At 49.8% G+C, this 57,671-nt stretch carries 55 protein-coding genes (1 of these 55 running past the window's edge); 31 read left to right on the plus strand and 24 right to left on the minus strand.

Going from position 1 to position 57,671, the window contains the following annotated elements; all coding sequences use genetic code 11:
* Positions 1 to 250: 250 nt before the first annotated feature.
* Together BZJ21_RS00695 and greB are read right to left on the minus strand one after the other, a co-directional pair.
* Positions 251 to 2,554: a Tex family protein gene (locus BZJ21_RS00695; protein ID WP_077668881.1), complete on the minus strand. Its 2,304-nt coding sequence runs from the start codon at positions 2,552 to 2,554 to the stop codon at positions 251 to 253.
* A 45-nt stretch (positions 2,555 to 2,599) separates the two neighbouring features.
* Positions 2,600 to 3,091 (minus strand): transcription elongation factor GreB, encoded by a 492-nt coding sequence (gene greB, locus BZJ21_RS00700; RefSeq protein ID WP_077660371.1) that lies wholly within the window; start codon positions 3,089 to 3,091, stop codon positions 2,600 to 2,602.
* Positions 3,092 to 3,312: 221 nt separating this feature from the next.
* Here greB and ompR point away from each other — a divergent pair, with 221 nt between their 5' ends.
* Together ompR and envZ are read left to right on the plus strand one after the other, a co-directional pair.
* Positions 3,313 to 4,029, plus strand: a complete 717-nt coding sequence (ompR, locus tag BZJ21_RS00705) for an osmolarity response regulator transcription factor OmpR (protein ID WP_077461486.1) — start codon at positions 3,313 to 3,315, stop codon at positions 4,027 to 4,029.
* Between the two features lie 2 nt (positions 4,030 to 4,031).
* Positions 4,032 to 5,351 (plus strand): two-component system sensor histidine kinase EnvZ, encoded by a 1,320-nt coding sequence (gene envZ / locus BZJ21_RS00710; protein ID WP_077461487.1) that lies wholly within the window; start codon positions 4,032 to 4,034, stop codon positions 5,349 to 5,351.
* 17 nt (positions 5,352 to 5,368) lie between these two features.
* Here envZ and recG read toward each other — a convergent pair whose 3' ends face one another.
* The 5 genes from recG to gmk form a co-directional block, all read right to left on the minus strand.
* Positions 5,369 to 7,447, minus strand: a complete 2,079-nt coding sequence (gene recG / locus BZJ21_RS00715; protein ID WP_077668882.1) for an ATP-dependent DNA helicase RecG — start codon at positions 7,445 to 7,447, stop codon at positions 5,369 to 5,371.
* Between the two features lie 37 nt (positions 7,448 to 7,484).
* Entirely contained in the window at positions 7,485 to 8,186 is a 702-nt protein-coding gene (trmH, locus tag BZJ21_RS00720) for a tRNA (guanosine(18)-2'-O)-methyltransferase TrmH (RefSeq protein ID WP_025744372.1), read from the minus strand.
* An 84-nt stretch (positions 8,187 to 8,270) separates the two neighbouring features.
* Positions 8,271 to 10,370: a bifunctional GTP diphosphokinase/guanosine-3',5'-bis pyrophosphate 3'-pyrophosphohydrolase gene (spoT, locus tag BZJ21_RS00725; protein ID WP_077576361.1), complete on the minus strand. Its 2,100-nt coding sequence runs from the start codon at positions 10,368 to 10,370 to the stop codon at positions 8,271 to 8,273.
* Positions 10,371 to 10,397: 27 nt separating this feature from the next.
* Complete coding sequence (gene rpoZ / locus BZJ21_RS00730; protein WP_077668883.1) at positions 10,398 to 10,670, minus strand: DNA-directed RNA polymerase subunit omega; 273 nt, start codon at positions 10,668 to 10,670, stop codon at positions 10,398 to 10,400.
* A gap of 114 nt (positions 10,671 to 10,784) precedes the next feature.
* Positions 10,785 to 11,408 (minus strand): guanylate kinase, encoded by a 624-nt coding sequence (gene gmk / locus BZJ21_RS00735; RefSeq protein WP_025744374.1) that lies wholly within the window; start codon positions 11,406 to 11,408, stop codon positions 10,785 to 10,787.
* 304 nt (positions 11,409 to 11,712) lie between these two features.
* Here gmk and BZJ21_RS00740 point away from each other — a divergent pair, with 304 nt between their 5' ends.
* The gene (locus BZJ21_RS00740) at positions 11,713 to 12,792 is read left to right on the plus strand and encodes a glycerophosphodiester phosphodiesterase (RefSeq protein WP_077668884.1); all 1,080 of its coding nucleotides are present in this window, start codon (positions 11,713 to 11,715) and stop codon (positions 12,790 to 12,792) included.
* A gap of 215 nt (positions 12,793 to 13,007) precedes the next feature.
* On the opposite strand, the gene BZJ21_RS00745 is transcribed toward BZJ21_RS00740, so the two are convergent.
* Positions 13,008 to 14,318: an MATE family efflux transporter gene (locus BZJ21_RS00745; protein WP_077461493.1), complete on the minus strand. Its 1,311-nt coding sequence runs from the start codon at positions 14,316 to 14,318 to the stop codon at positions 13,008 to 13,010.
* 681 nt (positions 14,319 to 14,999) lie between these two features.
* Between BZJ21_RS00745 and BZJ21_RS00750 the strand changes: the two genes are divergently transcribed.
* From BZJ21_RS00750 to BZJ21_RS00815, 13 genes are all read left to right on the plus strand, one after another.
* Positions 15,000 to 16,025 carry an ABC transporter permease gene (locus BZJ21_RS00750; protein WP_025744376.1) on the plus strand — a complete coding sequence of 342 codons (1,026 nt, stop codon included), beginning with the start codon at positions 15,000 to 15,002 and terminating at the stop codon, positions 16,023 to 16,025.
* 1 nt (position 16,026) lies between these two features.
* Positions 16,027 to 17,070 carry an ABC transporter permease gene (locus BZJ21_RS00755; RefSeq protein ID WP_077668885.1) on the plus strand — a complete coding sequence of 348 codons (1,044 nt, stop codon included), beginning with the start codon at positions 16,027 to 16,029 and terminating at the stop codon, positions 17,068 to 17,070.
* A gap of 66 nt (positions 17,071 to 17,136) precedes the next feature.
* Entirely contained in the window at positions 17,137 to 18,963 is a 1,827-nt protein-coding gene (locus BZJ21_RS00760; protein WP_077668886.1) for an extracellular solute-binding protein, read from the plus strand.
* Between the two features lie 8 nt (positions 18,964 to 18,971).
* Entirely contained in the window at positions 18,972 to 19,838 is an 867-nt protein-coding gene (locus BZJ21_RS00765; RefSeq protein ID WP_077668887.1) for an ABC transporter ATP-binding protein, read from the plus strand.
* Positions 19,839 to 19,853: 15 nt separating this feature from the next.
* Positions 19,854 to 20,711, plus strand: a complete 858-nt coding sequence (locus BZJ21_RS00770; RefSeq protein WP_077668888.1) for an ABC transporter ATP-binding protein — start codon at positions 19,854 to 19,856, stop codon at positions 20,709 to 20,711.
* Positions 20,712 to 20,886: 175 nt separating this feature from the next.
* Positions 20,887 to 21,177 (plus strand): helix-turn-helix domain-containing protein, encoded by a 291-nt coding sequence (locus BZJ21_RS00775; RefSeq protein WP_025744378.1) that lies wholly within the window; start codon positions 20,887 to 20,889, stop codon positions 21,175 to 21,177.
* A complete protein-coding gene (locus BZJ21_RS00780) occupies positions 21,167 to 22,516 on the plus strand; it encodes a type II toxin-antitoxin system HipA family toxin (RefSeq protein ID WP_077668889.1) in 1,350 nt (449 codons plus the stop codon). Before BZJ21_RS00775 ends, BZJ21_RS00780 begins: the two co-directional genes overlap by 11 nt.
* A 19-nt stretch (positions 22,517 to 22,535) precedes the next feature.
* Positions 22,536 to 23,540 carry a YecA family protein gene (locus BZJ21_RS00785; RefSeq protein WP_077668890.1) on the plus strand — a complete coding sequence of 335 codons (1,005 nt, stop codon included), beginning with the start codon at positions 22,536 to 22,538 and terminating at the stop codon, positions 23,538 to 23,540.
* A 9-nt stretch (positions 23,541 to 23,549) separates the two neighbouring features.
* Positions 23,550 to 24,671, plus strand: coding sequence for a hypothetical protein (locus BZJ21_RS00790; protein WP_077668891.1), 1,122 nt, complete (start codon positions 23,550 to 23,552; stop codon positions 24,669 to 24,671).
* A gap of 251 nt (positions 24,672 to 24,922) precedes the next feature.
* Positions 24,923 to 28,063: a DUF3427 domain-containing protein gene (locus BZJ21_RS00795; protein ID WP_077668892.1), complete on the plus strand. Its 3,141-nt coding sequence runs from the start codon at positions 24,923 to 24,925 to the stop codon at positions 28,061 to 28,063.
* Positions 28,064 to 28,242: 179 nt separating this feature from the next.
* Entirely contained in the window at positions 28,243 to 28,518 is a 276-nt protein-coding gene (locus tag BZJ21_RS00800; RefSeq protein ID WP_236719491.1) for a hypothetical protein, read from the plus strand.
* Between the two features lie 309 nt (positions 28,519 to 28,827).
* A complete protein-coding gene (locus BZJ21_RS00805; RefSeq protein WP_201788211.1) occupies positions 28,828 to 29,805 on the plus strand; it encodes an Abi family protein in 978 nt (325 codons plus the stop codon).
* Between the two features lie 807 nt (positions 29,806 to 30,612).
* On the plus strand, positions 30,613 to 30,987 hold the full coding sequence (locus tag BZJ21_RS00815) for a hypothetical protein (RefSeq protein WP_077668895.1): 375 nt from the start codon (positions 30,613 to 30,615) through the stop codon (positions 30,985 to 30,987).
* A gap of 91 nt (positions 30,988 to 31,078) precedes the next feature.
* Here the strand turns inward: BZJ21_RS00815 and BZJ21_RS00820 are convergent, their stop codons facing one another.
* Entirely contained in the window at positions 31,079 to 32,002 is a 924-nt protein-coding gene (locus BZJ21_RS00820) for a WYL domain-containing protein (protein WP_077668896.1), read from the minus strand.
* 169 nt (positions 32,003 to 32,171) lie between these two features.
* On the opposite strand from BZJ21_RS00820, the gene BZJ21_RS16550 reads away from it, so the two are divergent.
* Positions 32,172 to 32,342 (plus strand): hypothetical protein, encoded by a 171-nt coding sequence (locus BZJ21_RS16550; RefSeq protein ID WP_168169632.1) that lies wholly within the window; start codon positions 32,172 to 32,174, stop codon positions 32,340 to 32,342.
* 351 nt (positions 32,343 to 32,693) lie between these two features.
* Here the strand turns inward: BZJ21_RS16550 and BZJ21_RS16850 are convergent, their stop codons facing one another.
* Together BZJ21_RS16850 and BZJ21_RS00830 are read right to left on the minus strand one after the other, a co-directional pair.
* On the minus strand, positions 32,694 to 32,768 hold the full coding sequence (locus tag BZJ21_RS16850) for a hypothetical protein (protein WP_394329751.1): 75 nt from the start codon (positions 32,766 to 32,768) through the stop codon (positions 32,694 to 32,696).
* Positions 32,769 to 32,947: 179 nt separating this feature from the next.
* Positions 32,948 to 33,811 carry a YicC/YloC family endoribonuclease gene (locus tag BZJ21_RS00830; protein WP_077461504.1) on the minus strand — a complete coding sequence of 288 codons (864 nt, stop codon included), beginning with the start codon at positions 33,809 to 33,811 and terminating at the stop codon, positions 32,948 to 32,950.
* A 160-nt stretch (positions 33,812 to 33,971) separates the two neighbouring features.
* On the opposite strand from BZJ21_RS00830, the gene rph reads away from it, so the two are divergent.
* Positions 33,972 to 34,688 carry a ribonuclease PH gene (gene rph, locus BZJ21_RS00835; RefSeq protein ID WP_025744385.1) on the plus strand — a complete coding sequence of 239 codons (717 nt, stop codon included), beginning with the start codon at positions 33,972 to 33,974 and terminating at the stop codon, positions 34,686 to 34,688.
* A 109-nt stretch (positions 34,689 to 34,797) separates the two neighbouring features.
* Positions 34,798 to 35,439 carry an orotate phosphoribosyltransferase gene (pyrE, locus tag BZJ21_RS00840; protein WP_077668898.1) on the plus strand — a complete coding sequence of 214 codons (642 nt, stop codon included), beginning with the start codon at positions 34,798 to 34,800 and terminating at the stop codon, positions 35,437 to 35,439.
* Positions 35,440 to 35,572: 133 nt separating this feature from the next.
* Here the strand turns inward: pyrE and slmA are convergent, their stop codons facing one another.
* Complete coding sequence (slmA, locus tag BZJ21_RS00845) at positions 35,573 to 36,163, minus strand: nucleoid occlusion factor SlmA (protein WP_025744387.1); 591 nt, start codon at positions 36,161 to 36,163, stop codon at positions 35,573 to 35,575.
* Between the two features lie 203 nt (positions 36,164 to 36,366).
* Positions 36,367 to 37,611 (minus strand): bifunctional phosphopantothenoylcysteine decarboxylase/phosphopantothenate--cysteine ligase CoaBC, encoded by a 1,245-nt coding sequence (coaBC, locus tag BZJ21_RS00850; RefSeq protein WP_077461506.1) that lies wholly within the window; start codon positions 37,609 to 37,611, stop codon positions 36,367 to 36,369.
* 245 nt (positions 37,612 to 37,856) lie between these two features.
* Here coaBC and radC point away from each other — a divergent pair, with 245 nt between their 5' ends.
* From radC to mutM, 5 genes are all read left to right on the plus strand, one after another.
* On the plus strand, positions 37,857 to 38,540 hold the full coding sequence (gene radC / locus BZJ21_RS00855) for a RadC family protein (protein ID WP_077461507.1): 684 nt from the start codon (positions 37,857 to 37,859) through the stop codon (positions 38,538 to 38,540).
* Between the two features lie 185 nt (positions 38,541 to 38,725).
* Positions 38,726 to 38,962 (plus strand): 50S ribosomal protein L28, encoded by a 237-nt coding sequence (gene rpmB / locus BZJ21_RS00860; RefSeq protein WP_025673845.1) that lies wholly within the window; start codon positions 38,726 to 38,728, stop codon positions 38,960 to 38,962.
* A gap of 13 nt (positions 38,963 to 38,975) precedes the next feature.
* Positions 38,976 to 39,146 carry a 50S ribosomal protein L33 gene (gene rpmG, locus BZJ21_RS00865; RefSeq protein WP_025673846.1) on the plus strand — a complete coding sequence of 57 codons (171 nt, stop codon included), beginning with the start codon at positions 38,976 to 38,978 and terminating at the stop codon, positions 39,144 to 39,146.
* Positions 39,147 to 39,263: 117 nt separating this feature from the next.
* Complete coding sequence (locus BZJ21_RS00870; protein ID WP_077668899.1) at positions 39,264 to 39,743, plus strand: hypothetical protein; 480 nt, start codon at positions 39,264 to 39,266, stop codon at positions 39,741 to 39,743.
* 18 nt (positions 39,744 to 39,761) lie between these two features.
* Entirely contained in the window at positions 39,762 to 40,577 is an 816-nt protein-coding gene (gene mutM, locus BZJ21_RS00875) for a bifunctional DNA-formamidopyrimidine glycosylase/DNA-(apurinic or apyrimidinic site) lyase (RefSeq protein ID WP_077668900.1), read from the plus strand.
* Here mutM and coaD read toward each other — a convergent pair.
* From coaD to BZJ21_RS00890, 3 genes are read right to left on the minus strand one after another with little or no spacing between them, the layout of a single operon-like run.
* Positions 40,569 to 41,075, minus strand: a complete 507-nt coding sequence (gene coaD / locus BZJ21_RS00880; protein ID WP_025744211.1) for a pantetheine-phosphate adenylyltransferase — start codon at positions 41,073 to 41,075, stop codon at positions 40,569 to 40,571. The genes mutM and coaD overlap by 9 nt on opposite strands.
* Before the next feature lie 31 nt (positions 41,076 to 41,106).
* Positions 41,107 to 41,796 carry an LbetaH domain-containing protein gene (locus BZJ21_RS00885; RefSeq protein WP_077668902.1) on the minus strand — a complete coding sequence of 230 codons (690 nt, stop codon included), beginning with the start codon at positions 41,794 to 41,796 and terminating at the stop codon, positions 41,107 to 41,109.
* A complete protein-coding gene (locus BZJ21_RS00890; RefSeq protein WP_077668903.1) occupies positions 41,793 to 42,890 on the minus strand; it encodes a glycosyltransferase family 4 protein in 1,098 nt (365 codons plus the stop codon). Before BZJ21_RS00890 ends, BZJ21_RS00885 begins: the two co-directional genes overlap by 4 nt.
* A gap of 143 nt (positions 42,891 to 43,033) precedes the next feature.
* On the opposite strand from BZJ21_RS00890, the gene BZJ21_RS00895 reads away from it, so the two are divergent.
* Complete coding sequence (locus tag BZJ21_RS00895; RefSeq protein ID WP_025744213.1) at positions 43,034 to 43,744, plus strand: 3-deoxy-D-manno-octulosonic acid kinase; 711 nt, start codon at positions 43,034 to 43,036, stop codon at positions 43,742 to 43,744.
* Between the two features lie 7 nt (positions 43,745 to 43,751).
* Here BZJ21_RS00895 and waaA read toward each other — a convergent pair whose 3' ends face one another.
* The 6 genes from waaA to rfaD form a co-directional block, all read right to left on the minus strand.
* Entirely contained in the window at positions 43,752 to 45,011 is a 1,260-nt protein-coding gene (gene waaA, locus BZJ21_RS00900) for a lipid IV(A) 3-deoxy-D-manno-octulosonic acid transferase (RefSeq protein ID WP_077668904.1), read from the minus strand.
* Between the two features lie 87 nt (positions 45,012 to 45,098).
* Positions 45,099 to 46,148, minus strand: coding sequence for a glycosyltransferase family 4 protein (locus tag BZJ21_RS00905; protein ID WP_077461579.1), 1,050 nt, complete (start codon positions 46,146 to 46,148; stop codon positions 45,099 to 45,101).
* A 1-nt stretch (position 46,149) separates the two neighbouring features.
* Positions 46,150 to 46,929: a glycosyltransferase family 2 protein gene (locus BZJ21_RS00910; protein WP_077461512.1), complete on the minus strand. Its 780-nt coding sequence runs from the start codon at positions 46,927 to 46,929 to the stop codon at positions 46,150 to 46,152.
* Complete coding sequence (waaF, locus tag BZJ21_RS00915) at positions 46,926 to 47,963, minus strand: lipopolysaccharide heptosyltransferase II (RefSeq protein ID WP_077668905.1); 1,038 nt, start codon at positions 47,961 to 47,963, stop codon at positions 46,926 to 46,928. The genes BZJ21_RS00910 and waaF overlap by 4 nt, the downstream gene beginning before the upstream one ends.
* A complete protein-coding gene (lpxM, locus tag BZJ21_RS00920; RefSeq protein ID WP_077668906.1) occupies positions 47,960 to 48,940 on the minus strand; it encodes a lauroyl-Kdo(2)-lipid IV(A) myristoyltransferase in 981 nt (326 codons plus the stop codon). Before lpxM ends, waaF begins: the two co-directional genes overlap by 4 nt.
* Positions 48,941 to 48,993: 53 nt before the next feature.
* Positions 48,994 to 49,938 carry an ADP-glyceromanno-heptose 6-epimerase gene (gene rfaD / locus BZJ21_RS00925; RefSeq protein ID WP_077668935.1) on the minus strand — a complete coding sequence of 315 codons (945 nt, stop codon included), beginning with the start codon at positions 49,936 to 49,938 and terminating at the stop codon, positions 48,994 to 48,996.
* Positions 49,939 to 50,040: 102 nt separating this feature from the next.
* Between rfaD and BZJ21_RS00930 the strand changes: the two genes are divergently transcribed.
* The 3 genes from BZJ21_RS00930 to tdh all read left to right on the plus strand — a co-directional run bounded on the left by BZJ21_RS00930 (position 50,041) and on the right by tdh (position 53,148).
* Positions 50,041 to 50,709, plus strand: a complete 669-nt coding sequence (locus BZJ21_RS00930; RefSeq protein WP_025744218.1) for a TetR/AcrR family transcriptional regulator — start codon at positions 50,041 to 50,043, stop codon at positions 50,707 to 50,709.
* Between the two features lie 194 nt (positions 50,710 to 50,903).
* Positions 50,904 to 52,100 carry a glycine C-acetyltransferase gene (locus BZJ21_RS00935; RefSeq protein ID WP_077668907.1) on the plus strand — a complete coding sequence of 399 codons (1,197 nt, stop codon included), beginning with the start codon at positions 50,904 to 50,906 and terminating at the stop codon, positions 52,098 to 52,100.
* A gap of 19 nt (positions 52,101 to 52,119) precedes the next feature.
* Positions 52,120 to 53,148: an L-threonine 3-dehydrogenase gene (gene tdh / locus BZJ21_RS00940; protein ID WP_025744220.1), complete on the plus strand. Its 1,029-nt coding sequence runs from the start codon at positions 52,120 to 52,122 to the stop codon at positions 53,146 to 53,148.
* A 93-nt stretch (positions 53,149 to 53,241) separates the two neighbouring features.
* On the opposite strand, the gene BZJ21_RS00945 is transcribed toward tdh, so the two are convergent.
* Both BZJ21_RS00945 and gpmM read right to left on the minus strand, forming a co-directional pair.
* Positions 53,242 to 54,261 (minus strand): murein hydrolase activator EnvC family protein, encoded by a 1,020-nt coding sequence (locus BZJ21_RS00945; protein WP_236719493.1) that lies wholly within the window; start codon positions 54,259 to 54,261, stop codon positions 53,242 to 53,244.
* Between the two features lie 121 nt (positions 54,262 to 54,382).
* Positions 54,383 to 55,921 carry a 2,3-bisphosphoglycerate-independent phosphoglycerate mutase gene (gpmM, locus tag BZJ21_RS00950; protein ID WP_025744222.1) on the minus strand — a complete coding sequence of 513 codons (1,539 nt, stop codon included), beginning with the start codon at positions 55,919 to 55,921 and terminating at the stop codon, positions 54,383 to 54,385.
* A gap of 482 nt (positions 55,922 to 56,403) precedes the next feature.
* On the opposite strand from gpmM, the gene BZJ21_RS00955 reads away from it, so the two are divergent.
* The 3 genes from BZJ21_RS00955 to gpsA form a co-directional block, all read left to right on the plus strand.
* Positions 56,404 to 56,865, plus strand: coding sequence for a rhodanese-like domain-containing protein (locus BZJ21_RS00955; protein WP_025744223.1), 462 nt, complete (start codon positions 56,404 to 56,406; stop codon positions 56,863 to 56,865).
* Between the two features lie 96 nt (positions 56,866 to 56,961).
* Positions 56,962 to 57,444, plus strand: a complete 483-nt coding sequence (gene secB / locus BZJ21_RS00960; protein WP_025744224.1) for a protein-export chaperone SecB — start codon at positions 56,962 to 56,964, stop codon at positions 57,442 to 57,444.
* A 9-nt stretch (positions 57,445 to 57,453) separates the two neighbouring features.
* Positions 57,454 to 57,671, plus strand: partial view of an NAD(P)H-dependent glycerol-3-phosphate dehydrogenase gene (gene gpsA / locus BZJ21_RS00965; protein ID WP_025744225.1) — the start only. Its footprint extends 802 nt past the window's final position; only the first 218 of its 1,020 coding nucleotides appear in the window; its start codon is at positions 57,454 to 57,456; its stop codon lies beyond the right edge, outside the window.

The raw sequence follows: 57,671 nt of genomic DNA on the forward strand, positions 1-57,671 counted from the left end.
TTCAACGCAAGCGAATGATGTGCGCGATGGACCAAGAGTACTTAGCGACCGTGCTGGGAAGCCTTTCATGACGCGGATGTTCATGCGTTTTCCGTGACCTTAAGCCATGTCCTGATTAAGACAACATATAAAAAGCCCCGCCAGTATTGGCGGGGCCATTAGTGTCTAAATATGCCATTTGTTAGGCACTATTAGGTTAGCTCTATATACCTTTGACTTTAAGAGCGTTTGACTCCAGAAGCCTTTGACTTTAAGAGCGCTTGGCGCGCGCAAAGGCATCGGCCATGCTCCCTCCTAGGGAAGATGATGATTGCTGTTTGGGCGCTTTGCTTTCGCGCTGCTTAGTCGGCCTCGCTTTCGCGTTCGCTTCCGATGCCTCGGGCGTATCATCAAGACGCATTGATAAGCCAATCCGTTTGCGCGCCACGTCCACTTCCATGACTTTGACTTTTACTACATCACCGGCTTTGACCACCTCACGTGGGTCGCTGACAAAGCGCGTCGACAGCGCAGAGATATGGACTAAACCGTCTTGATGAACACCCACGTCGACGAAGGCGCCAAAGTGAGTGACATTGGTCACCACACCTTCGAGCTGCATCCCAGGCTTCAAATCACTGATTTGATTAATGCCATCGGCAAAGGTCGCCGTTTTGAACTCTGGACGCGGATCGCGACCGGGTTTCGCAAGCTCACTCAGCACATCGGCGACAGTGATCGCCCCAAAGGTGTCATTGGCATAATCATTGGCGGTTAAGCTTTGTAATAAGCCCGTGTTACCCACTAAGGCATCGACCGCCTTGCTGGTCTTTTGGGCGATATGTTTGACCAATGGATAGGTCTCTGGGTGGACACCCGAGCGATCGAGCGGGTTGGTACCGTCCATGACGCGTAAAAAGCCAGCGCATTGCTCATAGGCTTTCGGCCCAAGGCGCGGTACTTTCAGCAAGGTTTTACGGTCGTTAAATCGACCATTTTCATCGCGAAAGGCAACAATGTTTTGCGCCATGGTTTGGCTAAGGCCTGCCACCCTGGTGAGCAGCGGCGCGGACGCGATATTGACATCGACCCCTACGGCGTTCACACAGTCTTCCACCACCGCATCAAGCTTTTTCGCCAGCTGGTGTTGAGAGACATCATGCTGGTATTGGCCCACCCCAATCGACTTAGGATCAATTTTTACCAGCTCCGCCAAAGGGTCTTGCAGGCGACGGGCGATTGAGACGGCGCCACGGAGCGACACATCTAAGTCTGGAAACTCGTTAGCCGCTAGCTCAGAGGCTGAGTAAACCGAGGCACCGGCTTCGCTGACCATCACCGTTTGAATGCTTAAATCAGCCTGCTTGAGCAAGGTGGTCACAAAGCTTTCTGTTTCGCGAGAGGCAGTGCCATTGCCCACGGCAATCAAACTCACGTTATGGCTTTTAATAAAGCGGCGCAGCACTTTGCTTGCGCCGTCTATATCATGCCGAGGTGCGGTGGGATAAATGGTGGCGGTATCGAGCAGTTTGCCGGTGCCGTCAACCACGGCGACCTTGCAGCCGGTACGCAGGCCAGGATCAATACCTAAGGTGCAGCGAGGGCCTGCTGGCGCGGCCATCAATACATCTTTGAGGTTGGCGGCAAACACATCAATGGCATCGTTTTCCGCCCGCTCTTTGAGGTTAGCCATAAACTCAGTTTCTAGGTGCATCAAGATTTTGACCCGCCAGGCAAAGGCTATCACTTGTTGGCGCCAGCGGTCAGCTGGGGCGCTGCCCAAAGAAAGCTGATAATGCTGAGCGATCATGGTCTCGCACACGCTTTGCTTGCTTGCTGGATCTTGATCCGGATCGGCAATCAATGCCAGCTGTAATACGCCTTCGTTGCGGCCGCGCAACATGGCCAGCGCGCGGTGAGAAGGCACTTTGGCAATCGACTCTTGGTGATCAAAGTAGTCTTTAAACTTGGCACCGGCGTCTTCCTGACCAGCAACCACGGTGGCGCGCAGCACCGCATATTGCTTCAGGTATTGGCGTAGCGTTTCAAGCAGGCTGGCATCTTCGGCAAGACGCTCCATCATGATCGCGCGGGCACCATCCAGCGCCGCTTTGGTATCGGCCACGCCTTTATCAGGGACCACAAATGGTGCGGCGGTGGTCTCAGGTGTTTGGGATGGATCGTGCCATAGCGTATCAGCAAGAGGCTCCAGCCCTGCTTCGATGGCAATCTGCCCTTTAGTCCGGCGTTTCGGTTTGTAGGGAAGGTATAAATCTTCCAGTCGGTTTTTGCTCTCTGCGGCGACAATATCGCGGCGCAGCCCCTCGGTCAGCTTGCCTTGTTCGTCAATCGATTTGAGGATGGTGTCACGACGGGCGTCTAATTCTCGCAAATAGACTAATCGCGTTTCTAGGGTCCGTAACTGCGAATCGTCTAAACCTTGCGTGGCTTCTTTACGGTAGCGGGCGATAAAAGGGACAGTGTTTCCGTCGTCCAGCAGTGTCACCGCGGTGTTGACCTGGCCAGGCGCGACATTAAGCTCTTGGGCCAGGGTTTGGATAATCGATGTGTGCATGTGTTTCCTTTTCGTTCCCATCAAGGTCATCAAGATGAGTGATGCTCAGACTGAATCATTGCCTGGCTTGGGATAGGTGATAGTATTGATAAACCACTGTTTTTCGCCTTCCGGCGTTGACACCACGACGTCATCGTCGACCGCTTTTTTCAATAACGCGCGCGCCATGGGGGCATCAATCGAAATGTAGTCTTTGCGCTCATAAATTTCATCGGGACCGACAATGCGAAATTGCTTGGTGTCGCCGGCCTCGTTTTCAATCTCGACCCAGGCGCCAAAAAACACTCGGCCCTCTTGCTCGGGCGCATAATCGACAATGGTTAAGTCGTTCAGCCGCTTGCGCAGGTAGCGGACACGGCGGTCGATTTGCCGCAACAGCCGTTTATTATAGGTGTAGTCCGCGTTTTCTGAACGATCCCCTAAACTGGCGGCCCAGCTGACAATTTTGGTCACTTCTGGACGTCGCTCGTGCCACAGGTAATCGTGCTCGGTTTTGAGCGCATTAAACCCTTCACGGGTCACCAATTTGGTTTTCACGTTACCTCTCCTTTCACTAGCCAACTGGCGTCGTGCGATATAACCTTGTTCAGGAAAGTACAAGAAGCGAGTGAGCTTGTCGAGGCAACACTCGGTAACAATTTACCGTACAGTTCTGTGCGGACAAACACGCGGCCTGGCGCACAACTGTGGCAAAATTCAATCAGATGACGGTAATAGCTGCTTGATGATTAGGCAGCGAACAGCATTGAGGGCGAAGCATGCAAGAGAACTATAAAATTCTAGTCGTGGATGATGATATGCGTCTGCGTTCACTGCTAGAGCGCTACCTGACCGAGCAAGGGTTTCAGGTACGAAGTGTCGCCAATGCCGAACAAATGGATCGATTATTGGCGCGTGAAGCCTTTAATCTTATGGTGCTTGATTTAATGCTCCCTGGGGAAGATGGCCTGTCAATATGCCGCCGCTTGCGCCAAGCCAATAATCAATTACCCATTTTAATGTTGACGGCGAAAGGGGATGAAATTGACCGAATTGTCGGTTTGGAGGTCGGAGCCGACGATTACTTACCTAAGCCGTTTAACCCGCGAGAATTACTGGCTCGGGTGCGTGCGGTTTTACGCCGTCAAACAATAGAAGCGCCTGGCGCGCCGAGTGCTGACTCCACCACGGTCACCTTTGGTGAGTTTCGTCTTAATTTGGGCACGCGTGAGATGTTTCGTAATGACGAACCGATGACACTCACCTCGGGGGAATTTGCAGTGCTCAAAGCTTTAGTGACCAATGCGCGTGAGCCGCTTTCTCGGGACAAACTCATGAACATGGCGCGTGGCCGCGAGTACTCAGCGATGGAGCGCTCGATTGATGTACAAATCTCCCGTTTACGCCGTATGGTCGAGGAGGATCCAAGCAAACCGCGTTATATCCAAACGGTGTGGGGACTCGGCTACGTGTTTGTGCCTGATGGTGAGGTGTAGCGATGCGGATGTCACCGCGGACGAGCTTCGCGCGAACCTTATTGATTTTGGCTGGCTTATTAATTGCCAGCCAAGTTTTTTCTTACCTGACCATTGTTAATTATGCGTTGCTGCCTAGCTTGCAGCAGTTCAATAAGATTTTAGCCTTTGAAGTCCGCTTGATGCTGGAAGAAGACTGGTATCTGAAAGATGGTGAAGTCCTTCATCTGGGTGAGCCGGTGCGTCGACAATTGCTGGAACAAATTGGGGTAACCCTGCATGCGCCAAGCAGTGAGCGCGCAAGCGCGTTCCAAGATGCGATGGAGATTGACTACTTAAGCGAACATATTAGCGAAGAGCTCGGAACAAAGACCCAAGTGCGCCTGGTCAGTGGCGAAGAAAGCTATGTGTTATGGCTGAAGTTTGAGGCCATTGATGATTTTTTAATGCGGATCCCCTTATCGGAGCTGCATCAAGATGACTTTGCGCCGCTGTTTCAATATAGCTTGGTGATTGCGTTGTTGGTGATTGCCGGCGGCTGGTTGTTTATTAAGATGCAAAACCGACCCCTGGTTGCGTTGGAGCGGGCCGCGCTCGATGTCGCCGATGGTCGATTTCCTGATCCCGTCCCACCCCGGGGAGCGTCAGAAATTCAGGCGGTGACCGTGGCCTTTAATAAAATGTCAGCAGGGATACGTAAACTCGAAGAAGACCGCGCCTTGTTAATGGCGGGCGTCAGCCATGATTTGCGCACGCCACTCACGCGCATTCGACTGGCGACTGAAATGATGTCATCCGACGATGCGTATTTGGCCGATAGCATCACCGAAGACACGGAAGAGTGTAATGAGATCATTAATCAATTCATGGATTATTTACGCGCGGTGCAACAGCAAGATCCGGATCCCGTTGATTTATCCACCATCTGTCGCGATGTAGCGAACCATCAGCAGTCAATGGGCGTTGATATTGTCTTGGACTTAGAATCGCTGCACGGTGATTTATATGCCAACTCGGTGGCGTTAAAACGGGCGGTTACCAACCTCGTGGTTAATGCGGTGCGTTATGGCAATGGCTGGGTAAGGCTGCGGTGTGGTAGCAATGCGGACCATACGTATCAATGGGTGGAGGTGGAAGATAATGGTCCGGGCATTGATGCGAGTCTCGAAAATACCTTGTTCCAGCCGTTTACTCGCGGCGATACGGCGCGGGGTAGCGAAGGAACAGGGCTAGGGCTTGCGATCGTGAAACGGATTGTTGAACAGCTTCATGGCGATATTCGTTTATCATCACGGACCGAAGGCGGGCTGCGGATCCAAATGACGTTCCCGGTCGGTAAATAGGCCGCGTTAAGCGGCCATTAGGCGTTGGAATAGTGGGTTTTATGTCCCAACCAGCGGCGAATGATGGCCTGTGCATGTTTGGGGTAGTGCTGGTGCAAATGACTGGCCAGCTTTTGTACCTCGGGGATCAGCGCTTGGTCGCGGACTAAATCGGCAATTTTAAACTCAGCCAAACCGGTCTGGCGGGTGCCCAATAACTCGCCTGGCCCACGGATATCGAGATCGCGTTGAGCAATGACAAAGCCGTCATTGCTGTCTCGCAGTACGCCCAAGCGCTGAGTGGCTGTTGTCGACAAAGGGGCATGATAAAGCAGCACACAATGGCTGGCGACGGATCCACGACCGACACGGCCACGTAGCTGGTGGAGTTGTGCCAGCCCGAGTCGTTCAGGGTTTTCGATAATCATTAGGCTGGCGTTAGGGACATCGACGCCCACTTCAATGACAGTGGTTGCCACCAATAACTGCACCTCGCCTTGCTTAAAGGCATCCATCACTTCGTGTTTTTCCGCCGCTTTCATTCGGCCATGAACCAGGCCAATGGTCAGATTCGGTAACGCTTCTTTGAGTGCCGTAGTCGTATCTTCAGCGGCTTGCGCCTCTAAAGCGTCAGACTCTTCAATTAATGTGCATACCCAATAGGCTTGCCGACCATCACTGCAGGCGGCGTTGACCCGGGCAATAATGTCATCACGGCGCGTGTCCGGCACCGCAACGGTTTGAATCGGCGTGCGTCCTGGTGGCAATTCATCAATCACCGAGGTTTCTAAGTCGGCATAGGCGGTCATCGCCAAGGTGCGTGGAATAGGCGTAGCGGTCATGATCAACTGATGTGGATGCGCGCCCTGTTGCTCGCCTTTTTCACGCAAGGCAAGCCGTTGGTGGACACCAAACCGGTGTTGCTCGTCGATGATCACCAGCGCCAAGCTTTTAAATTGGACACTGGCTTGAAATAACGCATGAGTACCGACCACCATTTGCGCCTCGCCGTCGGCGATGTGTGCCAAGGTTTGTGTCCGTGCCTTGCCTTTTAATTTACCGGCAAGCCAGCCGACTTGGATACCTAGCGGCTCTAGCCATTGGGCAAAATTGGTGGCGTGTTGCTCGGCCAATAGCTCGGTCGGTGCCATTAACGCAACCTGATGGCCTTGTTCGATAGCTTGTAAGGCGGCGAGTACGGCGACCAAGGTTTTACCGGCGCCGACATCACCTTGGACTAAGCGCATCATCGGGAATGGTTTGGCTAAATCGGCACTGATCTCGCTAACCACTCGTGATTGTGCCCCTGTGGGAGAGAAGGGCAAATTGTCTAACAGGCGTTGTCCGAGCGAGTGACTCGGAGCGAGGGCGACCCCTTTCACTTGCTGTGCGTGATGACGAACTGACAGCATCGACAGGTGCTGGGCAAGGAGCTCTTCAATGATTAAGCGTCGCTGGGCGGGATGTTGGCCCGTTAATAAATCATCCAGTACCGTCTCTGGCGGAGGGCGGTGCAATAGGTGTAAGGCGTCACGCAAAGACAGCTGTCGATCGTACAAGCCTTCAGGGAGTAATTCTTCGACACCGCTTTTATCTAATAAAGCCAGCGCTTGGTCGGTGAGCTGACGTAGCGTTGCTTGGCGCAGCCCCTCGGTGGTCGGGTAGACCGGCGTCAGCGTTTCTTCCATCACCAACTCGGAGGGCTCGGAAAAGACTTGATACTCGGGGTGAATGATTTCTAGCCCGTGTTTGCCCCGTTTAAGTTCGCCATAGGCTTTCACCTGTTTGCCGACCGCCAAGCTATTTTTCATCGCGGCATTAAAATTGAAAAAGCGTAGCGTTAACGCGCCGCTGCCATCTTGCACCCGAACCGTGAGCATCCGGCGGCGGCCAAACACGGTGTCATTATGGGTGATTTCACCTTCGATGGTGGCATGCTGGCCAGGTAATAGACTGGCAACCGGCCACACTCGGGTGCGATCTTCATAGCGATACGGCAGATGAAACAACACGTCCTGCACCGTATGCAGGCCGATTTTAGCCAGCTTTTCAGCCATTTTACTGCCGACACCCTTAAAGGTATCGACGGTTACTGCGCTAAGCATGGAAGATTGCATCCGTTTCTTTATCCGTCAGGTTGAGCTTGCTAAGCGATTAACGCGCGTGTTTTGCCGCCTGCATGCTCGCCCACCATGTTTCGTCAGCAATAATTTGCCCATTGTCATCGAGTGGCGGATAAGGCAGCCCCTTTTGCTTGGCCACGCGGGCGAGCACCGGATGACCGCGCTCAAACAGGATGTGATGCACTTCATCGTCGGGCAAGCGTGTCTTCGCCAACTGGTACATGCCTGCCGCTTGGCGTTGGCGTTGCGCTTCGTACAAAATCAAGGCGCTAGCCACTGACACGTTCAGCGACTGTACCATACCCACCATTGGAATGAGGATGTCTTGATCGGCTTTATCGAGCGCTTCGCGACTGATGCCATGTTTTTCTTGGCCGAGGATAATGGCGGTTGGTCGGGTGTAATCAACCTCACGAAAGTCGATGGCCGTTTCCGATAGGTTAGTGACCAATACTTGCATGCCTTGCGCTTGCATGGCCTCAAAAGCATCCGCGGTCGTGTTATGGGTGACCACGTCAATCCAATTGCGTGAACCGGCAGATGTACCGCCTAAGGTCCGCATTTTGGTGCCTTCTGGCCATACCGCATGCATACGATGAATGCCCACCGCATCGGCAGTACGAATGATGGCAGAAATGTTATTGGGCTTGTGGACTTGCTCCATACACACAGTGAGATCAGGCTGGCGCTTTGCCAGCACCTGATGAATGCGTTCAAAGCGTTCAGGTGTCATGATTCAATTCCGTAAATGACAGACGAAAGACAAACGCGCCCACCAAAAGGGTGGGCGACAGACAATAATAATGTATCGCGACGATCAGTTCTTTTGGCGGCTGACCTTCACCACATTGGGCATCACCCGCAGGCGGCGCATAATGTTGGCGAGGTGCACCCGATCTTTGGTCGTTAATCGAACAAAGATAGTGTACAAGCGACCATCACGCTCTTCAGTGGAGAGCCCTTGGATATTGGAGCCCGTTGAGGCAATGGTGTTGGTTAAATCGGCCAACGCGCCTTGATGGTTTTGCATATCGACTCTGACGCGGGTACTGAACTCTTGCTCAAAATCATCCGCCCATTCCACCGGCATATACTTATCCGGCTCTTGGCGGTGACCGCGAATATTGGCACAGGTTTCACGGTGAATCACCAACCCCTTGCCGGGACTAACATGGGCAATGATAGGATCGCCTGGAATTGGGCGACAACAGTTGGCATAGGTCACTAGAATGCCATCGGCACCGCGAATCGGCATTTTACCTTCGGTAGGCGCGGCCGGGTCTTGATTCAGTAAGCGACGTGCTATCACCACGCTCATGAGTTCACCCAAACCAATCGAGGCGAGTAAGTCGTCGCTGGTTTTGAGCTTGAGATCGCTTAACACGGTATCGACTCGCGCAGCGTCGATGTCCGGCAAGTTTTGTTCTCCAAGCGCATGATTGAGTAAGCGGCGGCCTAAGGTCACCGACTCCTCCCGACGCATGGTTTTCAGTACCTGACGAATCTTGGTACGCGCCCGTGCCGTGACCACATAGTTAAGCCAAGCGGCATTGGGGCGCGCGCCTGGCGCAGTGATGATCTCGACGGTCTGGCCGTTTTTTAACGGCTGACTGAGCGGATAGGGCTGACGATTAACTCGCGCACCGACACAGGTATTGCCGACATCCGTATGCACTGCATAGGCAAAATCGACCGCGGTCGCATCGACCGGCAGCTCGACAATTCGCCCTTTCGGCGTAAAGACGTAAAGCTCATCGGGGAAAAGGTCCGACTTAACGCTTTCGATGAACTCAAAGGAGCTCCCAGCACTTTGTTGCAGCTCGATAATGTTTTGCATCCATCGTTGCGCCCGTTTTTGCGCGGTGGTCCCCGATGGACGATCGGAGCCGTTTTTATAAGCCCAGTGCGCCGCGACCCCTTTATCCGCCATTTGATCCATATCTTCGGTACGAATCTGCACTTCAACCGGGACACCGTGGGGGCCGATCATCGACGTATGCAGTGATTGATAGCCGTTCGCTTTGGGAACGGCGATATAATCTTTGACGCGGCTAGGGCGAGGCTTATAGAGGCTGTGCATTTGCCCCAGCACCCGATAACAGGTATCGAGATCGCGCACGATCACCCGAAATGCATACAAATCCATGATGGTATGGAAACGCTGCTCTTTGTTTCTCATCTTGTTGTAGATGGAATAGAGATTTTTTTCTCGGCCCAGTACACGGGCCTCAATGCCGGCATCTTCAAGCCGCCCTTCGATTTCCGCATGGATTTTTTGAATCATCTCTTTGCGGTTTCCCCGAGCTTGCGCAATCACTTTTTTGAGCACGCGATAGCGATTGGGGTAGAGGGCTTCAAAGCCCAGCTCTTCGAGCTCGACTTTTATATTATGGATACCTAAACGATGAGCGAGTGGGGCAAAAATCTCTAGGGTTTCGCGGGCAATACGACGCTTTTTATCCGGACGTAGGGCGCCCAGTGTGCGCATGTTATGAGTACGATCGCCGAGTTTGATCAAAATAACGCGAATGTCATGCGCCATGGCCATGACCATTTTGCGAAAGTTCTCGGCTTGGGCTTCTTTGCGATCACGGAATTTGAGCTTGTCGAGCTTAGACACGCCGTCAACCAGTTCAGCCACCACATCACCAAAGCGCTGCTGCAGATCGTCTTTGGTCACCTCGGTGTCTTCAATGACATCGTGTAATAACGCCGCCATGAGGGTTTCACAATCCAAACGCATTTCTGCCAGGATCCGTGCTACCGCAATGGGGTGAATGATGTAAGGTTCGCCCGTTGAACGAGTCTGCCCGTCATGGGCATCCCGTGCTACTAGGTAAGCTTGCCGGAGCGCTTCAAGCTGTGACTCCGGCAAATATTGACTAGCAACTTCTTTCAGGCTATCAAATAGATACAAACGGCCTGTCCCTGATAAATGACGCGTTTAACGTTGACCAGAAATGGTGCTAACCGCTGCCATTTCGGCGGCTTCTTGCTCTTGCTTCTCTTGACGCTCGCGGGCGTCGAGTACTTCTTTGTTAATCAGTCCTTCTTCTACTTCGCGTAGAGAGAGCACAGTGTACTTGTCGTTTTCTTCTACGACTAAGGCGTCTTTACCACCGGTTTGCATTTGGCGGGCGCGGCGAGCCGCAACCAGAACGAGATCGAAACGGTTACCAATTTTTTCAACGGCGTCTTGAACAGTTACGCGTGCCATGAAGGACTCCAGCTATGTAATAAACAGGTCATTAAAAATGACCGAAAAGTATACAAAAGGCCGCGACCTATTGCTAGCTTTGTGCTGCAATGCGGCCACGTCTCAATATTTGGGTTAGTCGGCCAGCAGGTCGTCGATCATTGTATGATATTTGCTGGCTTGCTTGGTTTGCCCCATCCGCTCTGCGCGGACGATGGCCTTAATATCCATTAATGCGACGTCAAAGTCATCATTAATAATCAGGTAATCATAATCAGCATAGTGAGAGATTTCCGAACGTGCCTCTTGCATGCGTGTGGCAATGACCTCATCACTGTCTTGGCCACGCGTTGTCAAGCGTCGTTCTAGCTCTTCACGGCTTGGCGGCAAAATAAAAATACTCTTACTTGCGGGCATTTGCTGACGAATTTGCTCAGCACCTTGCCAATCGATATCAAGAAAAATATCGACGCCATTGTTAAGCATTTTTTCAATCCAGACCCTGGACGTGCCGTAATAATTGCCGAATACCTCTGCATGCTCTAAAAAAGCACCTTGGTCGATTAAGGCCTTAAATGCTTCTACCTCAACAAAGTGATAATGCACGCCATCTTCTTCTCCCGGGCGCATGGCGCGGGTGGTGTGCGATACCGACACTTTCATGTCATAGCGAGGGTTATCATTCAGTAGCGCTGAAATCAGGCTAGATTTGCCCGCGCCACTCGGGGCGGAAACAATGTAAAGCGTACCTTGGCTCATGGATTGATCACTTTCACTGGCTGATGCCCATCCGCAGTATAGCGTATGCGTATGGGAGTCGATCGACGAATAGATGTTTGTCTCCCGTGGGAGGCGCGCAGGGTAGCACGAACCTGTCGCAATTTGAACGGGATTAGTTGCAATCTCGGAGGGGAGTAGCGTGACTTGGTGTTATCAGCAATGCTTTTTCTCTTTAAATTAAGGTTTTGCTATGCTGTCTTGGTAATTGAACACATGTTTAATTATCGCCTATTTTTTCAACGACAGTAAGGAGTACCCGTTGAATACCTCATCGAAAAAAAATATGAGCGTGACCGTTGCCGCGCTCAGTGTCGCCAGTGCCTTTTCTTTTTCCTCTTTTGCCCAAGCCAGTGACACTGCGCTAAGCGAACAACTTGGCATGGCCGATCACGCGGTCATTGCCCACCGTGGTGATTCCTACAACGCGCCAGAATCCACGTTGCCAGCCTATCAGCTTGCGTGTGAAGTGGGCGCGGATTACCTTGAGCTGGACCTGCAGCGCACAAAAGACGGCAAACTGATCGCCGTGCATGACGATAACCTCAAGCGCAACACCAATATTGAGACAGTCTATCCTGAGCGTGCCAGTGATCCGGTTAACACCTTTACGTGGGCAGAGCTGGAAAAACTGGATGCCGGTAGCTGGTATAACCAAGCCTATCCCGAACGCGCACGCGAAAGCTTTCGTGGCTTGAAGTTGGTGACACTTGACCAGGTCCGAGAAATCGCCGAAGGCTGCGCCCATCAGCCAGGACTTTACATCGAGACCAAGGTGCCTGAATTCTTCCCTGGCATTGAAGAGGATTTGAAACAAGATTTAACCCAACACGGTTGGCTAGATAAGGACGCCAAGGGCAAAGTGATCCTGCAAACCTTCAATAAATCGAGCCTTGAAGCACTGCAAGATGTGATGCCGAATGTGCCAAAAATCTTGCTGCTATGGGCAGGTGATGGCTACATTCCGACCAAAGATAGCGCACCGAAAGCGGATGACGAATCTTACGCCCAGTACTACGCGCGTCAGGAAGTAGCCTCGAAAGCGGACTACGCAGAGTGGCTCGATTACGCCAAACAAAACGGTGCCATCGGTGTAGGGCCTTCAGGTACCCAAGCCAACTTCGATGATGCCTGGTCAAGCCAATTTAGCTATATGGACCTAGCGAAGACCTGGATGGTGGACATGAGCCATGAAAAAGGCTTGCTGATGCACATGTACACTCTGGATGATCGCGAGGATATGATTCGCTACCGTGATCGCGGTGTGGATGGCTTCTTTACCAATCGTCCGAATATGGCGGTGAAAACGTTAACGGATAGCGACGGTAAAGACATTGAAGCAACCTTAATGCAACTGGGTTATTAACCCCGCGCGTTAATTGTATTTACCCTTTGAGCCCGCCTGTTATTAGCGGGCTTTTTCGTTGGGGGCAAACGCTAGATAGGGTTCGGTTCGGCTCGGCTTATTTCGCTAAACAGACCCTCCGCGCCATGGATGGCGCGGCGGAGCCTCCAGGGATGGATTGACGGCGTGTCTGTGTGCGAACTGAGCCGGTGCCCCAAGGTTAACGTTTTGGCTATCTACTCGCTCGCCATGAGTTTAGCCAGCGTACGTCGGTACATGGCATAAGCCACCGCGCCCGCAAGTAGGTTACCGATTAAGGCACCGGCAAATAGGCCAAACAGCTCGCCAATTTGTGCCCCTAACCAAAGGCAGGGCAGGAAAAACGCAAATAGGCGGAGCGCAGAAATGGTTAGGGCGGTGTATGAGCGGCCTAGCGCATTGGTAATTGACACCATCAACATGCACACCCCCAGCGCGCCCAGGCTAAAGGGTACTAGCGTAAGGTGAGTGTGCAAGATATCGGTAACTTGTTGATCGCTGGTCATCAAATCGGCGAGGGGAGCGGCAGCAAGCCAGGTCACCACGGCAATCAGCAATTGAAAGCCGAGAATAAACTGACACGCTAACTTGACCAGATGCCGCACTTCGGTCAGATTGCCTTTGCCCAGCAAACGACCCACCATGGGGGGCATTGACATGGTCAGCGCCAGTACCGAGACAATGGCAAAGAACTCAAAGCGTGAACCTAGCGCCCAGGCGGCCACTGCCGTTGAGCCAAAGCTGGCGAGCAGCTTGGTCGCCAGCATGGATGACACAGGCGGCAGCAGCTGGCTTATCATCGCCGGCCCCATAATATGCCCAATCGAACCCACACTTTGTTTGATGTTTAAGTCCTGCCAGTCAAACGAAACCCAGCCTTTGCCGAACACGCGAGGCGCGACAATGGCAATGCCAGCGCCAAACGCAATCAAGGTTGCCACCGCCGCGCCATTAATGCCCCAATCGAACCAAAAGATAAATACCGGGTCGAGCGCAAGATTTAATAAGCTGGTGACCACCATCATGGAGCCGGGCAACATGGTGTTCCCGTTGGCGCGTGCTAGGCTATAAAAGAAGTAAAGCACTGCGCCTGTCCAAGCACTGACCAACCAAATTTGCCAATAGCTATCAATTACCGGAAATACGTTGTCCGGCGCATCAAGCAACATCAAGATCGGATGGCGCAAGGCATAGAGCAAGCCGGCAAACAATGCCACGCCTGTGGTGCCAATAAATAAAATCAGACCGCCTAATTGCTTGGCATAGCGACACTGATCGGCGCCGAGCGCGCGCGAGATCACCGCTGTGGTCGCAATGCCGAGGCCAACTTGCAACCCGATAATGATCATCTGAATCGGCAAGGTGAAACCTTGTGCGGCGAGCGGGAGTACACCCAATTGACCAATGAAGGCACTATCGACCAACTGAAAGCTCATCAGCGACAGCACACCAAACAGCATCGGTAGGGTGGTAGAGAAGAGGCGCTTGGCGCGAGAAACGGATTCCATCAGGCACTCTTTACATTAATAGGGTGAAAAAAGCCGAGCATTGGCATGCTCGGCATAGTCGCACCAATTGTAGAGGAATGCTAAAAATTACCAACCCCTAATAAATACGGTTATTCAGTGTCAGCGAGCCTGACCCTAGCGATGCGATGGACGTTCAGGGGGGGGCGACTGCACACAATCATTGGAGTTAGTGATTCATGCTGGTAGCTGTGGTTTTTAGTGAAACAAGTCACTATCTCTATTGCACTGATCCTGATGAATGAATATGAGATTGAGGGGGGAGCGGGAGGATGGCTGTCTGCTTATCAATGCAGGCGCTGTGGTGGGTTATCGGTGCGTGCGATCACGAGAAGACACAAGGTTTCGGTGAAATGTCAGTTTTATTGCATTTTAAACCAAACCTTTTTGACTATTGATTGAAATATTTATTGCTTTTAGTGATAAGAAAGCTAGCACAACGCAGTATAAAAACAGCATGGCTTTCGCTGTTTTGTAGCAAAAAAATCACTTCTGACAGGCTGTTATCGTTGATCGTGACCAATATTCGAGATAAATATAGACCACATTATGTAAGTGTGTAATACGTATTGTTGCTTTCAGTGCTTAGGATGGCCAAGAGAGCACAACGGCAGGATCAATGACCTGAAAAAATATCAGACAGTTAACAGGGAGTAGTGGACTATGCTGTCGTACTTTATACGTCGGTTTCTTTTAGTGATACCGACGTTTCTTGGGATCACCATTTTGATTTTCGGTATCACGCGTCTTGTGCCTGGTGGGCCGGTTGAGCGAATGATGACCCAAATGCAAGCACAAGGTGATGGCGGCTCGAGCTTGCAACGTGCAGGAGATAGCTCGGCCTTGTCTGAAGCGCAAATGGACGATTTGCGCGCCTTTTATGGTCTCGATAAACCCGTCGTTGAAGCCTATATGGATTGGTTAGGAAAGTTGGCCAATTTTGATTTAGGTGAGTCGACGCGCTATTACGAGCCGGTCGCGGATATGATTGCCGAGCGCCTGCCGGTGTCGCTGTTTTATGGCGGGATGACCTTCTTTATCAGTTATTTTATTTCTCTCCCGCTCGGGTATTACAAAGCCCTCAAGCACGGCTCGGTGTTTGACTCCTCCTCCTCGGTACTGATCTTTATTGGTTTTGCCTTACCCGGCTATGTGGTGGGGGTATTGCTGATCACCTTGTTTAGCTATCACCTCGAATGGTTCCCGATGGGGGGCTTTGTTGGCGATGCCTACTACGACGCGACCAGTTTTTGGGAGCGCGCCAAAGATGTGATGTGGCATGCGGTACTGCCGCTGATTTGTTATCTGATTGGGGATTTTGCCACCCTGACCATGACGATGAAAAACAACCTGATGGAAAACCTCTCCGCGGATTATATCCGCACCGCCATTGCCAAAGGGTTACCGTTTCGTTCGGCGGTACGCAAGCATGCGCTGCGCAACAGCTTGATTCCGATAGCCAGCCATTTTGGTAACTCTTTATTGTTCTTTATGACCGGTGCATTTTTGATTGAGGTGATTTTTAACATCAACGGCATTGGTTTGCTCGGCTATGAATCGATTATGGAGCGTGACTATCCGGTGGTGATGGGGATTGTTGCCATCAATGCGCTATTACTGCTGGCGGGCAATATCATCTCTGATATCTGTGTTGCCTTGATTGACCCTCGCGTGAAGTTTGGATCTTGATATGTTGACGATTAGCCCTTTAACTCAAAAGAAAATCCGCAGTTTTAAGCAAATTAAACGTGGTTACTGGTCGTTTATGATCTTGACCACCATGTTGGTGCTGTCGCTATTTGCCGAGCTGTTGATCAACAGTAAAGCGTTAATGGTCAAATACGACGGCAACTATTACTTCCCTGTGATGAGCGATGTGTATTTAGCGCGCGACTTTGGCCAAGTAGGCACCAGCGAAGTCAATTATCGTCAGCTCGATAAAGCTTTCGAGGCACAAAGTGGCGACAATTATGTAGTCATGCCACTGGTGCCGTGGAACCCGCTTGAGCAAGACTTTAGTGGCGACTTTCCGCCCACGGCGCCAAGTGCCGCAGACAAGCATTATCTCGGTACTGATGATATCGGCCGCGACATTCTCGCCCGCCTGGTATACGGCTTTCGTATTGCCATGGGCTTTGCGTTACTGACCATGGCTGCGTCTTATGCGATTGGCACCGCCGTGGGCTGTGCGATGGGCTTTTGGGGCGGTAAGTTTGATTTGTTTTTCCAACGCTTTATCGAGGTTTGGTCGATGGTGCCGTTTTTGTACGTGATCATGATTCTAGTCTCGATTCTCCAACCCACGTTTGCCCTGTTTGTGGGGATTAACGTGCTATTCGGCTGGATGGCGATTACCTGGTATATGCGCACCATGACGTACAAAGAATCGTCGCGTGATTATGTGATGGCGGCGCGTGCATTGGGTGCCTCTACTAGCCGGATCCTGTTTCGCCATATTTTGCCCAACACCATGGTGATGATTGTGACCTTGGCGCCCTTTACCATCGCCCTCAATATTACCGCGTTAACGGCGCTGGATTATCTCGGTTTGGGGCTGATGCCACCGACGCCAAGTTGGGGCGAGCTGTTACAGCAAGGTAAATCAAATCTGGATGCGCCATGGATTGTTGCCTCTGTGGTGTCGTCTCTGGTGTTGGTGTTGGTGATGGTGACCTTTATTGGGGAAGCGGTCCGAGCCGCGTTTGATCCGAAAAAGTTCACCCGTTATGACTGATTTTAAATACAACAAGCAATTTTTAAATATAACAAGCAATGTGTGCATCAAGATAAGGACATCACGATGAAAAAACTGATCCTTGCTACCTCCGTTTCCCTGTTTAGCCTCAGCGGCTGGGCGGCGGAATTGCCTGAAAATCTTAATTGGCAAACCAACTGGGATGCCCCCAAAATCGGGTCTCCCGACGCCAAGCGCGGCGGTACACTGCGTACCCATTTGCAGAGTTTTCCGCAGACATTACGCACTGTGGGGCCGGATTCAAACTCAGGCCTGCGCAGTTACTTTCTTGATGAAATGCCCTCACTGGTAAAGCGCCACCCAGATACACTGGAATGGATCCCGGATTTGGCCAACGAGTGGGCATTTAGTGACGACAACAAAACCATCTATTTTAAGCTTAACCCAGAAGCGACTTGGTCAGATGGCGAACCACTGACCGCCGATGATTTTGTGTTTATGATGCAGTTTTATCGCTCTAAAGACATTGTTGCCCCTTGGTATAACGACTATTACACCAACACCATTGGTAGCGTGGAGAAAGTCGACGCGCATACTGTGGCCATATCGAGTGCAGTAGAGAAAAACCAAGAAGAATTAATGTATACCTTAGGAAGCTTAATTCCGCGCCCTGCGCATTTTTACGCTAATCCGCGCAAAGATGAAAACCAAGACGGCATTGCTGACGACTATGTGCGCCGCTATAACTTTAAAGCCGAGCCCACCATGGGGCCCTATGAGCTGGGCCGTGTGCAAAAAGGACGCCGACTTACCTTTAATCATGTCGACGATTGGTGGGGTTATACCAACCCCTATTACCAAAATCGCTACAATGTTGAGCGTATTCGAATGCGCGTGATCCGCGATAACGACATTGCCATGAAGCATTTTGAAAAGGGCAATTTGGATGTGTTCGATTTGGTGCTTCCAGATATCTGGCATGAAAAAACCCAATCTGAACCTTATAAAAAAGGCTATATCACCAAGTTCTGGGGGTATAACGAAGTGCCGGTTGGCGCGGGCGGTTTGTGGATGAACTCGGCCATGCCAATGCTGGATGATATCAATGTACGCAAAGGGATTCTCTATGCCACCGATTTTGACGGCATGATTGAAAAAATCACCCGTGGCGATTACTCGCGTAAACCGCATGCAATGGGCTTTGGTCATGGTGAATACGACAATGACGGTGCAACGCCGCCACCGTTTGATCCTAAAAAAGCGATCAGCCATTTCGAACAAGCCGGCTTTGACCAGGTTGGCGCCGATGGTATTCGCGTCAATGACAAAGGCGAGCGTTTAAGCTTCGCGATTACTTATGGGTATCAGCAGCACACACCACGCATTGCTTACTTAAAAGAGCAGGCTAAGCAAGCAGGGATGGAATTTACTATTAACTTGGTCGATGGCTCATCGGCGTTTAAATACGTGCTGGAGAAAAAGCACCAGTTGGCCTTTCTTAATATGGGTACCTCGGAAATTCCGGCCTATTGGGAGTACTTCCACTCGGATAACGCCAATAAAACGCAAACAAATAATCACTCTAACTACAGCTCACCGGCATTGGATAAGCTGATCATGGCCTATAAAAGCGAGTTTGATACGGCGAAAAAGTATCAGCTGTCGCATCAAATCCGCACCAAAATCTCAGAGGCCAGTGTGATTGTACCGGGATACATGGTGCCGTATGTGCGTCAAGGTTTTTGGCGTTATGTACAAATCCCAGACAACGCAATGACCAAGCGCACCGAAAACATGGTCACCAGCGGCCGCGTGATGGGCTTTGGCACCTTCTGGATTGATGAAGAGATGAAAGACGCCACCGAAGAGGCGATGGACGACGATAAAGCCTTTGAGCCGGTGACCATCATTGATGACAGATACAAGCTGTAGGGGCGATTATGACGCAGGATGTCATTCTTTCGGTTAAGGATTTGACCGTTAATTTTACCACTGACGATGGCCCCCGTGAGGTACTTCACGGGGTAAGCTTTGAGGTGAAAGCCGGGCGCACGCTCGGCTTGGTGGGAGAGTCGGGCAGTGGCAAAAGTGTTACTGCGATGTCAATTATGGGCTTGCTGCCTAAACCCTATGGGCAAGTGACCGGCGGCGAGATTCTGTATCGCGGGACGGACTTGGTCACTCTGCCCGCCAAAGAGCGCTATGCGATGCGTGGCAATCGGATCTCGATTATCTTTCAAGACCCAATGACGGCGCTGAACCCTGTGCATACCATTGGTCGGCAAATCAATGAAGTCTTGATGTTGCACCGCCCGGAGCTGGATAAAAAAGCCCGGTATGCCTGCGCATTGGATATGATGAACAAGGTAAAAATCCCACTGCCTGAAAAGCGTCTCAATGAGTATCCGCACAACCTGTCTGGTGGGATGCGCCAACGGGTCATGATTGCCATGGCACTGGCCTGTAAGCCCGATATCTTGATATGTGATGAGCCAACCACCGCCCTAGATGTGACGGTGCAGGCCTCGATTTTGGACTTGATTAACGAGCTGCAAGAAGAAACCGGCATGGCGGTGATTTTTATCACCCACGATCTGGGCGTGGTCGCCGAGGTGTGTGACGACGTGGCAGTGATGTACGATGGCCAAATTCGCGAACGGGCCGATATTTTTACTTTATTTGACAACCCCGCCCATCCGTATACCAAGCGTTTGCTGGGGTTAATGCCGGGGCGTACTCACCAACCCAAGCAGATGATTGATATTCGCCCGTTGGAAGACTTTGATGCAGCGCCATCATCGACATAGTTGCAGGAGAACGCGATGAGCAAGGAAGTCCTCAGAGTAGAAAATCTGAAGCAGTATTTTGTCTCCGGCAAAGGCCTGCTTCGTCAAGGCTACACCATTAAAGCCGTCGATGGCGTATCGTTGTCGGTGTCACAAGGTGAAACACTTGGTCTGGTGGGGGAGTCGGGGTGTGGCAAAAGTACCCTGGGTCGTACCATACTCAAGTTGTTTGAGCCTACCGAAGGGAAAATTTTCTTTGAAGGTAAAGACATCACCCCGTTGTCGCCACGTCAGATGCGGCCACTGCGTAAAGACATGCAGATTGTCTTTCAAGACCCGCTCGAGTCGCTCAACCAGCGTCATACCATCGGCGGGATCTTAGAAGAGCCCTTTATTATTAACAATGTTGGTACCGCGAAAGAGCGTCGCCAATGGGTGCTTGAGCTGTTGGATAAAGTCGGCTTGCCCCACGATGCGGTAAACCGCTACCCGCATGAGTTTTCGGGCGGTCAGCGGCAGCGGATTGGTATTGCCCGGGCGATCGCCCTCAAACCGAAACTGCTGATTTGTGACGAGTCAGTCTCCGCACTGGATGTATCGGTGCAGGCACAAATTCTTAATCTGTTGTTGAAACTCCAGCAAGAGATGAACTTGGCGATGATTTTTATCTCGCACGACTTATCGGTAGTCCGTCATATCTCCGATAAGGTGGCGGTGATGTACTTTGGTCATGTGGTAGAAGAGGGGCCGACCGAAACCGTCTACCACCAGCCGCAGCACGAGTACACCCAAACGCTACTCTCTGCCATTCCGATCACCCATCCTAAATACCGCAAACACAAGCGCCGTGCCGAGCAACCGGTGGCCGAAAAAAAGCCTGAAGTGGTGAGTTAAGTACACGCCCCAAGGCCCCTTTGGTGAAAACCCCCAGTAGTTGGACATCCAACATTGGGGGCGCTTCATTAGCAAAAGCTTGATGGAAGACATGGGGGGTTTTTGGCTACAATAGTAGCCAATTTGGTTTATTTTCCGCTATATTGGATATAATAATATCCAATGGCCATTGAAGATGAATTTCACCTTACTGGATGATACCGATGTAAGCCAAGCCTATGCTGCTTATTTACGGGCGTTGCGTCAGCACGCAAAACTCTCACGAGCGGCACTGGCAAAGCGAAGCTGCGTGCCTGCCTCAACGATTAAAAAGTTTGAGCTGACTGGGCAAATTTCCTTTCGCCAATTGCTGTTGCTTTGGCAGACCCTAGACTCATTGGATAGGCTTTATCAGCTCACCCAGCCGCATAAAGAGCGCGTCACTGCGCCCTCGAGTATTGATGAGGTACTAAAAGATGAGTTTTAGACCGATTCAAAAGCTTACTGTCACCCGTACGTTAAGTTCAGGAGAGCAGGTTGCTGTAGGGATCTTGGCTCAGAATCGGCAAGGTGTTTTTTTTCAGTATACAGACGGCTATTTGCAGCAGTTTGGCAATTTATCACCGTTTACTTTACAGTCGAGCATGCAAGTACAAGCCGCACCTAAACAGCCTCATCAAGGGGTGCATGGCGTATTTGGGGATTATTTGCCTGATGGTTGGGGCATGATGTTACAAGATCGTGTTTTCCGGCAAAAAGGCATCCTGCCGAATCAATTAACGGCGATGGACAGATTGGCCTTTGTCGGTGATAAAGGCATCGGGGCGTTGTCTTTTTCTCCGGTGTCTGAGTTTTCAGCCTCGACGCACGCTGATATTAATCTAGCAACCTTGGGCTTAGAGGCTCAAACGCTTTTCGATGCTTCAATGTCAGACTATATGGATAATAACTATGAGAAGTTAGATGGGCATACTCAACAGGTATTGGCAGCACTAGTCGCTGGTGGTAGTTCGGGTGGAGCAAGACCAAAAGCACAGATTTATATGCCGACGGGGGAAATTGAGCAATGTCGCACCTTTGCACAGCGAGGTGATGAAGCGTGGCTGGTTAAGTTTACCTCGAAAAATCTAGCACTCGGGCATGAAGAAGGTTTGTGTGAGGCGGTATATTTGCAAATGGCTGAGCAAGCTAAATGCCAACCCCCACGCTGGCAACTTATTGAGGCACCAACAAAAAGTGGTGCGGTTGCATGGTTGGCGCTCAAGCGTTTTGATTATGTCGCTGGACAAGCCGATTTAGTGAGTGGACACAGTACAGGCCGCTTGCATATGCACAGTGCCTGCGGATTGCTGGATGCAGATTTTCGAACGCCAAGTTTAGATTACATTGACTTGATCAAAGCCAGCCGTCAATTATGTCAATCTCCAGCTGCGGGACAGCTGCAATTTCGCCGTGCCGTTTTTAATCTACTGTCGTCTAACCAAGATGATCACAGTAAAAACTGGGCGTTTTTACAAGCGGACGACGGTCAATGGAACCTTGCGCCTTTTTACGATGTCACCTACAGCCCGCATCCATTTAACGAGCATGCCACTGCATTTGGTGGGTATGGCAAAGCGCCACCGCTTAAGGTAATGCAAAAATTTGCAGCAAGTGCTGGCTATGGGAGTTGGCATGATGCAAGGCAAGTTATTGAAGAAGTCGCAGAAGCCATCAGCCAATTTACGCATCTTGCAAAGCAGCAAGGGGTTAGCAAAACCACAGTATCTGCAATTGCTAAAACACTGTATCAGCGTAAACAGGAAAATGCCGCGCTGTTTCTATAACAAATAAGAGGGGACAGTAATGAAGCTCGGTCGCAACGATCCTTGCCATTGTGGCAGTGGTAAAAAATTCAAACGGTGTTGTATGGACGGTGTGTCTAAGCAACATGCGCAAGTTGTTGATGACGCAGAAACCATACTGGCGAATAACCCAGGTATGAGTATCGATGAACTCAATGCTGTGTTACAGCGCCAAGTGCAGGATCGTAATAATCAACCTCATCCCGATTTTTGTGGTGTGACACCCACGCAAATGACCAATTGGCTTTATGCGCCGTTTGATCAATTACAGTGGGTGACGATCACGACACCCGCCGATCTTTCCGCCAGCCCAGTGATGCGATATTTGGCTCTGATGCTTGAACATGCGATGGCGCAAGGCGGTGCTTTTAAAGCAACCAGCAAAGGCAACTTACCGGCTAAGTTGGTCAAACAAGCCAGTGAATTATTGCCTGAGTTTTCAGTTTCTCAATTCCAACGCAATATTAGTATCAGCGAGTTTGCTGGGTTTAACGAAGACAAATTCAATGCCTTGCACTATACCCGCGTGCTGGCCGAAATTAGCGGTATTATCTACCGACGCAGCGGCCGTTATCATGTGAAAAAAGCGGCGCAAAAACAGTATCAAGACATGGGCGTGCAAGCCTTTTTTAAGCCGATGCTGGCGGCTGCAACCGGCAAATATAACTGGGCGTATTTAGATAGCTTTGAATACGATGTTGATTTGCGCACCTTTTGGGTATTCATGTTGTGGCGCATACAAGCGCATCACAGCGTCGATCAGCTTACTCAAGAAGTGATGGTTGCTTTTCCTGATGTGTTAAAGGCGTTCCCAACGGACGATTACGCCCCGCCGGAAGCGTTGTTAAGCGGACTCATCGAAACGCGATTTATTGAGCGCTTTTTACAGTTTTGGGGATTTGTGACGATGGATCCAAGGCGTTTTATAAACGGCGAACCCATTGCGATAACCGCTCAGGCTCAGCCGCTGTTAGCGCAAACCTTTCAATTCCACATTAACGGATAGCAGGGCATCGTGAGCGAATATCAATACTATAAATTCGAGCGTTTAGATGGGTATTTAGACAGCACCGCGCGCCAAGCACTCAGAGCCATTTCACGCCGAGCCGATATCACGGCAACGTCTTTCCAGGTGGTTTACAACTTTAGCGATCTAAAGGCTAAGGCATATGAGATCATGCTAAAGCACTTCGATATCGGTTTTTACTATGCCAACTGGGGCTCGGTTGATGCCTACATCAAACTACCTGCCGGGACCATACCCGATGCCATGCTTGGGTTATCGAACGATGGTTTTAAGGTTCGTCAAACCGATGAGTGGCAATTGCTCACTTTCTCTATCGAAGAGTATGGTGTGTATTTTGATGATGAAGATGCGGACGATTTTTTCCAGCATTTACCCGGTTTACGCAATCAGTTAATCCAAGGTGACTGGCGGCTTATGTACTTGGCGTGGCTCAAAGCGGTAAATGACGATGATGAGCTTGACGCGATACCGTTAATCCAATTCGATTTTGAGCGCCTCAGCGAAGGGTTACAGGCTTTTGCTGCGCTGTATGCGATTCCCTTACCTTGGGTTAAAGCGCTTACGATGGTGCTGAATGAACTACCCAGTCACCTAGCCGAACACACCCAGTTGCAGTTTGAAGATTGGCTCAAAACGCTCACGGAAGCGGAGAAAAACACACTATTACGCACGTTGTTTGAGCAAGGCCAATTAACTCGCCACCAAGCCGTAGCGCTGACGCGAAAAGAACCAGCCAACAAAGACGAAACCTATCAGTATTGGTTAACCCCCGACCTCGTGGCTCCCTATATTGCAACCGCACAACGACAGTTTGAGCAACAACAAGCCGAGGCACTTGCAAAAAAACTAGCCATTGAAAAAGCAGAAAAAGAACAAGCCTTAATAGATCTCTACAACCAGCGTGACCACTACTGGCAGCAAGCGCACGAGCAAGCGGATCGCACTTGCCCCACTGGCTATGATGCGGCATCACGCTATTTGCATCAGCTCTTTGAGGCCTATCAGCTTCACGATAATTCTGCGTCCTTTGAACAGCGGTTTAAGCGGTTTGTGGCAGCTAATAGCCGTCGTAAAGCATTATTAAATCGCTTGAGTGATTTGCTTAAATGATTGGGTTCACCTCAGGCAGACCCAGTGTTGTTAGCAAAAAATATCGTTAAGTTTTGGTTGGCTGAAAGTCTTTATGCCCGCCTTAGGTCTACACATTGTTACCTGTGAAGTCACTTTGTGTAGACCTCAGACGAGAGTGTGACTTAACTCTTTGTTGCTATTGTTTGAAAAGTATAGAAAAGTGATCCTTTCATAACGCCTACAATCCGTGGTTTGTAAGGTGATGCAGGCTTATAGCGTGGAAGGAAAAAATGCAGCAGATCGGAATTTACGAGCAGCTGGTAACGCAGCTTATTGAGAGCCGTATTGATCGAGAGCGATTCTATGTTGGCGAGCGGACGCTTACCAGCAACGAGGCGTCAGTTTGGTTGTCTCGCTTTTTATCGCATGTTTTGCACCATGTGCTCGACGCCGTGCCTGCCAGTGACGATCGCCTAGCGCAGCAAATCACACTATCCAACCAATTCTTGCTGTGGCTGAAAACCCAGATCCACGATAAAGACATTATCGACGATAATTTGCTCGCGAGTCAGGGTAAAATCCTGACGGCCCTTTATGAGTTTGAAAACCCGATAGCATCTGATTTAGCGCGCTATGTGCAAGATATTTTCCCACTCACCGGCTTAACGCAAAGTGAGCTTTTTTGTGGCAGTAATGCGGGTCTTTCATTGGAGTCAGAGCTGAAAAGAGAGATTTTATCCGCAGACCGAATTTATTGGTTGGTATCATTCATCAAGTGGGCGGGGATAAGGATTTTTCGTAAAGAGCTGGAAGAATTTACCCGCAGTGGTCGCGAGTTAAAGGTCATCACTACGTCATACATGGGCGCGACAGACGCGAAAGCGGTGGAGTATTTAGCCAGTCTACCCAATACCGAGGTGAAGTTAAGCTACAATACCGAGCGTGAACGTCTGCATGCAAAAAGCTATTTGTTTTTACGCGAGACCGGCTATCACACCGGTTATATCGGATCGTCAAACCTTTCACATTCTGCACTGACGAATGGCTTGGAGTGGAACCTTAAAATCACCTCGCAAGAAATCCCCCATATTATCAATAAATCACTCAGCACTTTTGAAACGTATTGGGCGTCGAATGAATTTGAGCGGTTTGACGGAGATGTAAAAAGTACCGAAAAACTGAATCAAGCCCTCCGGCAGCAGCGTGGTGGCGAAGAAGATGGTACTACGTTTTTCTTCGATCTCTCTCCTTTCCCACACCAACATGAAATTCTGGAGCAGCTGACGGTTGAGCGTCATACGCATCAGCGCTTTCGTAATTTAGTGGTGGCGGCAACAGGGACAGGTAAGACACTGATTTCTGCGTTTGATTTCGCCCGTTTTTTGAAAATCCATCCTGATGCCAACTTTTTATTTGTGGCTCATCGTGAAGAAATCCTTAAGCAGGCGCGCGCGGCTTATCGGGGAGTATTACGCAACAGCTCCTTTGGTGAGCTGTGGGTCGGTGGTCACACGCCAGATCATTACCGCCAGTTGTTTGTCTCGATTCAAACATTGAACAACCAGCTCGATACGCTCAACTTGACGGCCGATTACTATGACTACATTGTGATTGATGAAGTGCATCATATTGCCGCGAGCAGTTATCGAGCGGTTTTGCACCACTTTTCACCGTCAATACTACTGGGCCTGACGGCGACACCTGAGCGTCACGATGGCGGCGATATTCTCGCGGATTTTGGTGGCGTTATTGCGGCTGAGATTCGGTTACCAGAGGCGATTAATCGTCGTCATCTTTGCCCATTCCAATATTTTGGTATTGATGATGATACCGATCTGAGGACCATTCCTTGGCAGCGTGGCCGCTATGATATTGCACAGCTGACTAACCTCTATACCTCCAACCAAGCCCGGGTGGATAAGATATTACTCAGCATGAACGAGATCATCACGGATCTTAGCCGTATGAAAGCACTCGCTTTTTGTGTGAGTAAAGAACACGCTCAATACATGGCTCAACAGTTTTCACTGCAAGGGCTTAAGGCGGATGTGTTAACCAGCGACAATCGGCATGAGCGCCAGCGAAAGCAGCAATCGCTGCGCGCCGGTGAGGTCAATGTGCTTTGTGTGGTTGATATTTTCAACGAGGGGATCGATATCCCTGAAGTAGATACCTTATTGTTTCTGCGTCCCACCGAGAGTTTAACCATTTTCCTTCAGCAGCTAGGCCGCGGTTTACGGTTAGCCGAGGGCAAAGAGTGCTGCACCGTCCTCGACTTTGTCGGTCATTCGCGTCCCGAGTATGACTTTGCAAATAAGTTTCGGGCGCTGGTGGGCAAGAGCGCTCGAGCGATTAACCATGAGATTGAACAAGGCTTCCCCCATGCGCCTTTGGGCTGTCGTATTGAGCTTACTAAGCGCACGCTAGAAATGGTCTTGGATAACATTCGCAAAGCGTCGCTAACGCTAAGACGCTTAGTGGCAATGGTTCGTCAATATCCTCAGCACACCCATCTGCCGCTGACGCTAGCGAACTTCCTAAACTTGTATCCGCATATTGATTTGAACGAACTATACAAGCGAGGCTGTTGGTCAGAACTGGTGTTCAAAGCAGAGCTAAAGGCTAATGGTTACCCTGTTGATGAAAGTGCAATTAAAACAATCAATAAAGCGATTTTTCAGCGGATTTTAACCACTGATGATCATGCGTATCTACAGTTTTTAAAGCAGCTTTGCCAAACAGACTTTGCGCCTGATACGGGTAGCGAACGGCATCGACTCATGTGTCATTATGATGTTTGGCAACAAACCGGGCCAGCTCTTGGCTTTTCATCCATTGCGCAAAGCTTTGCCGCGTTAAGGCGGCTGGGCATCAAAACAGAATTAATGGATGTGTTGGACTGGAAACTGTCACAAACCAAGCACGAGCAGTTAAGGATGGACGATTTGCCTGATGTGCCATTGCGACTTCATGCTCGATATGCGCGTGAGCAAATTCTAGTTGGATTTGGCGCTACCACGTTGGAGCGGCAGCCGCCTGCACGAGAGGGGCTCTATGCGCTTAAAGATCAAAACATCGAACTATTATTTGTCACCTTGGATAAAAATGAAAAGCAATTTTCCCCGACGACCATGTATCACGATTATGCGATTAACGCGTCACGCTTTCACTGGCAGTCGCAAAACAGCTCGCGCCCTGATAAAGGCCGCGGCAAAGATTACATTCAACATCAAAAGATAGGGAAGCGCCTGTTTTTGTTTGTACGTGAGCAAACTAAAGATGAATTCGGGCGTACCATGGGGTTTGTGAATTTTGGCGAAGTGAATTATATCTCGCACACCGGATCTCAGCCGATGGATATTACGTGGGAGCTAGCCACTCCGATGCCAAACTTTATGTGGCAGCAAGCGGCGAAGTTGGCAGTAGGCTAGTCGAGATGGCAGTGGCATTGGGTGACCAACGTGCCACATCGCCCAATGAAAAATTCGATGAAACTTACAACCCTAACTCGTCTAGAGAGTGTGACTACGTTTGCTGAGGTCGATGAAGTCTACAAAGGGGCAGTGGTGTGAGTAAGGGAGTTTTATCAATGATGCAGAAGGTGAAATGAATGACAGAGCATATCCCTCAAGCTCCACAAGGAGAGTTTGTTTTCTTCACTAGTGCAGACGGTCAAACTCGTGTTGAGTGCCGTTTTGAATCCGATACATTGTGGCTTTCTCAGGCTGTAATGGCGGAGCTGTACGATAAAGACATTCGTACGATTAATGAACACTTGGTCAATATTTACAAGGAAGGCGAGCTTGTTCAAAGTGCAACCATCCGGAAATTCCGAATAGTTCGATGGGAGGGAACACGTTATGTCTCGCGTGAGGTCGTTCCCTAATCTAAATGGTAGTTCGTTAAACGGTCTTTGGGTGTATTACACTTAAACGGCTAGGCAGTAATCACCCAATATTCTGGATCTCATCAAAGAGAATAATAAAAACACCCCGAAAAAATTCTGAATTCAGGTCTCACTATGCAGCAATATATGCACATTGATGACAGCTTTAGCGCTTTGATTCGTCGTAGTGGCTGGTATCTGTTGACAACGCCCTGCGTCGCCCACATAATTAATCTATCAATGGCTTCCTCCAGGTGCGCACGCCGCCCGTAAGAGTGGAAGCTTTTTTTTGCCTCAAGGATGTCCGTTTTGTCTGCGCGCGTGCCTTATAACAAGCCTTATATGAGTGCTTCTGAGCTGTGCGATAAGCTGGCTGGCCAAGGGATCACCGTTGCTGATCGTGATTTTGCCTCTCGGGTACTTAAACGGTGCAGTTACTACCGATTTAAAGCGTACTTGCTGCCGTTCTCTGAGTCGTCCTCTCACCCTCGTCGTTATCAAGCCGGTACCTCGTTCGAGCAATGCTATGCCCTTTATCAGTTTGATGAAGCGCTACGTAATTTGGTGTTTGATGTGGTGGGTAAGGTAGAAGTGGGGATCCGCTCTGGCTTTGAGGAGTGGATGACCAAGCAAACCGACAATCGGTTTTGGTATCTGGATTCGGCTTTATTTAAGGAAAACGGCGAGCAGGTTAAAACCGTCAGTCGTGTGCGGGATATGTTCAAAGACTCCAAAGAGCAGTTTGCCGAGCATTATCGCAGCAAGTATTACAACAATTACTGCCCGTTTTTCCGCGATCTGCCGCCGGGCTGGGTCGCCATTGAGCTGATGACATTCGGTAATGTCTCTAAGTTGATGCGAAGCTTGCAAAGCGATCAGGTGAATGCTCTGAAGATGAACCGCTTTGCGAAAACCTTGAACGTCGAAAAGTACCAAACCTTATGCGCTTGGGTGGATGCCATTCACCAGGTACGTAATCACTGCGCGCATCACTCGCGCCTGTTTAACCGCAACTTGCCGGCACCTACAGGGATTAAGCGTATTTTGTCTCCCGATGTGGCGTTAGTACGTACCCGACCGGATCCTACCAAACGCGAAGAAGACCAACTGAACCGTCTTTATACTGTGCTGGCTGCCGTCCAACAGCTTTATAACGGCTTGGGCTATGACGCGCCATTGGGTCCTTCTCTGGTTGAGCTGTTTGAACGTTATCCGGTGGCTAAGCGCTTTATGCCGTCGATGGGCTTCCCTGCCGACTGGGAAAATGAGCCATTGTTTTTCAGGTAATTTTGCTCGAGTCCTTCGCCAAAATCCGACATACCTGGGCACGGCTGTAGCCGGTCGCGTCGGACACTTCAGTTAAGCTCATCCCCATCTCTCGGTAGCGGTACACTTTTTGGTGACGTTCGCTATCGGGTTGGCGCCCTTTATATTTGCCGGCTTGTTTGGCGGCGGCAATGCCTTGTTGCTGTCGGGCGCGGCGGGTGAATTGGCCGTATACCTCTACTTTCCTTTGCGGTATTGGTTTTTCTGTGCTGGTAGGTTGAGAGGTTTTTCAAAGGGCAAAAGATATAGTGTATGGTCGGTTTTCGAATCGGATATAAGTATCCTGTGCGGTAAATCACAAAAAAATCATTTATAAGATAAATGTTTTATTGCCCCATATCGGGACACAGCGCCCATCGGACATTATGGCGGGGATGTTCCTGCTCAGAAGGTAGAAATCGTCTCAGAGCGTCTTTTAGGGTGCTTTCTGTGGTAAAAAACCAATGGTTTTACTGCGAGAGGTGGTCAATAAAAGAACAGGGAGGTGACAGTTTGACACCCCTGTCGACAGGTCTTACATTCGACCTTGTAAAGTTACTTTACAGATTTAATAAGAGATAAAGTGATAGCTAGGATGCACGACCTAGATATTGCGAAAATTTAAGCCTACTCGGTATTCCGAGTGGGCATTTTGTTTTTGTTGTAAAAAATGTTATATTAAAAGTAAGCGGTTGTGAAAAATGACTGCTAATGCCATTGCTCTTGCTTTCGTGCAAATTAAGTGAGGGTTTTGTGCACATCTCTTATTAAATTTTTAAGGTTATTATTATGCAAGATCATGCAACAAAGCCTCGAATTGAGGCCCTGGCTTTTGAGCCAATCACTCTTTCAGATCGTGAAACTGACCACCTTTCTTGGCTCTTCTATCAAGGCTCCAGAGAAACCAAAATGGCTAAGGTCTTCGTAGCCGTCGTTGACACCCCTCTTATCAATACCCATCAAATCAGGATGGTGACTGATATTTCAAACCCTTCTAATGCGATACATGCTATCAACAAAAAGTTGATGAATCATGGTCTTATGATTATGCGCGAAGAGCCAATTGGTGTTCCGCCAAATGGTGACTTTCATTATTGGTACCTGTGTGAAGCGCCCATACAGACGTTACCCGTACAAATGGCGAATAATGATCCACGCATTTAGTGGTCGCTTGAGGATAAAGCCCGTTTCTGCGGGCTTTTTTAGTTTTGGCTATCGGTCGCGTTCAATCCCGCAGCGGTTCCGTTGTTTTTAACTAGTCCTGTGAGCGAGATTCTAAGTCTTTAATGACGACATCAACCATATCTTGGTTGGTAAGTTTAAACTGGTATTGCAACGGATCACTCGGAGGCCCTTTATCGACTTCGTCGTCGGTTCGAGCATCAATTTGCCATAGTTTCGTCATCACATAGACCAGTGCTGCTCGCTCATACACGATCAGTTTCGTATCGTGCATAAAGCCAAAATCCATCTTAATGATATTTTGATCATCTTCTGGCAAGCTCGGGTGTGGGATGAGTAGTAGCGGAACTTGAGTGCTCCACATCCTATCGTTACTTAAGCTTTCTTCATTCGATATCCTGTTGTCTTCATTAGCTTTTACTTCTTTAACCCTCGCAAAGTCGAAGTTTTTAAACACGCCTTCAGGGCTGTCTTTTTTACAACATCCTCGAAAGCTCCACGTTTTACCGTTAAAGAAAATGGCTAATGGGAAGATTTCACGCCAAGATTCGCCTTTGCTGTTTGCGGAGAAGTAGTTTGCGGTAACCGAGTAGCCACCGGCGATAGCTCGAGTAATGCAAGCAACGTTGTTTACATCAAGGTGGCTGTTAGGGATACCTATTCGTGCATAGGGAAGCATAGGCTCAGTGAGTATTTTGTTTTTATTGAACCCATTGGCTAGCATGCCTAATGCTGTATCCGCAGAGAGATCCAGAAAAGGTTTAAAAGTATCCGATTTTATTGTATTGGCACGTTTTTTCCTGTTGTAGCCCATGTTGCCAGGGAAGCGATCGGTATACATTTTCATCATTTTGGATGATGCTGCTTCTGCTAAGCCAAACATATTTTTTAAGTCAGAGCGGTTAATCATCCCCGTGAACTGCAGCTTAAAATCGATATAAGCCATGCGCTCAGCCAGGGAGACGTCCTCTGCTTTTAAGTCTCGATACGTGGTCATGATATAGCCCTCTTTCTTTCCTACATTGTAACATAAAACTTAATGCACGTATTCAAATTGTAGGTGGCAAGATCATTTTTAACTAAAAATTAGATCTATGCATTGAATCCAAAAAGAGAATTGGTTAATGTATGATCAATCTATGCTAAAGACGAAAAAGGAGGAAAATATGGCTAAAAATGGTGTATCTGGCGATAACCGCCGACACGGTGCAGTAAGAGAGCGCTCTCAAACTCAAACGGCTTCAGGGCATTGGGTGAAGCGAGATGCGCACACTGGTCGCTTTATGAACGTAAAGCAGGACGGAAGCCCGTTTAAGGGGGTAAGAAAAGAGAAATAAAAAGGCATATCTACGCCAATAGATATGCCTATTTACCGTTGAGATGGGGTTTTGCTTGCGCCAACAAGCAAAATAGCTCTACTACTGAGAGGTCCCACGCTCCGAGGTGTGTACTATTTCAATACGATTCAATAATACGCACAAACTCGGCCTATCTCAACTCATGGGGATCCCTCTCTCATTAAAATGAGGAGTATCTCATGAAAAACGGCGTTCGCTTTCCGAAAGCAAGAAAGCAAAAAGTGGTGCCTGTAATGGCTTATCCACGCTTTCGTTTCGGTCGCTGGGAGCACGTAGTTTCCCACTACCGTTCCCTACCCAACTGATAAATACTAAGGGCGCTAAGGCGCCCTATTTTTTCGCCAAAATCCGACATACCTGGGCACGGCTGTAGCCGGTCGCCTCAGCCACTTCAGTTAAGCTCATGCCTATTTCTCTGCCTTAAAAAATTGGGGGGTACAATCTCGTCGACATAACATAGCGAGAAAGCACTCCCCAATCTACTACCCAAACTTGGCAGGGCTTGCACGAACGCCATGACCGTCAAAAACAAATAAACATCTGATTATATTGTTATTAATGGCATCGGCGAACACTCATGAACATCACTCAATATTCTGGATCTGCTCGCGCATTTGCTCGATGAGCACTTTGAGCTCGACGCCGGAGGCGGTGATTTCGGTGCTGATTGATTTGGAGGCCAGGGTGTTGGCTTCGCGGTTGAACTCTTGCATCATAAAGTCCAAGCGTCGGCCGCAGGCGCCGCCTTTTTTGAGGATTTTGCGCGCTTCTGAAACGTGTGAGTCGAGGCGGTCTAACTCTTCGGCCACATCGACTTTTTGTGCCAGCATCACCATTTCTTGCTCAACGCGGGCCGGGTCGAGCTCCACTTTGGCTTCTTCCAAACGCGTGGTCAAACGTTCACGCTGCCACTCAATCACGGTGGGCATTTTTTCGCGCACTTTGATCACTTCAGCGCTAATCGCATCCAATCGCTGCTCAATCAGCACTTTCATGTTGTCGCCTTCGCTGGCCCGAGCCGCCACAAAAGCCTCTAGCCCTTCATCTAAACCGGCGAGTAATACACGGTGCAACTCATCGGTATCTTGCTCCGGCGCTTCCATCACGCCCGGCCAGTTTAATACCTGAAACGGGTTAATGTTGCCTTCGCCCGCGGTATCCTTGACCCACTGTGCGGCGTCAATGACTTGTTTGGCCAAGCCTTCGTTGATGGTGAGTTTGTCTTGGCTTGCCTGGGAGGTGTCAAAACGCAGGTTACATTCCACTTTGCCGCGGGCGAGGCGCTTACGGAAACGCTCGCGCACCACAGGCTCGAGGCTACGTAACTGCTCAGGCATGCGGATATAGGTTTCAAGGTAGCGCTGGTTGACGGAGCGGATTTCCCAAACCGCGTTGCCCCAATCGCCCTTGAGTTCTTGTCGCGCGTAGGCGGTCATACTGTGGATCATGTGTACCTGCTTTTGTGTGCTAAGAGTGAATAATGAAGAGTATACGCATCTGCTCTTCTTGCGTCAGCTGTCTTGAACGGCAAGGCGGACAGGGATCGCAAGCGAGCAGATAAACACGTATAATCGCCATCACATTTTTCAGTCAATGAAGGTAACTTGCATGCGCCCAAGTGGAAGAGCACTCGACCAAATTCGTCCCGTTAGCTTTACCCGCGGTTTTACGGCCCACGCAGAAGGCTCTGTGTTGGTATGCTTTGGTGATACCAAGGTGATTTGTAATGCCACGATCGAAGAGGGCGTGCCACGCTTTTTGAAAGGCAAGGGCCAAGGTTGGGTGACCGCCGAGTATGGCATGTTGCCACGTGCGACCCACACCCGTAATCGCCGTGAAGCGTCAAACGGTAAGCAGGGCGGCCGCACGGTAGAAATCCAACGTTTGATCGGCCGCAGTTTGCGCGCCGCGGTCGATTTAAAAGCACTGGGTGAGCGCACCATTACGGTTGACTGTGATGTAATTCAAGCCGACGGCGGCACACGCACGGCGTCCATTTCGGGGGCGAGTGTGGCACTGGCGGACGCGCTTAATGCGTTAGTACGTAACGGCAAGCTTGCTGCGAATCCAATGCGTGGCCACGTGGCCGCGGTGTCGGTGGGCATTTATCAACAAACGCCGATTTGCGATCTCGAGTATGTGGAAGACTCAGCGGCAGATACCGACATGAATGTGGTGATGCTCGAAGATGGCCGCATGATTGAGGTGCAAGGCACGGCAGAAGCTGAGCCGTTTACTCCCGATGAGCTCAATGCCATGTTGGCACTGGCCAGTAAGGGCATTGATGACATTGTCGTCGCGCAAAAATCGGCCCTGGCCGAATAATCCTATTGCAATGGCTCCCATCTTGGGGGCTATTTTTTTATCTATTAACCTGAGATGGGCGCGCGTCGCGAACGCCCGATAATAATCACAGACAGCAAGAGAGGACTGCATGAAAGTCTATCAGCGCCAGTTTATTGAGTTTGCCCTTGAGCGGCAGGTTTTGAAGTTTGGCGAATTTACCCTGAAGTCGGGGCGTAAGAGCCCGTACTTTTTTAATGCGGGGTTGTTTAATACCGGGCGCGATTTGGCAAAACTGGGTGAATTTTATGCCGCGGCGTTGATGGATGCAGGCATAGATTATGATGTGCTGTTTGGCCCGGCGTATAAAGGGATCCCCATTGCGACCACCACAGCGGTGGCGCTCGCGGCGCATCATGATGTGGATACGCCGTATTGTTTTAACCGCAAAGAGGCTAAAGACCACGGCGAAGGTGGCAACTTGGTAGGCAGTGCACTCGCAGGTCGAGTAATGTTAGTGGACGATGTGATTACCGCCGGCACCGCGATTCGCGAGTCCATGACACTGATTCAGGCGCAAGGCGCACAACTGGCGGGTGTCTTGGTGGCAATTGATCGCCAAGAGCGCGGCCAAGGTGAGTTATCGGCGATCCAAGAAGTGGAGCGTGACTTTGGTTGCCAAGTCGTCTCTATCATTAGTTTGTCTGATTTAGTCGCTTACTTAGAACAAAGCCAAGCGGATCCGGCGCAGTTAGCCGCGGTGAAAGGGTACCAAGCGAACTACGGCATTTAAGCAACGTGCATGCAGCTGGCTAGCGTTATAGATGTAGCCAGTTGCATTGCGCTCGTTGAACGACGCCGATTGCATTGCGCCAATTGCATTGCGCCAATTGCATTGCGCCCATTTGCGTTGCAGCCAACACCGCTCATTGCAATTGATTGGTCAGCAGTTGCCAGTATTGTTCAAAATTCGCGGTTGGCAGCTGCTTAAACGATGAGCGTACGTAACGACAAAAGCCGCCTTCCACTTGGCTAATAAGCTGACTGGCAAGCACGGCTTCATCTAAAGGAAAGCCCTTTCCTTCGCGCAAGCGACGCTCACGTAATACTTGCTTGAGCTGTGCTTCAACGCGCTCAAAAAGCTGGTTGATGCGCGCTTGTAGCCTGTCTTGCTCAAACATCAGCGCATGGCCTGTCATGATGCGTGTCAGCCCTGGGTTACGTTCACCAAACACCAGCAATAATTGCAGAATCAACTTGAGACGAACCAAGGTGTCCTTTTCTTCTTCAATAATGAGGTTGATGCGGGATAAGAGCGAGTCTTCGATAAATTCAATCAAGCCCTCAAACATACGTGCTTTACTGGGAAAATGACGATAAAGCGCGGCCTCTGACACCCCGACTTGCTCGGCGAGCTTGGCGGTGGTGATGCGCTGGCTGCCTTGGGTTGACTCCAGCATCTGCGCGAGCGCTTGGAGGATCTCTTCGCGGCGATTACTTTTTTTTGGGGCTGCCATGGATGCGATTCCTTTGTCTTTTTATCTATCACACTGGCGACGTTTAAAGGAGGCATCATGGAGAGGTGCCGCCGAGTGTGACGCTTTCCTCTTATCTTAGCGACGAGGTCTCTGTATTAAAAGCAAAAAGCGTGGCCATGGCGCACGCTTTTGAACTTGTTTTTCACCCGGAGCTAAGGGCTCCGGTGTGCTGGGCTTCTCCCTTATTCTTTTATCGATCGTTGCAAATAGCGCGTGTGAATGTGTGCTATTACGCTACGCGCTAACGTCGGTTTATCCGCAAGGGGGAGCGCTTTGTCACCGTCAGACCAGAATAGGTGCAGGGCATTATGATCACTGTTAAAGCCTTGATCGGCGTGAGACACATCATTTGCGCAAATCATATCGAGCTTTTTGCGGGTGAGTTTATCACGTGCGTAGGCTGCAACATCCTGGGTTTCGGCGGCAAAACCGACCGTAAATGGACGGTGCTGGGTTAAGTTGGCGACCGAGGCAATAATATCGGGGTTTTTCACCATGGTAACGGTCATCGTGTCTTTATCTGCCTGCTTTTTCATCTTCTGCTCGGCCATCGTTTGTGGACGGTAGTCAGCGACCGCGGCACAGCCGATAAAGACATCGTGCTCGGTGATAGAGGCATGCACAGCATCATGCATTTGTTGGGCTGTGGTGACATCCACGCGCGTGACACCGGCGGGCGTGCTTAATGCAACCGGACCGGAAATCAAGGTTACCTCGGCTCCTAAACTGGCGGCGGCCTCGGCCAAGGCATAGCCCATTTTTCCAGAGCTGTGATTCGACAAATAGCGAACCGGATCCAGGGCTTCTCGGGTTGGCCCGGCGGTAATCATTACCCGTTTATTGGTGAGCGGTTTTGGGCCGGCCCAGTGTTCACACTCTGCCACTAAGGCCAGTGGCTCAAGCATACGGCCTGGCCCCACATCGCCACAGGCTTGGGCACCGCTGTCCGGCCCCCAAATAAGGCAACCGCGCGTGCGTAGGGCCTGTATATTCGCTTGGGTAGCGTGAGCGCGATACATTTGCTGGTTCATCGCCGGGGCAATCGCAATCGGTGCATCGGTGGCCAAGCACACCGTGGTGAGCAAATCATTCCCCATCCCAGCGTGAATACGGGCAATTAAATCGGCGGTAGCGGGGGCAATCAATACTAAATCAGCCCATTTCGCTAACTCGATATGCCCCATTGAGGCCTCAGCAGCTGGATCGAGCAAGCTATCAGATACCGGATGGCCTGAGACCGCTTGCAGGGTTAACGGTGTGATAAATTCTTTAGCGGCGCGTGTCATTACCACTTTGACAGTGGCACCTCGCTCGATCAGGCGACGGGTCAAATCGGCACACTTATAGGCGGCAATTCCACCGCCCATGCCAAGCAGAATACGTTTACCTGCCAGCGTTTGGGCTGGCTGTGTTGAAGAATTGGCCATAATGCTCTGTGTGTTTGTGCTTGAATGGCGAAACCATACCATAATCCGCCGTGCAAAAAGTGTGTTAGCGCAAAGGAAAGCGCGTGGGATGTGAGCCAAGTAGAATGCGATCTAAGCACTGAGCGGTTGAAACCCTTGAGTGCTTATCAAGGGAAAATCGCGAGCGAGCCGCAGTTCCGCTCGAAAAGGATTGTGCGAGATCCCTCGCGTGTCTTAACTGGCGACAAAATCAAAGAGGGATAATAATGAGCTTAAAAACTTTGCCCTTGGATTGTCGTCCAAGGGAGCGTCTATTAGCACGTGGGGCGGACAGTTTATCGGATGCTGAGTTACTGGCGATATTTTTACGCACCGGTGTCACAGGGATGAGTGCGGTTGCGCTGGCTGATCATCTATTAACGGACTTTGGTTCGTTGCGTGCGCTGATGGGAGCCGATCAAACGGCGTTTTGTCAGCGTAAGGGGTTAGGCAGTGCGAAATACGCGCAACTGCAAGCGGTACTGGAGCTCAGCCGTCGTTATTTAAAAGAGACGTTAAGTAAAACGGATGCCCTGACCAGCCCCGATCATACTCGGCGTTACCTCTCGACGTTACTGCGCGATCGGCCACGTGAAGCCTTCTATGTGTTATTTCTCGATAACCAACACCGAGTGATTGCCGATGAGCAATTATTTGAAGGGACCCACAATGCCGCCAGTGTTTATCCGCGAGAAATTGTTCGCCGTGCATTAGAGCTTCATGCCGCTGCGTTAATTTTGGCACATAATCATCCTTCTGGGGTCGCTGAACCGAGCCAAGCGGACCGACATATCACCGATAAAATCGCCAATGCCTTGTCATTAGTGGATGTACGCGTGTTAGATCATCTGGTGGTCGGGGACGGAGATGTGGTATCGTTCGCTGAACGAGGTTGGTTGTTATCCTCCTAAGGATCGCCTTTGGCGAAAAAAACGATCAAAAAGCGCATAAAAGGATCTGCTCGGGACTTGAGCAATGTGAATTCAGTTAGTATAATGCGCCACCTTTGATAGCCTTGACCTTCGACCTGACCTTAACGTTGCAGGACTGGCGGACAAGGTTGATATCGAGCCGAAACGATTTTGGAGAGACTTTCATGTCACGAGTATGCCAAGTAACTGGCAAGCGTCCTGTAGTTGGTAACAACCGCTCTCACGCTAAGAACGCCACCAAGCGTCGTTTTCTGCCGAACCTGCAAACTCATCGTTTCTGGGTAGAAGGCGAAAAACGCTTCGTTAAACTGCGCCTATCCACTAAAGGTATGCGCATCATCGACAAAAAAGGCATCGAGTCTGTATTGACAGATATGCGTGCCCGCGGTGAGAAAGTATAAGAGGAATTAGAGAATGGCTAAAAGCGGCGTTCGTGAGAAGATTCGTCTAGTATCCTCAGCGGGTACTGGTCACTTCTACACCACAGACAAGAACAAACGTAACATGCCTAGCAAATTCGAGATCAAGAAATTTGATCCTGTAGTTCGCAAGCACGTTATGTATAAAGAAGCCAAAATCAAGTAATTTGATCGATGCTTTGATAAAAGACCCAGCTTCGGCTGGGTTTTTTTATAACTAAAATCCGTCAGTGTTTGGGTATATACTGCGATAAATACGTACAGCGGCCTTGGGTGAGAAAACATGAAGCTAAAACGGCAGACGTGGAACAACATCCTGATTTTTTCAGTCGTGATTTTTTTTGGCTTAATGCTATTGCCCGATTATTTACGTCATCAGCGTCAATCAAATGCCATGCCTGAAGGCGTCATTGCGCTGGTGGACTCACGCAGTGAGGTGTTATCACTGCGCTTTGCGCATTTAACGCTCACCCGTACCTTGGATGGCTGGCAAACGGATAAGCCGTTAGTGATCAGCCCAACCGAGCTGGCTCAGCGGTGGCTAGGGTTGGCAGGCACCCAAGTTGATGAAGCAACCTTACAGTCACTGCGCCCACAACGTACCGCTCCCCGTACGCTCGAGTTGACCCGGAGTCCAGACAAAGAGCCGATCCGTATTACTTATTATCAGCAGCCCCAATTTTGGTTGATGCAAAATGAGCAGGGGCAATGGCTGGCGGTGTCTGTTGATCGTCGGTATCTTTTCCCGCTAACTAAATCGTGATAATCCAGAGCCATCTCTATGCCAGAATTACCGGAAGTAGAAGTGAGCCGTTTAGGCATCATACCGAATGTCGAAGGGCAAACGGTGACCGATATTACCATTCGTCAGCCAAAGTTACGTTGGCCGATTCCCGATGCGCTACAACAACTTAAAGGGCAGGTGATCCGCCGGGTTACCCGTCGGGCCAAGTATCTGTTGTTAGAAACCGATGTCGGGGCGGCGATTATCCATTTGGGGATGTCAGGCAGTTTGCGGGTGCTACCGACGTCACTGGCGCCCGAGAAGCACGATCATGTCGATGTGACACTCAGTAATGGGCGCTTACTGCGTTATCATGATCCACGCCGCTTTGGCGCCTGGCTGTGGCAAGACGGTGAGACGCCCCATACCGTTTTGGGTAAATTGGGCCCCGAGCCATTAACCGATGCCTTCGACCCTGACTACCTGTTAGCCAAAGCAACAGGGAAAAAAATGGCGATGAAGAGCTTTATTATGGATAACGCGGTAGTGGTTGGGGTGGGGAATATTTACGCCAACGAATCGTTATTTTGTGCGGGGATTCATCCTAAGCGACCCGCGGGCAGTCTCACGGCGACTGAGGCGGCGTGCTTGGTGAACGAAATTAAAACCGTTCTCGCAGCCGCCATCACTCAAGGAGGAACCACGCTTAAAGATTTTACGCAAGTGGATGGTAAAGCTGGTTATTTCGCCCAAGCGTTGCGTGTTTATGGTAAATCCGGTCAGCCTTGTCCGGCTTGTGACGTTGTGCTTGAGCGTATCGTCATTGGACAGCGGGCAACGGTATTTTGCCCGCAATGCCAGCCTTTAGGATGAAGGCGTTGCCTGCAGCTTGTCTTTCAGAGCGTTGAGTACCTCGTGGTGCACAAATTCTCGCGTGTCTCCCCCGTGCAAAGCCACTTCTTTGACGAGTGTGGAAGAGATAAAAGAGTGTTCCTCCGACGGGGTTAAAAAGACACTCTCTAGTTCGGGCATTAAACGCCGGTTCATGTTGGCCAACTGAAACTCATACTCAAAGTCTGATACGGCACGCAAACCACGGACCAAAATGTTGGCTTGGTACTGTTTGGCAAAGTTGACCAGTAATCCTGAGAACCCAACCACGGAGACATTGGATAAGTGCGCGGTGACCGTTTGCGTCAGGGCGACGCGTTCATTCAGATCAAAAAGCGGTTGTTTGCTTGGACTGGCGGCAATGCCCACAATCACATCGTCAAACATTCGTGCCGCGCGCTCAATCAGATCCAAGTGACCGTTGGTGATCGGATCAAATGTGCCCGGGTAAATCACGCGGGTATGTTGTTTTTGTGTCAAAGCTGTCTCCCTTTTTATTAGGTCCGGAAATTTAGCTGTCATACTTATAATCCCGCGCCGCGCTATCCCATGTTATCCCTTGCTTAATTAACTTCGCAGGATTTCCACCATATATACTATGAGTGGAATCTAGTACACCACATACATTAGCATTAGATGCGATAATAGAGTGGCTTGGGATATAGCTGCCTTTTAAAATGTTACTTCGAGCACATAACCACACGGAATTTTCAGTTTTAATTGCTTTTGGTGGGTTTATTGGTAAGCCAATATTACCTTTTGAATAGATGTCGTGAAGATCACTATCTATAACTTGCACTCCCCAAGATATTAAGTTGTAATCGCCGAAAGTTATTGATTTAGTACAGTATATTAAACTTTCCGCCGACAGATTGAACCTGTTTCCTAAATTTAACCTTCCCTCTTTGCATACGACTAACTTTCCGCCGTGACCCACTTTCGCGCGTCCAGAAAAAACGATCGTTCCCTCATTAAAAAAGATACTTCTACTTCTCTTTTTATCAAAAGCAGGTACATCACCAAACCCAATACGTATGCCACCCGTTTTTATTGTATTGCTGATGATAACCGTGCCGGACATTTTTTTTAAGTAGGTGCGATGCGATATAATTACGGGTAGCTTTAATCCTTTAATACCAAAGTAGGATAAATTAAAAATCAAACTCTTGGGTAAAGATAGAATATAATCAATCGCCTTCATGAGCTAGCCTGCATAAGATATTGGAAAAATGAGAGTAGGTCAGACGCACTTTTCTGAGAAGATAAGTCCTTAATCATTTTAGCTTGTGCTAGGTTACCCATGGTTTGGCATTGTTCTGGACGTTTGTAGAGAAACTTAATTTTTTCACTGATGGCATAGGAATCTCGAGTCGGCACCACAAAGCCGCTCTGAGCCTCATCAATAAACTCCTTCGCGCCACCGGTGGTGGTAACAATGGATGGAATAGCCATTGCCATGGCTTCTACAAAAGTTTTTGGTAGCCCTTCTCCAGAAATAGAAGGTTGAACCTGTACATTGCTGGCCGCGATGAGTGCAGGCACATCATCACGATAGCCAAGAAAATGAATCCGCTCTACCATGCCACTGTCATTGGCTAATTGCTTATGTGCCTCGGTATCCATATTGCGACCAACCAGTAAGAGATGAAGACGGTTTAGCCCTCTGAGTTGCTTGGCACTTTCGAGTAGGTAAGCGACCCCTTTACTAGGCCTAGCATTCGCGATGCAGATGACGCAAAAAGCATCTTCGGGAATATGTAAACGTTCACGACAGGCAGGCTTCGTTTGGTACCAAGCAATATCATGCCCTTTATAGACAGTGGTAACTTTATCTTTGATACGCCACACCCTGGTTTTTAAATCTTTTTCCACCGCGTTGGACACACAAGCGATACCATCGACTCTTGGATGTAAATGCGTCAGATACGCGGAAGGGTCGAGGCGATATACACCACCTACTGTCCCACGGTAGGTCACAAGTTTAATACTATCAAATCCGATACACGCGAACGCAGCATTTGCAATCGTTCTTGAGTTCATGGCATAGACGATATCGATTGGCTGCTTAGCAAATAATGCTCTGAGATATTTGATCGTTTTTAAGCAAATCTTCCTCTTTGGATAATGGTCGATAACCGTAATGTCATTGGCCTTGAATCGTTGAACATAGGCGGCATCTTCTTGCGTTAAAATAGTGACGTTATGACCCGCTTTTGCGAGGGCTATAAATATTTCTGCTTCTGGCCGTACACTATTCCAAGCGTCATTGTATGAGCTTAAGACCAAGATATTCATTTATCAGTACCTTATTTACCTGAAATGTCCGATAGGATGAGTTTGCTGTGTTGTACGCTGACGGTTATGATATATGACCTTGACCCCGTATCCAAACAGATAACCATGGCTACCAAGCAGCGAGATAAAGCGTGGCGCTAGAAATGATAATTCATCAGCAAGAAAATGAGTGCATCTGGTACGATCCTACCTTGGTGGTCGGGGAGCCGCGCCAGTATTTTGATATTCATTTTTGGCACCAACAGGCTGCCGTCACCGGCTCGGCCAAAGGGCGAGGGATAACCTTTTTTGTCCGTGGCCCGAAAATGGAGATGGCACTGCGGCATTATTATCGCGGCGGCCTGTTCGGCAAATTGGTGAAAGACCAATACTGGTTTACGGGCTGGGAGGAAACGCGCAGCGGTGCGGAGTTGCGCTTATTGGCTTATTTGCGAGAGAAAAAGCTCCCTGTACCGCGCCCCGTCGCTGCTCGTGCGGTAAAGACAGGCCGTACCTATCGTGCCGATATCTTGGTAGAAAAAGTCCCAGGAGCCCGTGACTTAGTGGCGATATTAAGCGAAAACAGCTTGCTAGCTCACGATTATCACGCCATTGGCCGCTTGGTGCGTCGTTTACATGATGCCAGCGTGTGCCATTCTGATCTGAATATCCATAATATTCTTCGTGATAGAAAAGGCAAACTGTGGCTGATTGATTTTGATAAGTGCCAACAGCGTGAAGGTGAGCAATGGAAAGAAGACAACTTAGCACGCTTGCATCGCTCTTTTAAAAAAGAAAAAGAGAAGCGCCAAATCCGCTGGCAGCCCGAGGATTGGGCTGCGGTCTTAAAAGGTTACAATCATATTCGAAAGTAGTCGCCACTCAGTGCGAGTGTCGAAGCCAAGGGGTGAGTGCTTGTAAGGTTCGCTCAACGGCGCCACGGTTTTCTTCGACCACCGCCAAACCGGCTTTTCCTGCTTGCGCTGCCAGTGGCGGTGCATTAAAGAAAGCGCCAATCTTTGCCGCGAGATCTTGGCTATCGTTACATACTTGCAGTGCGCCTGCGTCTATTAAAGCATCACCAATGACTTGGAAGTTATAGTAACTGGGTCCGGTTAATAAGGGTTTGCTGAGCGCAGCGGGCTCTAACAGATTATGACCGCCAACTTTGGCGCCTAAAAAACTCCCTGCCATGACAACCACATCTGCACTGGCGAGATACATCATCATCTCACCCATGGTATCGCCAAGGTACACTTGCGTGCTCGTGGTAAGCGTCTCGCCCTGAGTATGTCTTTGTATACTGAGGCCCTGAGCCGCGACTTGTTGCGAGACATCATCAAAGCGCTCAGGGTGGCGAGGGACCATAATCAATAAAGCATCCGGATAATCACGTAGCAAAATACTGTGGGCGGCTAACATGATGGCATCTTCGCCTGCATGGGTGCTGGCCGCTATCCAGCAAGGGCGTTCACCGCGAGCGTCACGAAGCGCAGCGCCTAAATCAGGATTTACCGCCTTGATATCAAACTTCACTGACCCAACTGCGCTTAGTTTTTCTGCGGGGACCCCCAGTGCGGCAAAACGTGCTTTATCAGTGGTATGCTGACACAGTATGAGATCGATATGCTGACTCATGGCACGAAAGAGCGGCGCAATTTTTTGATAATGGTGGCATGCCTTTTCAGAAAGTCTCGCATTAATGATCGTAATGGGAACACCGGCACGACTGACATGATGCAAAGTATTGGGCCAAAGCTCGGTCTCCATGATCACGCATAGCCTTGGAGAGACTGCACGTAAAAAACCACGAATCGCAAACGGAAAATCAACCGGCATATAGCGATGGTTCACACCTTTGATGCGCATTGCCTGCTCGGCCCCAGTGGCTGTAGTGGTGGTGATGAGGATAGGAACATCGGGATAAGCTTGTTGCAGTGCACTGATCACCGGTTTGGCGGCGAGGACCTCCCCTACGGAAACCGCATGCAACCAAATCGGCGCCCCCTCAATGTTGGGTGTGCGACCAAAGTGCTCTTGCCAGCGCTCCCCCACCGCCGGCTTACCGGGCCGTTTACGATAAAGCCCGACAAGCAAAAAAGGGGCAGCAAGCGTGAGTAATAATGTGTATAACCAGCGCACAGGGAAACTCCTATGGACGTTTGGGTGCGATAAATAGTGGCATTCTCTCCAACCGAGCTCCAGTCTCTAAGATTTATCAGACACTAGTCATACAATCTTGGATCCGTCTTTTATCGTTTGGTATAGGGATTGATAGGTTAGGACGGTTTGATTGATATCACAGGCTTTAGCTTGTTCGAGACTACCGACAATAAGGCGGTTTCTAAGAGTCGTATCATTGGCTATATCTGTGATAGAACTCGCTAGTTGATCAGCCTCTCCCACCTCGATAAGCCGTCCAGATACACTATGTGTGATTATATCAGGGATCCCGCCAGCACGCGTTGCAACAACAGGGAGCCCGGATGCCATTGCTTCTAAAATGACCGAGCCTAAGCCTTCTGAATAGGAAGGATGGACGAGTAAATCGGCCGCTGCGAACCAATCGCCCATATTCGTTTGTTTGCCAGCAAAGTGAACGTTGCTGAGTCCTTTCGCTTGAAGCGCTAACGCTTCACGCTCTTTACCATCACCAAGCAAACAAAACTGGATGTTGGGCGATGTGTTAGCAAGTAACCGTGCCGCTTCTATCGTGACATTAAAGCCTTTATGCGCATACATATTGGCGGCATGAATCACTAAGAACTTCCTATGAAATTGCGCTTTGATTTTCTCAACCTTATCTTGCGATACAGGGTAGGTGACAGGAGAGCTAGGAATTTTGACTAACTTGGCATCAGGGTAATGTTTTTCTAGTTGATGGATAATCTCCGAACTCAAACCGACCAGGGCACTCGCTTTGCGGTATGCAAGTTGAGATAACCACTTTTTCTTTAAAGGATTATCAATGCGGCGTGTCACGATATAGGGCACATTATGTAATAAGCGCTGGAGCAATGCCCAATAAATCGCTCGGCCTTCGTGGACATGGACCAGATCACATGTTGCGGTGATTGAGCGCTCATGTCGTCGAGTATAGTGCGGACAAAGCACTAATTGGCATTGTTCTAACGCGCGAATTTTATCAGCGAGCGGGCTTTTGGGGTTTACCACTACGGTGAGTCGATAACCCATTGCGAGCTGTTGTTTAATCAGTGTGAGCGTTTGTCGCTCACCGCCGCTAAAACCAGAAGCGAGATTAACGTGGCAAATGTGCATCTTAACGTTGTTTTTTAACATAGTCTCTTAGCCATAAGTCGGCATAACGCGTAAAAACGACGTTGGCGCTGAGAAGTGCGAGGATAAAGCCATGTCGACCATCTAAAAATCCTTTTTTCAAGAAATACATCTTAATAAATCTAAAAAGAGCATGCCCTAAAGCTTTGGAGACACTTGAGCTCTTCTTGCCCTCGCGCTGATCGCTCCATAATTTTATATATTGGTTGGTTTTAGCGGTATATTCATAGAGGTAATTAAACGTGTTATGCAGTAGAACACCATTTAAATAAATTTTCTTATGTGTATTAGGAACAACAACATGTTCATGCACGAGAGAGTCAGAATAATGAGTTTCTGATGTTTTATAAAGTCGGCAAATCCAATCTGGGTGCCAACCAGAGTGCTTGATTTCTTTCCCAAAGGCGTTAGAAAGCCTATTTATGTAATAAACACAGTTAGGTTGGTGGTCATTGATAACGCCTAAGATGTTTTTCTTTAATTCAGGTGTGACTCTTTCATCTGCGTCTAGCCAAAACACAAAGTCACTTTCTACATATGATTGAGCGCGCTGGCGTTGTTTTCCAAACCCCCGCCAGTCTGAAGCTACGTAGACTTTATCCGTATACTGTTTAGCTATTTCAGTTGTGTTATCTGAGCTTCCCGCGTCCAGTACAACGATTTCATCCACCCAATTGCATACAGACTGCAAACATAGATCAATGTTATGCGCTTCGTTTTTAACGATAAGTGCAACGGCAACGGTTGTATTCCCTTCACTCATGACGCTTTATCCATCTTTATTAAAGAAATAACGCGGCTAGGGTCCAAATCCTTTAAACACTTCAAATGCCCAAGTGGACATTCGCGTTGAAAGCAGGGGCGACATTCAATATCTGTATGCACAATGTCGACCTTACTGGTTAAAGGCGGCGTGTAATCGGGGGACGTTGAGCCATAAATGGCAATGACCTGGCAGTTGACTGCCGCGGCGATGTGCATCAAGCCGGAGTCATTACTGACGACGGTTTGGCAAGCGCCTAATAGATCAACAGCCTCAATTAAATTGGTTTTACCCGCTAACACATGAATATTCGGTGCGTTGTCGGCAAGGGCGGCAATTTTTTCACAGGTGTCGATATCTTTGGCTGAGCCAAACAGCCAAACTTGAAACCCCTTAGCATGCATCTGGCGAGCGACCTCGGCATAGTGTTGCTCAGGCCACTTTTTGGCTGGGCCGAACTCGGCACCCGGGCAAAGACCCACGATGGGTCTATCTTGGTTTAAGCCCAGCTTAGTGATCACAGCCGCTTGTGCGTCAGGATCAATGGTTAATTCAGGTTTTGGTAGGCCTTCAAGGCCACCGAGTGAGACCGAACTTTGCATCGTGGCGCGTGGGTGTGCCAGGGCAACATAGCGCTCAACCATATATTGAAACGCTTTTTTATTGGGACGCAGGTCGTTGAGCAAACCATAACGCATTTCACCTTTCCAACCGGTACGTGTTGGGATCCCAGCAAACCAAGGGATCAGCGCCGATTTGGCCGAATTAGGCAATACATAGGCATGGTCATAGCCATGTTTTGCTAAGCGTTTACCTAATTGGTAGCGGTTACCGAGTGCAAATTCTCCATGACCCAGTGGCATGTCGATACTGCGATTAACTTCTGGCATACGCGCCAAAATAGGGGCGCACCATCCAGGCGCCATCACGTCAATGGTGGCGTCAGGGTGTTGTTGTTTGATGGCTTTATACAGTGATTGCGACATCACCATATCGCCGACCCAAGACGGGCCAATGACGAGTACTCGTGTCATGATGCCCGTTTCCTTTTTGCCTCTTGGTAGATATTACGGCCGTCTTCGCGTGTGCGGAGCAGTTTTAGGATCCACATGTATTGGTCGTATTGACCCTCGAGCATGGTTTCGATATGTTGGTTCATCATGTGGGCGTCCGTTTTGTTATCACCGGTTGGAAACTCGCTAAATGCTGGATGGATGGTAATGATAAACCGGCCGGTTTTGGCATCAAAGCCAGATAGCACAGGCACGATATGCGAACGCGTGACTTTGCTCAACTTGCCGAGACTTGGCAGTGTCGCCTTAGTTGTTGAGAAAAAAGGAACAAACTCACTGCTCTCATCACGCATATCTTCATCGGGCAGGTAATAGCCCAAGAAGCCTCGTTTAACCGCACGAATAAAAGGTTTAATCCCTGCTTCTCGTTCGTAGCAGTTACCACCATATTGTACTCGTTGGCGGTGCATCAGCCAGTCGAGGAGACCGTTTTTTTGTCGTTTTGAGAAGGCAGCGACAGGTAAGCCCTGTGAGGCAAATAAAATCGCCGCCGCATCAATCGCCCAGGTATGGGGGACAAACAAGATCACCGGCTCACCATGATCGGTGTGGCGGGTAATATGCTCCATGCCAATGACATCACAGTGCTGTTGAAACCACTGACGACCACGTAACGTAATCAGTGGAAAACTGAGTAAAAACGCTCCTGCGGTGGTTAGCGTCTCGATCAAGATCGCTTCGCGTGCTTGCTTTGATTGCTCTGGAAAGCAGGCTTCAAGGTTGAGCCATGCATTCAAAATCGTGCCTTTTTTCTTTTTCACCAGCTTGCGTGCTACCCATTGGGCAAAGCGATACTTTGCTCGCGCAGGCACCAACAAACAGATTGGCAAGGCAGCCAATAACATCAGCCAGGTGCCCCAATATTTCGGTGCGAGGAAGGCACGCGAAAATTCGGGGTTATAGGCATTTGGATCGTAATCGGGTCGCTGTTTTGTCATTATTCGATTTTCTCATACGCCAAGCGTCACGGCTTGGCGTAAACATCATTATATTAGCGATTGATTTCAGCTAGATAGGCGGCAACACCTTCAGCCACAGTCTTAAAGGAAGCGGTATATCCGGCTTCACGAACCTTGGTCAAATCGGCCTGCGTGTAAGCTTGATAGCGGCCTTTTAAGTGATCGGGGAACGGCACCTCTTCAATTTCCCCTTGACCGTGAAACGCGATGACGGCGTTGGCGACGGCGCTAAACGGTTCGGCACGGCCAGTACCACAGTTAAAAATGCCGGAGATTTGTTGCTGCCAGAACCAGATATTCATTTGACACACGTCGCCAACATAGACGAAATCACGCTTAAATGTGTCACTGCCTTCAAACAGCTTCGGGTTTTCACCGTTTAAGATTTGCTGGTTCAGGTGGTAAGCAACGGACGCCATGCTGCCTTTGTGCTGCTCACGAGGGCCGTAAACGTTGAAGTAACGAAAACCGGTGATCGGTGGCAGTGTTTCACCGTGCGCCTTGGCATCGTCTTGCACGCGACGGACATAATTATCAAACTGCTGCTTCGAGTAGCCGTAAACATTCAGCGCGCCTTCATACTCTGGCGCTTCAATGAAGTCTCTGTCGCGGCCGCCATAAGTAGCCGCTGACGAGGCGTATAAAAACGGAATGTCACGGTCAATGCAGTAATGCAATAGCTCTTTAGAATATTCATAGTTATTGAGCATCATGTACTTGCCGTCCCACTCGGTGGTCGCTGAGCAAGCACCTTGGTGGAAAATCGCTTCGATAGGCCCGAAGTTCTCACTGGCCATGATTTGGGTAAGAAAGTCTTCCTTATCCATATAATCAGCAATATCCAAATCAACCAGGTTAACGAATTTGGTGCCGTCTTTAAGGTTATCGACGACAACGATGTCACGATAGCCTTGCTCGTTAAGTGCTTTTACTAAGTTGCTACCGATCATGCCGGCACCACCAGTCACAAAAATCATATCGTTACCTAATTCATCGTTGCAGGCGACAGACGCCGTCGCCATTATTGTTGACTGTGATAGTATGGTTACGCATCAACCGGGCAGAGGACTGAACCATACATGAAAACCCAAGACCGAATTATCCATGCTGCACTGGCTTTATTCAATCAACACGGTGAGCCAAATATTACCACGAATCATATTGCGGCTGATCTTGGGATAAGCCCGGGAAACCTTTATTACCACTTTCGTAATAAAGAGGCGATTATACACAGCATTTTTGATCAATACGCGCAAGATCTCGCCCTTGCTTTTGATCCTAGTCAGCCTCAAGAAGATACCCAAGCGCTGTTGCAACATTATCTCGATGCAACGTTCAGTTTGATGTGGCGCTACCGCTTTTTTTACGCCAATCTGCCCGATATTCTGCGTCGCGATGAAGCGCTACAGCATAAGTACCTCGATGCACAACAACAGCTTCAAACCAACCTGATGACTATTTTGCAGCATTACAGCCATGCGGGGTGGTTGAATCTGAGTGAGAGTGGGTTGGCTGCCGTGGGCGAAACCCTGAAGCAGGTCGCGTCAAGCTGGATTTTCTACCAAAGTGCGCAAGCGCCACAAACACATATTCATGCCGGTGTGATCTACAAAGGCGTTTTACAGATGTTGGCGTTGCTACATCCGCTGACTTCCTCGCAAGGGCAAACCGCTATCGCTTCATTAATGGACCACTATCAGCAGCAATTGGTTCGCCAAGATATACGCGCACTGGATACCTTAAACTAACCGGTCCAACGTCGTTTATTGTGTTTTGCGCGATATTCCGCCAGCCTAAGGCGGAATACACGATATGAATCACTGTCTCGTGCGGGTTATTGGCACAAACCTAATGAACGTGCCATGATAGCAGCCAATCATTCGCCGTACAGAAACTGTGCGGCGGCCTTCCAAAAGTAATCATCACCAGCATGGAGATTGCGATGACGGCTGCCTTCTATCAGCAAATGCGTCATCAGCTTGAGCAAGTAAAAGCTGATGGCTTGTACAAAAGTGAACGCCTTATTACTTCCCCGCAATCGGCCAGTGTGGCCGTTAATCATGAGCAACAGGTGCTCAATTTCTGCGCGAATAACTATCTAGGATTAGCCAATCATCCTGCTTTGATTGAGGCTGCCAAAGCAGGGATGGATGAGCACGGCTTTGGCATGGCGTCAGTGCGCTTTATCTGTGGCACGCAAGACGCCCATAAAACCCTTGAGGCCAAGCTATCTGACTTTTTGGGCATGGAAGATACGATTTTGTATTCGTCATGCTTTGATGCGAATACCGGCTTATTTGAAACTATCCTGGGGCCTGATGATGCCATTGTCTCAGATGCGTTGAACCATGCTTCGATCATTGATGGGGTGCGCTTGTGTAAAGCGAAGCGGTTCCGTTACGCCAACAACGATATGGACGAGCTGGAAGCGCAACTTAAAGCCGCGAAAGCAGCCAATGTGGCGAATATCTTGATTGTCACCGACGGCGTTTTCTCGATGGATGGCGTGGTCGCTAACTTGCCCGCGGTGTGCGATCTGGCTGAGCAGTATGGCGCGCTGGTGATGGTGGATGACTCCCATGCTGTGGGCTTTATGGGCGATCATGGCCGTGGTACCCACGAATACCACCAAGTCATGGACCGCGTTGATATCATCACTGGGACCTTGGGTAAAGCCATGGGGGGAGCCTCGGGTGGCTATACATCGGGTAAAAAAGAAGTGATCGATTGGTTGCGTCAACGTTCACGCCCTTATCTGTTCTCGAATTCACTGGCACCGGCGATTGTGTCGGCCTCTATTCGCGTGCTCGATATGCTGGCGGAAAGTGACCATTTGCGCGCACAGCTATGGGATAACAGCGCACATTTCCGAGCTCGCATGACTGAGGCAGGTTTCACGCTAGCAGGCGCGGATCATGCCATTATTCCGGTGATGCTGGGAGATGCCAAAGTCGCGAGTGAGTTTGCCGAACGTATGATGCAAGAAGGCGTCTATGTAGTGGGCTTCTCTTATCCGGTGGTGCCGAAAGGGCAAGCACGTATTCGCACTCAAATGTCAGCCGCACACACGCGTGAGCAACTGGACCGCGCGATTGATGCTTTCATCAAAGTCGGTAAAGAAATGCAACTGATTGGGTAATCGTATGACACAAACAAGCATGAAAGCCCTGGCGAAGCTAAAAGCCGAGCCCGGTATTTGGATGACGGAGGCGGCGCTGCCTGAGCTTGGGCATAACGATCTACTGATCAAAATCCGCAAAACCGCCATCTGCGGTACCGACGTTCATATTTACAAGTGGGATGAGTGGTCGCAAAACACCATTCCGGTTCCCATGGTAGTCGGTCACGAATATGTGGGTGAAGTGGTTGGGATTGGACAAGAAGTCAAAGGCTTCGCCATCGGTGATCGCGTCTCCGGAGAAGGCCACATTACTTGTGGTCACTGCCGCAATTGCCGCGGCGGACGCACCCACCTTTGCCGGAATACCGAAGGGGTCGGGGTCAATCGTCCTGGCGCATTTGCGGAATATTTAGTGATCCCAGCGTTTAATGCCTTCAAAATTCCAGCGGAAATTTCGGACGATTTAGCCTCGATCTTTGACCCATTTGGCAATGCGGTGCACACCGCGTTATCGTTTGATCTGGTCGGCGAAGACGTGCTAATCACAGGTGCCGGCCCGATTGGTATTATGGCTGCGGCGGTTGCGCGTCATGTGGGCGCAAGACATGTGGTGATCACTGATGTGAATGAGTACCGCCTACAACTTGCTCGGGATATGGGAGTGACTCGGGCGGTAAACGTCGCCGAGACCTCGATAGAATCGGTGATGGCTGAGCTTGGAATGACGGAAGGCTTTGACGTTGGCATGGAAATGTCGGGCGTCCCTGCCGCTTTTAATAGCATGTTGTCGGCCATGAACCATGGCGGCAATATTGCCTTGCTCGGGATCCCACCGAGCGATATGGGCATTGATTGGAACCAAGTGATCTTTAAAGGCTTGGTGATCAAAGGCATCTATGGTCGCGAAATGTTCGAGACTTGGTACAAGATGGCCTCCTTGATTCAATCAGGGTTGGATTTAACCCCCATCATTACCCATCATTACCACGTAGATGACTTTCAAGAAGGCTTTGAGATGATGTGCTCAGGGCAGTCTGGTAAGGTGATCCTCGACTGGCAGGGCTAATGTAAGAGGCCTATAACGCCATATGACCGGGTGATTGAAGGCTCACCAGGTGCTTGGCAATATTGACAGCGCTCACCCATGGGGTGGGCGTTTTTAATCCAACCAAGGAACTGGGTTAGTGGTATTGCCTTTACGACGAATCTCGAAATATAGCGATGGTGTTGATTGTCCGCCACTGTCGCCAACTAAGGCAATCGGTTCGCCGGCGGTCACTGTGTCGCCGACGTCTTTGAGTAATGCTTGATTATAGCCGTACAAGCTCATATCCCCCTTGCCATGATCGACGGCAATCAATAGCCCGTAGCCACGTAGCCAACTGGATAGCACCACTTTTCCTGCATGCGTCGCTTTCACTTCCGTGCCACGCTTGGCATCAATCACGATGCCATTCCAAGTCACTTCGCCGGATTGGCGCTCGCCAAAGCGGTGCAGGAGTTTACCTTGGGCGGGCCAAGTGAGTTTTCCTTTGGCGTCACTAATGCCTGCCATATTGACCTGCGCGCGTCGTGCCGCCTCGGCGATTTGTTCTTGCAAGCGCTGCTTATTAGCTTTGAGCTCGGCTAAATATGCGCTGTCACTGGCAATCTTGGCGCGAATTTGTTTCGCCGTTTGGCTTTGTGCGTTTTGCTCAGTCTCAAGCTCACGCTTTTTATCGGTTAACTCTGCCACGAGCTGCGTTTGCTTATCCCGCTGCTGTTTGAGCTGGTGAGCGGTGAGCTGATAATCGGTACGGGTAGCGGCGAGTGACTCAATCGTTTGCTGCATTGTGCCTGCAACGATTTCGGCATAGCGCGTTAACCGGTCAAGGGTGGCTGGTGATTCTTGGCTGAGCAGTCGTTTGAGTTGATCGTGTTTGCCTTGACGATATTGCGCATCGATAAGCTCGCCCAGTTGGGCTTGTTGGGCGATCATTTCCTGCTTTAATCGCGCTTGTTGGCGCGTAAGCTGGGTAATGTCGGTATCTGTTTCTTGCAGGCTAGCTTGCGCTTGGCGGATGCGCCTGGACAAGGTGTCAATCCGTTTAGATTGCGCTTTTAAGTCGCGCTGAAGTGCATTGAGTTTTTTATTGTGCGCGGCCAGCTGTGATTGTTGGCGGGCAATCTCATCGCTCACGCCCTCAAGTTGTGAGTTAGCGTGCACAGACCCTGTGAATAGACACAGAAAAACGCCAGTGCATAATGCACTGGCGCGGAGGGTTTGACCTAGGCGTGTTCGTTTCTCCCGCATGGGGAGATTATTTCAGATCGAACAGAGGCTTGCCAGTCATCTCTTCAGGAATCGGCATATCGGACAATGCCAACATGGTCGGTGCCAGATCAGACAGCTTACCGCCTTCTTTCAAGGTCACTGGTTTGCTACCGACATACATCAGTGGGACTGGTAAGTTGGTGTGTGCGGTATATGCACCGCCCGTTTCCTCGTTAACCATCATTTCAGCGTTACCGTGGTCGGCGGTGATCAGCATTTGACCGTCCACTTCTTTAATCGCTTCTAGCACGCGACCGATACAGCCATCGACAGCTTCACACGCTTGGACAGCAGCCTCGTAGACGCCCGTATGACCGACCATATCACCGTTCGGGTAGTTACAGATGATCATATCGAACTTGCCGGACTTAATCGCATCAACCAGTTTATCCGTTAGCTCTTCAGAGCTCATTTCGGGTTGTAGATCGTACGTGGCCACTTTGGGTGACGCCACCAAAGAGCGCTCTTCGCCTTCAAATACGGTTTCCATACCACCGTTGAAGAAGAAAGTGACGTGCGCGTATTTCTCAGTTTCTGAAATACGTAGCTGGGTTTTACCGGTTTTCGATAGCCATTCACCCAAGGTGTTTGACAGGCTTGTCGGTGGGAAAGCCACCGTCGTATCGATATCGGCTGCGTATTCGGTCAGCATGACAAAGTCGGACAGTTCGGCATACTTCTTACGCGCAAACCCATCAAACTCAGGCATAAAGGCACGAGTCATTTCGCGCGCCCGGTCGGCACGGAAATTCATGAAAATGACTGCGTCGCCGTCGTTGATGGTCGCTTTGTTGTCACCCTCACGGAAGATTTCCGTTGGGGCGACAAACTCGTCATTTTCTTCACGCGCATACGCCGCTTCGAGGCCTTCAACCGCGCTCGTTGCGCTATGCTCGCCTTGCGCCAAGGTCAACAAATCGTAAGCTCGCTCTACACGATCCCAGTTGTTGTCGCGGTCCATCGCGTAGTAGCGACCCACCAGTGAGGCCGTACGTCCTTTGCCTAGCTTGGCAAAAAGGGCGTCAAAACGCTCAAGTGAGGCTTTTGCGCTACGTGGTGGCGTATCACGACCATCCAAGAAGGCGTGCAGATAGATTTGATCCGCACCACGCTCAGCGGCCAACTCAACCATGGCCGCAATGTGGTCTTCATGGCTATGAACGCCACCTGGTGACATCAGACCCATGATATGAACGGCTTTGCCTTTATCCACGGCTTTATCGACCGCGGCAGTGAGTGCGGGGGTCTGGTTAAAGTCGCCATCGGCGATGGATTTGGTGATACGGGTGAGTTCTTGATACACCACGCGGCCAGCACCGATATTCACGTGACCGACTTCTGAGTTACCCATTTGCCCATCAGGCAGGCCAACGTCAAAACCGGATGCTGAAATCAAGGTGCTATTGTCGGCCATCAGGCTGTCGATAATCGGCGTGTTAGCATTGGTGATGGCATTATCGCTTTGTGGGTCACGATAGCCCCAGCCATCGAGAATCACCAGTGCAAGTGGTTTTTTCGCAGACATATTACGTCCTCTTAATTCAAGCTAAAGACTGACATTGGATGCCACTGACATTGAATGTCATGGAGCAGCCACTGAGGCTTGATGCCAGATTTGAGGCTAGCATCAGGCCTCAGTGGTGCAGTGTGCGTAATTTTACAACATTTTACGCAAGGATACGTAGGCTAAGATCAATTATTCCAGCTGATAAGTTAACCAGCAAGGGTTGCATGGCTTGCCTTCTACCCTTGACTCCCCTCATTATGGCGAAGATTGTCGGTATACGCGAATGGCTTCACTCGATGTCTGCGATTGATGAAACCTTCTTTCTTTTTAACATATTGAGGGGAACGAAAATTTATCATTCGATCACCGTGAGTGAGCAAGCGCGCGATTTCGTCTTGGTAGGCTGTAAAACCCTGACGAGCAGGTTATACTCGACACCATTTTCATCCCTTGATGGACTCTCGCCTCGCGGGACAAACAAGCAGTATAGAGCAAAGGTTATGCAGGAATATATCGATTTTGTCTCCAACAACATGATTCTGACACTGGTCTGGGTTGGCTTAGCTGCCACCTTGTTGATGTCGCTGATCAAACAGAAAACCGCCGCTTACAAAGTGGTGGCTCCGAACGATGCCGCGATCCTGAACAACCGTGAAAATGGGGTGTTTGTGGATATTCGCAGTCATGACGAGTTTCGAGCGGGCCATATCACGGGCGCAATCAATGTATTGCCCAGTGAAATTAAATCGCACTCATTTGGCGAACTTGAAAAACATAAAACTGACCCCATCATCGTAGTATGCAAGACCGGTCAAACCGCGGCTGACAGTGCGAATCAACTCGCCAAAGCGGGTTTTGAGTCTGTGTATGTGCTCAAAGATGGCTTGACCTCGTGGAACGATGCCAAAATGCCACTGGTCCGCGCCAAAAGCGGTAAAGGCAAAAGCAAAAAGAAAAAGTGATCCCTCACTCAAATCTCGAGCGACTGCATGACGCAGTGGCTCGCATTTTTTAATGTGCCCGGCACATAAGCAACTAGTTAGAAAGGACGAACCACCATGGCTGAAGCAGAAAACAACCAACAAGCCGAGCAAAACTTTGCTATCCAACGCGTTTTTCTTAAAGACGTGTCTTTTGAGGCGCCAAATTCACCTGACGTTTTTCAGCAAGACTGGGCACCTGACGTTAACTTAGATTTAGACACGCAAAGCCGCGAGCTGGGTGAAGGCATTTACGAGGTTGTTCTGCGTCTAACCGTGACCGTGAAAAACCAAGAGAGCAGTGCGTTCTTGTGCGAAGTACAACAAGGCGGCATCTTCTCGGTTACCGGCATGGATGCGCCGCAATTAGCGCATTGCCTCGGCGCTTTTTGCCCGAATATTCTGTTCCCTTACGCGCGTGAGACGATTTCTAGCTTGGTCGTTAAAGGGACGTTCCCACAGCTTAACCTTGCACCGGTAAACTTTGATGCCTTGTTCATGAACTACCTGCAACAGCAGGCGGACGCGAAATCTGGCGAAGAAGAAGACGCGCAAGCCTAAGGGGTCATTATGACAGATCTTGCTCCCACTCAAGACGCCGCGATTGTTGTATTGGGCGCTGGTTCGTACGGCACTGCCTTAGCGATCTCACTGGCGAGAAATGGTGCCAACGTTGTGTTATGGGGGCACGATCCACGTCATCTTGCGCAGTTGGAAATTGACCGTGCTAACCAGGCTTTTTTACCAGGCGTCGCTTTTCCAGACTCGCTGGTGCTTTGTGCCGATTT

The sequence above is a fragment of the Salinivibrio costicola subsp. alcaliphilus genome (assembly GCF_001996185.1).
GTDB classification, from domain to species: domain Bacteria; phylum Pseudomonadota; class Gammaproteobacteria; order Enterobacterales; family Vibrionaceae; genus Salinivibrio; species Salinivibrio costicola.

Bases quoted from the DNA above. Each gene is read 5' to 3' on its own strand.
- BZJ21_RS00695 (WP_077668881.1), bottom strand. From the start codon at position 2,554: ATGCACACATCGATTATCCAAACCCTGGCCCAAGAGCTTAATGTCGCG.
- ompR (WP_077461486.1), top strand. From the start codon at position 3,313: ATGCAAGAGAACTATAAAATTCTAGTCGTGGATGATGATATGCGTCTG.
- envZ (WP_077461487.1), top strand. From the start codon at position 4,032: ATGCGGATGTCACCGCGGACGAGCTTCGCGCGAACCTTATTGATTTTG.
- recG (WP_077668882.1), bottom strand. From the start codon at position 7,447: ATGCAATCTTCCATGCTTAGCGCAGTAACCGTCGATACCTTTAAGGGT.
- trmH (WP_025744372.1), bottom strand. From the start codon at position 8,186: ATGACACCTGAACGCTTTGAACGCATTCATCAGGTGCTGGCAAAGCGC.
- rpoZ (WP_077668883.1), bottom strand. From the start codon at position 10,670: ATGGCACGCGTAACTGTTCAAGACGCCGTTGAAAAAATTGGTAACCGT.
- gmk (WP_025744374.1), bottom strand. From the start codon at position 11,408: ATGAGCCAAGGTACGCTTTACATTGTTTCCGCCCCGAGTGGCGCGGGC.
- BZJ21_RS00740 (WP_077668884.1), top strand. From the start codon at position 11,713: ATGAGCGTGACCGTTGCCGCGCTCAGTGTCGCCAGTGCCTTTTCTTTT.
- BZJ21_RS00745 (WP_077461493.1), bottom strand. From the start codon at position 14,318: ATGGAATCCGTTTCTCGCGCCAAGCGCCTCTTCTCTACCACCCTACCG.
- BZJ21_RS00750 (WP_025744376.1), top strand. From the start codon at position 15,000: ATGCTGTCGTACTTTATACGTCGGTTTCTTTTAGTGATACCGACGTTT.
- BZJ21_RS00755 (WP_077668885.1), top strand. From the start codon at position 16,027: ATGTTGACGATTAGCCCTTTAACTCAAAAGAAAATCCGCAGTTTTAAG.
- BZJ21_RS00760 (WP_077668886.1), top strand. From the start codon at position 17,137: ATGAAAAAACTGATCCTTGCTACCTCCGTTTCCCTGTTTAGCCTCAGC.
- BZJ21_RS00765 (WP_077668887.1), top strand. From the start codon at position 18,972: ATGACGCAGGATGTCATTCTTTCGGTTAAGGATTTGACCGTTAATTTT.
- BZJ21_RS00770 (WP_077668888.1), top strand. From the start codon at position 19,854: ATGAGCAAGGAAGTCCTCAGAGTAGAAAATCTGAAGCAGTATTTTGTC.
- BZJ21_RS00775 (WP_025744378.1), top strand. From the start codon at position 20,887: ATGAATTTCACCTTACTGGATGATACCGATGTAAGCCAAGCCTATGCT.
- BZJ21_RS00780 (WP_077668889.1), top strand. From the start codon at position 21,167: ATGAGTTTTAGACCGATTCAAAAGCTTACTGTCACCCGTACGTTAAGT.
- BZJ21_RS00785 (WP_077668890.1), top strand. From the start codon at position 22,536: ATGAAGCTCGGTCGCAACGATCCTTGCCATTGTGGCAGTGGTAAAAAA.
- BZJ21_RS00795 (WP_077668892.1), top strand. From the start codon at position 24,923: ATGCAGCAGATCGGAATTTACGAGCAGCTGGTAACGCAGCTTATTGAG.
- BZJ21_RS00800 (WP_236719491.1), top strand. From the start codon at position 28,243: ATGACAGAGCATATCCCTCAAGCTCCACAAGGAGAGTTTGTTTTCTTC.
- BZJ21_RS00815 (WP_077668895.1), top strand. From the start codon at position 30,613: ATGCAAGATCATGCAACAAAGCCTCGAATTGAGGCCCTGGCTTTTGAG.
- BZJ21_RS00820 (WP_077668896.1), bottom strand. From the start codon at position 32,002: ATGACCACGTATCGAGACTTAAAAGCAGAGGACGTCTCCCTGGCTGAG.
- BZJ21_RS16550 (WP_168169632.1), top strand. From the start codon at position 32,172: ATGGCTAAAAATGGTGTATCTGGCGATAACCGCCGACACGGTGCAGTA.
- BZJ21_RS00830 (WP_077461504.1), bottom strand. From the start codon at position 33,811: ATGATCCACAGTATGACCGCCTACGCGCGACAAGAACTCAAGGGCGAT.
- rph (WP_025744385.1), top strand. From the start codon at position 33,972: ATGCGCCCAAGTGGAAGAGCACTCGACCAAATTCGTCCCGTTAGCTTT.
- pyrE (WP_077668898.1), top strand. From the start codon at position 34,798: ATGAAAGTCTATCAGCGCCAGTTTATTGAGTTTGCCCTTGAGCGGCAG.
- slmA (WP_025744387.1), bottom strand. From the start codon at position 36,163: ATGGCAGCCCCAAAAAAAAGTAATCGCCGCGAAGAGATCCTCCAAGCG.
- coaBC (WP_077461506.1), bottom strand. From the start codon at position 37,611: ATGGCCAATTCTTCAACACAGCCAGCCCAAACGCTGGCAGGTAAACGT.
- radC (WP_077461507.1), top strand. From the start codon at position 37,857: ATGAGCTTAAAAACTTTGCCCTTGGATTGTCGTCCAAGGGAGCGTCTA.
- rpmB (WP_025673845.1), top strand. From the start codon at position 38,726: ATGTCACGAGTATGCCAAGTAACTGGCAAGCGTCCTGTAGTTGGTAAC.
- rpmG (WP_025673846.1), top strand. From the start codon at position 38,976: ATGGCTAAAAGCGGCGTTCGTGAGAAGATTCGTCTAGTATCCTCAGCG.
- BZJ21_RS00870 (WP_077668899.1), top strand. From the start codon at position 39,264: ATGAAGCTAAAACGGCAGACGTGGAACAACATCCTGATTTTTTCAGTC.
- mutM (WP_077668900.1), top strand. From the start codon at position 39,762: ATGCCAGAATTACCGGAAGTAGAAGTGAGCCGTTTAGGCATCATACCG.
- BZJ21_RS00885 (WP_077668902.1), bottom strand. From the start codon at position 41,796: ATGAAGGCGATTGATTATATTCTATCTTTACCCAAGAGTTTGATTTTT.
- BZJ21_RS00890 (WP_077668903.1), bottom strand. From the start codon at position 42,890: ATGAATATCTTGGTCTTAAGCTCATACAATGACGCTTGGAATAGTGTA.
- BZJ21_RS00895 (WP_025744213.1), top strand. From the start codon at position 43,034: ATGATAATTCATCAGCAAGAAAATGAGTGCATCTGGTACGATCCTACC.
- BZJ21_RS00905 (WP_077461579.1), bottom strand. From the start codon at position 46,148: ATGCACATTTGCCACGTTAATCTCGCTTCTGGTTTTAGCGGCGGTGAG.
- BZJ21_RS00910 (WP_077461512.1), bottom strand. From the start codon at position 46,929: ATGAGTGAAGGGAATACAACCGTTGCCGTTGCACTTATCGTTAAAAAC.
- waaF (WP_077668905.1), bottom strand. From the start codon at position 47,963: ATGACACGAGTACTCGTCATTGGCCCGTCTTGGGTCGGCGATATGGTG.
- lpxM (WP_077668906.1), bottom strand. From the start codon at position 48,940: ATGACAAAACAGCGACCCGATTACGATCCAAATGCCTATAACCCCGAA.
- rfaD (WP_077668935.1), bottom strand. From the start codon at position 49,938: ATGATTTTTGTGACTGGTGGTGCCGGCATGATCGGTAGCAACTTAGTA.
- BZJ21_RS00930 (WP_025744218.1), top strand. From the start codon at position 50,041: ATGAAAACCCAAGACCGAATTATCCATGCTGCACTGGCTTTATTCAAT.
- BZJ21_RS00935 (WP_077668907.1), top strand. From the start codon at position 50,904: ATGACGGCTGCCTTCTATCAGCAAATGCGTCATCAGCTTGAGCAAGTA.
- tdh (WP_025744220.1), top strand. From the start codon at position 52,120: ATGAAAGCCCTGGCGAAGCTAAAAGCCGAGCCCGGTATTTGGATGACG.
- gpmM (WP_025744222.1), bottom strand. From the start codon at position 55,921: ATGTCTGCGAAAAAACCACTTGCACTGGTGATTCTCGATGGCTGGGGC.
- BZJ21_RS00955 (WP_025744223.1), top strand. From the start codon at position 56,404: ATGCAGGAATATATCGATTTTGTCTCCAACAACATGATTCTGACACTG.
- secB (WP_025744224.1), top strand. From the start codon at position 56,962: ATGGCTGAAGCAGAAAACAACCAACAAGCCGAGCAAAACTTTGCTATC.